The 55,159-nt window shown below is 74.9% G+C and carries 57 protein-coding genes (2 of these 57 only partly in view); 24 read left to right on the top strand and 33 right to left on the bottom strand.

The genetic code is table 11. The features are described 5' to 3' along the window. The 3 genes from SM577_RS29280 to SM577_RS29270 all read left to right on the top strand — a co-directional run. On the top strand, positions 1-388 hold the 3' portion of the coding sequence (locus tag SM577_RS29280) for a hemerythrin domain-containing protein (RefSeq protein WP_474579847.1). The gene continues 206 nt to the left of window position 1, outside the view; only the last 388 of its 594 coding nucleotides appear in the window; the start codon falls outside the window, past its left edge; it ends in the stop codon at positions 386-388. Positions 389-490: 102 nt separating this feature from the next. Continuing rightward, positions 491-1,498 carry a LysR family transcriptional regulator gene (locus SM577_RS29275; protein ID WP_302922773.1) on the top strand — a complete coding sequence of 336 codons (1,008 nt, stop codon included), beginning with the start codon at positions 491-493 and terminating at the stop codon, positions 1,496-1,498. A 19-nt stretch (positions 1,499-1,517) separates the two neighbouring features. Beyond that, complete coding sequence (locus SM577_RS29270) at positions 1,518-1,760, top strand: hypothetical protein (protein WP_474579848.1); 243 nt, start codon at positions 1,518-1,520, stop codon at positions 1,758-1,760. 111 nt (positions 1,761-1,871) lie between these two features. Here SM577_RS29270 and SM577_RS29265 read toward each other — a convergent pair whose 3' ends face one another. Genes SM577_RS29265 through SM577_RS29255 form a run of 3 tightly spaced genes read right to left on the bottom strand, consistent with a single transcriptional unit; the run spans position 1,872 to position 4,962 of the window. Further along, positions 1,872-2,222 carry a DUF3140 domain-containing protein gene (locus tag SM577_RS29265; protein ID WP_302922775.1) on the bottom strand — a complete coding sequence of 117 codons (351 nt, stop codon included), beginning with the start codon at positions 2,220-2,222 and terminating at the stop codon, positions 1,872-1,874. Continuing rightward, positions 2,222-2,395 (bottom strand): hypothetical protein, encoded by a 174-nt coding sequence (locus SM577_RS29260; protein WP_302922776.1) that lies wholly within the window; start codon positions 2,393-2,395, stop codon positions 2,222-2,224. Before SM577_RS29260 ends, SM577_RS29265 begins: the two co-directional genes overlap by 1 nt. Positions 2,396-2,409: 14 nt before the next feature. Further along, positions 2,410-4,962 (bottom strand): ATP-dependent Clp protease ATP-binding subunit, encoded by a 2,553-nt coding sequence (locus SM577_RS29255; protein ID WP_302922777.1) that lies wholly within the window; start codon positions 4,960-4,962, stop codon positions 2,410-2,412. Between the two features lie 150 nt (positions 4,963-5,112). Here SM577_RS29255 and SM577_RS29250 point away from each other — a divergent pair, with 150 nt between their 5' ends. From SM577_RS29250 to SM577_RS29225, 6 genes are all read left to right on the top strand, one after another. Beyond that, positions 5,113-5,490 carry a hypothetical protein gene (locus tag SM577_RS29250; protein WP_302922778.1) on the top strand — a complete coding sequence of 126 codons (378 nt, stop codon included), beginning with the start codon at positions 5,113-5,115 and terminating at the stop codon, positions 5,488-5,490. Between the two features lie 151 nt (positions 5,491-5,641). After that, entirely contained in the window at positions 5,642-5,902 is a 261-nt protein-coding gene (locus SM577_RS29245) for a hypothetical protein (RefSeq protein WP_088993708.1), read from the top strand. Positions 5,903-5,913: 11 nt separating this feature from the next. Further along, the gene (locus SM577_RS29240) at positions 5,914-6,909 is read left to right on the top strand and encodes a hypothetical protein (RefSeq protein WP_474588497.1); all 996 of its coding nucleotides are present in this window, start codon (positions 5,914-5,916) and stop codon (positions 6,907-6,909) included. Continuing rightward, positions 6,902-9,583, top strand: a complete 2,682-nt coding sequence (locus SM577_RS29235) for an FtsK/SpoIIIE domain-containing protein (protein WP_474588496.1) — start codon at positions 6,902-6,904, stop codon at positions 9,581-9,583. The genes SM577_RS29240 and SM577_RS29235 overlap by 8 nt, the downstream gene beginning before the upstream one ends. Then, entirely contained in the window at positions 9,580-10,245 is a 666-nt protein-coding gene (locus SM577_RS29230) for a hypothetical protein (RefSeq protein ID WP_302922781.1), read from the top strand. Before SM577_RS29235 ends, SM577_RS29230 begins: the two co-directional genes overlap by 4 nt. A gap of 200 nt (positions 10,246-10,445) precedes the next feature. Continuing rightward, positions 10,446-10,796 carry a YciI family protein gene (locus tag SM577_RS29225; protein WP_302922782.1) on the top strand — a complete coding sequence of 117 codons (351 nt, stop codon included), beginning with the start codon at positions 10,446-10,448 and terminating at the stop codon, positions 10,794-10,796. A 60-nt stretch (positions 10,797-10,856) separates the two neighbouring features. Here SM577_RS29225 and SM577_RS29220 read toward each other — a convergent pair whose 3' ends face one another. The 3 genes from SM577_RS29220 to SM577_RS29210 form a co-directional block, all read right to left on the bottom strand. After that, positions 10,857-12,128 (bottom strand): cupin domain-containing protein, encoded by a 1,272-nt coding sequence (locus tag SM577_RS29220; RefSeq protein WP_474588495.1) that lies wholly within the window; start codon positions 12,126-12,128, stop codon positions 10,857-10,859. Positions 12,129-12,138: 10 nt separating this feature from the next. After that, on the bottom strand, positions 12,139-12,426 hold the full coding sequence (locus SM577_RS29215) for a hypothetical protein (RefSeq protein WP_088993704.1): 288 nt from the start codon (positions 12,424-12,426) through the stop codon (positions 12,139-12,141). A gap of 125 nt (positions 12,427-12,551) precedes the next feature. Further along, positions 12,552-13,979: a glycoside hydrolase family 10 protein gene (locus SM577_RS29210; protein ID WP_474588494.1), complete on the bottom strand. Its 1,428-nt coding sequence runs from the start codon at positions 13,977-13,979 to the stop codon at positions 12,552-12,554. A 225-nt stretch (positions 13,980-14,204) separates the two neighbouring features. Between SM577_RS29210 and SM577_RS29205 the strand changes: the two genes are divergently transcribed. Continuing rightward, on the top strand, positions 14,205-14,957 hold the full coding sequence (locus SM577_RS29205; RefSeq protein ID WP_474579854.1) for a PIG-L deacetylase family protein: 753 nt from the start codon (positions 14,205-14,207) through the stop codon (positions 14,955-14,957). A gap of 7 nt (positions 14,958-14,964) precedes the next feature. Next, positions 14,965-15,759 carry a DUF72 domain-containing protein gene (locus SM577_RS29200; RefSeq protein WP_474588493.1) on the top strand — a complete coding sequence of 265 codons (795 nt, stop codon included), beginning with the start codon at positions 14,965-14,967 and terminating at the stop codon, positions 15,757-15,759. 54 nt (positions 15,760-15,813) lie between these two features. On the opposite strand, the gene SM577_RS29195 is transcribed toward SM577_RS29200, so the two are convergent. From SM577_RS29195 to SM577_RS29155, 9 genes are all read right to left on the bottom strand, one after another. After that, the gene (locus tag SM577_RS29195) at positions 15,814-16,242 is read right to left on the bottom strand and encodes a DUF2267 domain-containing protein (protein ID WP_302922787.1); all 429 of its coding nucleotides are present in this window, start codon (positions 16,240-16,242) and stop codon (positions 15,814-15,816) included. Between the two features lie 306 nt (positions 16,243-16,548). Further along, positions 16,549-17,424, bottom strand: coding sequence for a DUF72 domain-containing protein (locus SM577_RS29190; protein WP_302922789.1), 876 nt, complete (start codon positions 17,422-17,424; stop codon positions 16,549-16,551). Positions 17,425-17,472: 48 nt separating this feature from the next. After that, entirely contained in the window at positions 17,473-17,871 is a 399-nt protein-coding gene (locus tag SM577_RS29185; protein WP_302922790.1) for a TraR/DksA family transcriptional regulator, read from the bottom strand. 208 nt (positions 17,872-18,079) lie between these two features. Continuing rightward, positions 18,080-18,718, bottom strand: coding sequence for a nucleoside/nucleotide kinase family protein (locus tag SM577_RS29180; protein ID WP_302922791.1), 639 nt, complete (start codon positions 18,716-18,718; stop codon positions 18,080-18,082). A 24-nt stretch (positions 18,719-18,742) separates the two neighbouring features. Next, entirely contained in the window at positions 18,743-19,348 is a 606-nt protein-coding gene (locus SM577_RS29175) for a winged helix-turn-helix domain-containing protein (protein WP_302922792.1), read from the bottom strand. A gap of 683 nt (positions 19,349-20,031) precedes the next feature. Further along, the gene (locus tag SM577_RS29170; protein ID WP_474588492.1) at positions 20,032-20,607 is read right to left on the bottom strand and encodes a winged helix-turn-helix domain-containing protein; all 576 of its coding nucleotides are present in this window, start codon (positions 20,605-20,607) and stop codon (positions 20,032-20,034) included. 51 nt (positions 20,608-20,658) lie between these two features. Then, positions 20,659-21,144, bottom strand: coding sequence for a rhodanese-like domain-containing protein (locus tag SM577_RS29165; protein ID WP_474579857.1), 486 nt, complete (start codon positions 21,142-21,144; stop codon positions 20,659-20,661). 56 nt (positions 21,145-21,200) lie between these two features. Then, positions 21,201-21,656 (bottom strand): cysteine dioxygenase, encoded by a 456-nt coding sequence (locus SM577_RS29160; protein WP_474588491.1) that lies wholly within the window; start codon positions 21,654-21,656, stop codon positions 21,201-21,203. A gap of 210 nt (positions 21,657-21,866) precedes the next feature. Beyond that, complete coding sequence (locus SM577_RS29155) at positions 21,867-22,244, bottom strand: cupin domain-containing protein (RefSeq protein WP_302922796.1); 378 nt, start codon at positions 22,242-22,244, stop codon at positions 21,867-21,869. A 62-nt stretch (positions 22,245-22,306) separates the two neighbouring features. Between SM577_RS29155 and SM577_RS29150 the strand changes: the two genes are divergently transcribed. Together SM577_RS29150 and SM577_RS29145 are read left to right on the top strand one after the other, a co-directional pair. Beyond that, the gene (locus SM577_RS29150; RefSeq protein WP_302922797.1) at positions 22,307-22,717 is read left to right on the top strand and encodes an ankyrin repeat domain-containing protein; all 411 of its coding nucleotides are present in this window, start codon (positions 22,307-22,309) and stop codon (positions 22,715-22,717) included. A 75-nt stretch (positions 22,718-22,792) separates the two neighbouring features. Beyond that, entirely contained in the window at positions 22,793-23,773 is a 981-nt protein-coding gene (locus SM577_RS29145; protein WP_474588490.1) for a DUF3500 domain-containing protein, read from the top strand. A gap of 81 nt (positions 23,774-23,854) precedes the next feature. Here the strand turns inward: SM577_RS29145 and SM577_RS29140 are convergent, their stop codons facing one another. The 6 genes from SM577_RS29140 to SM577_RS29115 all read right to left on the bottom strand — a co-directional run bounded on the left by SM577_RS29140 (position 23,855) and on the right by SM577_RS29115 (position 30,883). Then, a complete protein-coding gene (locus SM577_RS29140; protein ID WP_474588489.1) occupies positions 23,855-24,613 on the bottom strand; it encodes a class I SAM-dependent methyltransferase in 759 nt (252 codons plus the stop codon). Between the two features lie 241 nt (positions 24,614-24,854). Beyond that, entirely contained in the window at positions 24,855-25,358 is a 504-nt protein-coding gene (locus tag SM577_RS29135) for a DUF2231 domain-containing protein (protein WP_474579859.1), read from the bottom strand. 76 nt (positions 25,359-25,434) lie between these two features. After that, complete coding sequence (locus tag SM577_RS29130) at positions 25,435-26,175, bottom strand: GAF and ANTAR domain-containing protein (protein ID WP_302921797.1); 741 nt, start codon at positions 26,173-26,175, stop codon at positions 25,435-25,437. 175 nt (positions 26,176-26,350) lie between these two features. Continuing rightward, the gene (gene secA2, locus SM577_RS29125; protein ID WP_474588488.1) at positions 26,351-28,642 is read right to left on the bottom strand and encodes an accessory Sec system translocase SecA2; all 2,292 of its coding nucleotides are present in this window, start codon (positions 28,640-28,642) and stop codon (positions 26,351-26,353) included. Positions 28,643-28,791: 149 nt separating this feature from the next. Beyond that, positions 28,792-29,880, bottom strand: coding sequence for a zinc-binding dehydrogenase (locus SM577_RS29120; protein WP_474588487.1), 1,089 nt, complete (start codon positions 29,878-29,880; stop codon positions 28,792-28,794). After that, entirely contained in the window at positions 29,873-30,883 is a 1,011-nt protein-coding gene (locus SM577_RS29115; protein WP_302921800.1) for a Gfo/Idh/MocA family protein, read from the bottom strand. Before SM577_RS29115 ends, SM577_RS29120 begins: the two co-directional genes overlap by 8 nt. Before the next feature lie 226 nt (positions 30,884-31,109). Here SM577_RS29115 and SM577_RS29110 point away from each other — a divergent pair, with 226 nt between their 5' ends. The 5 genes from SM577_RS29110 (at position 31,110) to ctaD (ending at position 36,855) form a co-directional block, all read left to right on the top strand. After that, on the top strand, positions 31,110-32,093 hold the full coding sequence (locus tag SM577_RS29110; protein ID WP_474588501.1) for a glucosyl-3-phosphoglycerate synthase: 984 nt from the start codon (positions 31,110-31,112) through the stop codon (positions 32,091-32,093). Between the two features lie 55 nt (positions 32,094-32,148). Then, positions 32,149-33,306, top strand: coding sequence for a glycosyltransferase (locus SM577_RS29105; protein WP_302921801.1), 1,158 nt, complete (start codon positions 32,149-32,151; stop codon positions 33,304-33,306). A gap of 130 nt (positions 33,307-33,436) precedes the next feature. Then, positions 33,437-33,889, top strand: coding sequence for a DUF4383 domain-containing protein (locus SM577_RS29100; RefSeq protein ID WP_474588500.1), 453 nt, complete (start codon positions 33,437-33,439; stop codon positions 33,887-33,889). Positions 33,890-34,037: 148 nt separating this feature from the next. Next, positions 34,038-34,763: an ATP-binding protein gene (locus SM577_RS29095; protein WP_474588486.1), complete on the top strand. Its 726-nt coding sequence runs from the start codon at positions 34,038-34,040 to the stop codon at positions 34,761-34,763. Positions 34,764-34,851: 88 nt separating this feature from the next. Beyond that, complete coding sequence (ctaD, locus tag SM577_RS29090; protein WP_474588485.1) at positions 34,852-36,855, top strand: aa3-type cytochrome oxidase subunit I; 2,004 nt, start codon at positions 34,852-34,854, stop codon at positions 36,853-36,855. 65 nt (positions 36,856-36,920) lie between these two features. On the opposite strand, the gene SM577_RS29085 is transcribed toward ctaD, so the two are convergent. Both SM577_RS29085 and SM577_RS29080 read right to left on the bottom strand, forming a co-directional pair. Then, positions 36,921-38,060: a SigB/SigF/SigG family RNA polymerase sigma factor gene (locus SM577_RS29085; RefSeq protein WP_302921804.1), complete on the bottom strand. Its 1,140-nt coding sequence runs from the start codon at positions 38,058-38,060 to the stop codon at positions 36,921-36,923. Positions 38,061-38,278: 218 nt separating this feature from the next. Continuing rightward, positions 38,279-39,682, bottom strand: a complete 1,404-nt coding sequence (locus SM577_RS29080) for a hypothetical protein (RefSeq protein ID WP_474580038.1) — start codon at positions 39,680-39,682, stop codon at positions 38,279-38,281. A gap of 248 nt (positions 39,683-39,930) precedes the next feature. On the opposite strand from SM577_RS29080, the gene SM577_RS29075 reads away from it, so the two are divergent. Continuing rightward, entirely contained in the window at positions 39,931-40,158 is a 228-nt protein-coding gene (locus SM577_RS29075; RefSeq protein ID WP_474588484.1) for a CDGSH iron-sulfur domain-containing protein, read from the top strand. A 76-nt stretch (positions 40,159-40,234) separates the two neighbouring features. On the opposite strand, the gene SM577_RS29070 is transcribed toward SM577_RS29075, so the two are convergent. The 3 genes from SM577_RS29070 to SM577_RS29060 are packed head-to-tail and all read right to left on the bottom strand — an operon-like array spanning position 40,235 to position 44,259. Then, positions 40,235-41,341, bottom strand: coding sequence for an iron-containing redox enzyme family protein (locus SM577_RS29070; RefSeq protein WP_474579863.1), 1,107 nt, complete (start codon positions 41,339-41,341; stop codon positions 40,235-40,237). A 37-nt stretch (positions 41,342-41,378) separates the two neighbouring features. Next, the gene (locus tag SM577_RS29065) at positions 41,379-43,142 is read right to left on the bottom strand and encodes a thiamine pyrophosphate-binding protein (protein WP_474579864.1); all 1,764 of its coding nucleotides are present in this window, start codon (positions 43,140-43,142) and stop codon (positions 41,379-41,381) included. After that, positions 43,135-44,259, bottom strand: coding sequence for a baeRF2 domain-containing protein (locus tag SM577_RS29060; protein ID WP_302921807.1), 1,125 nt, complete (start codon positions 44,257-44,259; stop codon positions 43,135-43,137). The genes SM577_RS29065 and SM577_RS29060 overlap by 8 nt, the downstream gene beginning before the upstream one ends. Before the next feature lie 143 nt (positions 44,260-44,402). Between SM577_RS29060 and SM577_RS29055 the strand changes: the two genes are divergently transcribed. Further along, positions 44,403-44,951 (top strand): hypothetical protein, encoded by a 549-nt coding sequence (locus SM577_RS29055; RefSeq protein ID WP_302922081.1) that lies wholly within the window; start codon positions 44,403-44,405, stop codon positions 44,949-44,951. Between the two features lie 33 nt (positions 44,952-44,984). On the opposite strand, the gene SM577_RS29050 is transcribed toward SM577_RS29055, so the two are convergent. After that, positions 44,985-45,341 carry a DUF3817 domain-containing protein gene (locus tag SM577_RS29050; RefSeq protein ID WP_302921808.1) on the bottom strand — a complete coding sequence of 119 codons (357 nt, stop codon included), beginning with the start codon at positions 45,339-45,341 and terminating at the stop codon, positions 44,985-44,987. Positions 45,342-45,541: 200 nt separating this feature from the next. On the opposite strand from SM577_RS29050, the gene SM577_RS29045 reads away from it, so the two are divergent. After that, a complete protein-coding gene (locus SM577_RS29045) occupies positions 45,542-47,020 on the top strand; it encodes a glutamate-cysteine ligase family protein (RefSeq protein WP_302921809.1) in 1,479 nt (492 codons plus the stop codon). A 24-nt stretch (positions 47,021-47,044) separates the two neighbouring features. Here the strand turns inward: SM577_RS29045 and SM577_RS29040 are convergent, their stop codons facing one another. The 5 genes from SM577_RS29040 to SM577_RS29020 all read right to left on the bottom strand — a co-directional run bounded on the left by SM577_RS29040 (position 47,045) and on the right by SM577_RS29020 (position 51,746). Further along, positions 47,045-47,887 carry an ion transporter gene (locus SM577_RS29040; RefSeq protein ID WP_474588483.1) on the bottom strand — a complete coding sequence of 281 codons (843 nt, stop codon included), beginning with the start codon at positions 47,885-47,887 and terminating at the stop codon, positions 47,045-47,047. Between the two features lie 331 nt (positions 47,888-48,218). Further along, a complete protein-coding gene (locus SM577_RS29035) occupies positions 48,219-48,791 on the bottom strand; it encodes a GNAT family N-acetyltransferase (protein ID WP_302921811.1) in 573 nt (190 codons plus the stop codon). 43 nt (positions 48,792-48,834) lie between these two features. Then, positions 48,835-50,007 (bottom strand): zinc-dependent alcohol dehydrogenase, encoded by a 1,173-nt coding sequence (locus SM577_RS29030; protein WP_302921812.1) that lies wholly within the window; start codon positions 50,005-50,007, stop codon positions 48,835-48,837. 25 nt (positions 50,008-50,032) lie between these two features. Beyond that, entirely contained in the window at positions 50,033-50,986 is a 954-nt protein-coding gene (locus SM577_RS29025; protein ID WP_302921813.1) for an SRPBCC family protein, read from the bottom strand. Positions 50,987-51,131: 145 nt separating this feature from the next. Continuing rightward, positions 51,132-51,746, bottom strand: coding sequence for a TetR/AcrR family transcriptional regulator (locus tag SM577_RS29020; RefSeq protein WP_474588482.1), 615 nt, complete (start codon positions 51,744-51,746; stop codon positions 51,132-51,134). 172 nt (positions 51,747-51,918) lie between these two features. Here SM577_RS29020 and SM577_RS29015 point away from each other — a divergent pair, with 172 nt between their 5' ends. Together SM577_RS29015 and SM577_RS29010 are read left to right on the top strand one after the other, a co-directional pair. Continuing rightward, positions 51,919-52,905 (top strand): alpha/beta fold hydrolase, encoded by a 987-nt coding sequence (locus SM577_RS29015; RefSeq protein ID WP_474588481.1) that lies wholly within the window; start codon positions 51,919-51,921, stop codon positions 52,903-52,905. Between the two features lie 117 nt (positions 52,906-53,022). Then, positions 53,023-53,892 (top strand): alpha/beta fold hydrolase, encoded by an 870-nt coding sequence (locus SM577_RS29010; protein ID WP_474588480.1) that lies wholly within the window; start codon positions 53,023-53,025, stop codon positions 53,890-53,892. A 12-nt stretch (positions 53,893-53,904) separates the two neighbouring features. Here the strand turns inward: SM577_RS29010 and SM577_RS29005 are convergent, their stop codons facing one another. Further along, positions 53,905-54,807, bottom strand: coding sequence for a LysR family transcriptional regulator (locus SM577_RS29005; RefSeq protein ID WP_474579870.1), 903 nt, complete (start codon positions 54,805-54,807; stop codon positions 53,905-53,907). An 81-nt stretch (positions 54,808-54,888) separates the two neighbouring features. Here SM577_RS29005 and SM577_RS29000 point away from each other — a divergent pair, with 81 nt between their 5' ends. Continuing rightward, positions 54,889-55,159, top strand: partial view of a DMT family transporter gene (locus SM577_RS29000; protein ID WP_474588479.1) — the 5' end (the start) only. It continues 731 nt past the right edge of the window; only the first 271 of its 1,002 coding nucleotides appear in the window; it begins with the start codon at positions 54,889-54,891; the stop codon falls past the right edge of the window.

The following is a 55,159-nucleotide window of genomic DNA, read 5'->3' as shown; positions in this document are numbered from 1 at the left end:
CCTGCTGCCCGCCGTACGGTCGGCCCGGCCGGACCTCGCGGCGCGGGTGGACGACGAGATCGAGGCGGACGCCGGGCTGCTCGGCGCGCTCAAGGAGGCGACCGGCCTGGCGGAGCTGGCCGAGCGGGTGCGCCGGCACGTGGCCGGGGTCGACGCGCTGGTCGCGGCGCTGCGCGAGGTGGCCACCGCCGAGGAGCTGATCCGGCTCGGCAACCGGCTGGAGATCGCCGAGGAGGCCGCGCCGACCCGGCCGCACCCGGCCACCCCGGCGACCCCGCCGTGGAACCGGATCGTCGAGCCGGCGGTGGGGGTGGTGGACAAGGTGCGTGACGCGGTCTCCGGCCGGCCCACCTACCTGGCCGACCTGCCCGCGCCGCCGGAGAACTGACCGGCCGGCCGCCGCGCCGACGGCCCTGGCCCGCAAATATCGGAAAGCGTTGATCCGTACGGACCCTTCCCGCCGACTGCCGGTGGACCTACCGTCATATCCATGAACCTGGAGCTGCGACACCTGAGGGTGGTCTGCGCGATCGCGGAGACGGGGAGCGTGACCAAGGCGGCCTCGACGCTCGGCCTGGCCCAGCCGGCGCTCACCGCCCAGCTCCAGCGCATCGAGCGGACCCTGGGCGGGCCGCTGTTCGAGCGGGACCGCCGCGGCGCCCGCCCCACCGCCCTCGGTGAGCTGGTGCTCGCCCGGGCCCGGGTGCTGCTGCCGGCGATGAAGGGCCTGCAGGACGAGGCGGCCCGGCTGGCCGGCGCCGGCGACGCGCCCCGGCGGTACCGGTTCGGCGGGATGAACAGCCCGATCCTCGGCCGGCTGGTGCACCGGCTCGCCGCCGAGCAGCCGCAGGCCCAGATCAGCACCTACGCGTCCTGGTCGGCGGACGAGCTGGCGCAGTCGGTGGCCGGCGGGCGGCTGGACTACGCGCTGATCGGGGTGTGCGGCGACTCCGCGCCGTCGGCCGAGTTCGGGCTCTGCTGGCGGGAGGTGGCGGTCGACCCGGTGATGGTGCTGCTGCCGGAGACCCACCCGCTGGCCGACCGGGACGAGGTGCGCCTGGTGGACCTGCGCCACGAGCAGTGGGTGGCGGCGCCGGGCGAGGGCTGCTTCGGCGACTGCTTCGCCGCCGCCTGCGCGCGCGCCGGCTTCACCCCGCGCAAGGTGTACGAGGCGGACGTGCGCGGCTGCGTGGACCTGGTGGACGCCGGCGAGGCGGTGGCGCTGTGCCAGGCCACCTTCCGCCCGGTGGCCGGCCTGGTGACCCGGCGGCTGGCCGGGACCCCGCTGCGCTGGCGGCTGCTGCTGGGCTTCCACCCGGACTCCCCCGCCGCGCTCGGCGCCGACCTGGTGCTGGAGACGGCGCTGGCCGCGTACACCGACGCGCTGGCGCCGCACCCGGCCTACCTGGCCTGGCTGATGCGCAACCCGGAGTTCGGGGTGCGCGGCGCCGGGGCGGCCGGGTCGGTCGCCGGGGCGCGCGGGGTGCGAACCGCCTGACGGCGGGTATCTGCCCGGCATGACCGACCTCGACCCCGCCGCCGACCGGGAGACGCTGCTCCGGGCCGCCGCCGCACACACCGCCGCCGCCCAGGACGTGGAGGCCTTCCTGCGCCGCCTGCCGGAGGTGCCCGACGCGTCGGCCATCACCGAGTACGCCAACCTGCTCACCCGCGAGCAGCGCCAGCGCGCCGACCGCGAGGCCGCCGCCGACGCCGTCGGCCTCACCATCGGCAGCCTCGAATCCGACCAGGGCACCTGACCGGCTCCCCCGCGGAATCCGGCCAGACCCGTCGATCATGAAGTTGTCGTCACGACACGCCGTGGCGGGTGACGACAACTTCATGATCAGCTTTGCTGGGTCGGTGCCGGGTCAGCGTTCGACGAGGACGTCGTGGCCCAGGTCGAGCAGGGCGTGGCGCCACTCGTCGTCGGCGTTGCCGCGCGGCGGCTTCGCCTCCAGCAGGTTCTGGATCTCGTCGATCGCGTCCTGCATCACCTTGATGTCCTCCGGCGTCAGGTCGACCTTGCGTTTGGTCAGCACCTTGAGGATCTGTCGGCCCGGCTCGGGCAGGTCGAGATCCGGGTCCGGCCCGAACGACTCCTCACCGGAGCCGCGGGTGAGCAGCCACTGCCGCAGCTTCTCGGACGGGACGTTCACCTGGGCGTGGAAGTCGTCCCAGAGCACCTCCACCTCGGGATCGAGCCGCTGCTCTCGTACCATCAGCCCTCCTCTGCCGGCGGTGGCCCGGACGCACCCGGGTCCCCCTCCTCGTCGTCGGTCCGCCGACCCAGGCCCTCCGGCGGCACCCGCACCCGGGCCGGGTTGGCCGTCGGCGGGGCCACGATCGGATCCGTGCGGTCGCTGGCGTCCCGGCTCTCCTCGGGTTCGGTCATCTCCGCCCTCCGGCTCATCGCGGATGCGAGGTCGTGGCCGCGGTGTAGCCGCGCTCGCCGGCGCTGACGTCGAAGGTGAGCCGGCCGTCGCGGGCGTCCACGACGACCTTCTGGCCGGGCGAGACCGCCGACTCCAGCAGCATCCGGGACAGCTGGTTGTCCACCTCCCGCTGGATCACCCGGCGCAGCGGGCGGGCGCCGAACTCCGGCTGGTAGCCGTGCTCGGCGAGCCAGTCGACGCCGGCGGTGGTGAAGTCCACCTGGATGTCCTGGGCGTGCAGCCGGCGCCGGGTCTCCTCCAGCATCAGCCCGGTGATCTGGCGCAGCTGCTCCGCCTCCAGCCGGCGGAAGATGATCACCTCGTCGATCCGGTTGAGGAACTCCGGCCGGAAGTTCTCCTGGAGCCGGCGCATCAGCCGTTCGCGCAGCTCGTCGCGCTCCTGCTCGCCACCCTCCGCGCCGGCGCCGAAGCCGACCGCGCGCTGGGTGCCGGTGATCAGCTCGGAGCCGAGGTTGCTCGTCATGATCAGGACGGTGTTCTTGAAGTTGACCGTCCGGCCCTGGCTGTCGGTGAGCCGCCCGTCGTCGAGCACCTGGAGCAGGATGTTGAACACGTCCGGGTGGGCCTTCTCGATCTCGTCCAGCAGCACCACCGCGTACGGGCGGCGGCGCACCGCCTCGGTGAGCTGCCCGGCCTCCTCGTAGCCGACGTAGCCGGGCGGGGCGCCGACCAGCCGGCTGACCGTGTGCCGCTCCTGGAACTCGCTCATGTCCACCCGGACCATCCGGTCGGCCTCGCCGAAGAGCGCCTCGGCCAGGGCCCGGGCCAGCTCGGTCTTGCCGACGCCGGTGGGGCCCAGGAAGAGGAAGCTGCCCATCGGCCGGTCCGGGTCGGCCAGCCCGGTCCGGGACCGGCGCACCGCCTCGGCCACCGCGTTGACCGCGTCGTCCTGGCCGACCACCTTCTCGTGCAGGTGCCCCTCCAGGCGCAGCAGCCGGTCGCGTTCCTCCTCGGTGAGCTGGGCGACCGGGATGCCGGTGGCCCGGGAGACCACCTCGGCGATCTCCTCCGGCCCGACCGCCGGCACCTGGGACGGCTCCTCGTCGCCCTTGGCCCGCCGGATGTGCCCCTCCAGCTCGGAGATCCGGTCCCGCAGCGCGGACGCCCGCTCGTACTGCTCGTCGGCGACCGCCTGCTCCTTGTCCCGGCGTACCTCGTCGAGCTGCTGCTCCAGCTCCCGCACGTCCTCGGCCGGGGTGCGGGTACGCAGCCGGATCCGGGCGCCGGCCTGGTCGATCAGGTCGATCGCCTTGTCCGGCAGGTAGCGGTCGGTGACGTACCGGTCGGAGAGCTCGGCGGCGGCCACCAGCGCCTCGTCGGTGAACCGGACCTGGTGGTGCGCCTCGTAGCGGTCGCGCAGGCCGCGCAGGATGGCCACGGTGTCCTCGACGCTCGGCTCGGGCACGAACACCGGCTGGAACCGGCGGGCCAGCGCGGCGTCCTTCTCGATGCTCTTGCGGTACTCGTCCAGCGTGGTCGCGCCGATCACCCGCAGCTCGCCGCGGGCCAGCGCCGGCTTGAGCATGTTGGAGGCGTCCATCCCGCCCTCGCTGCCCGCGCCGCCCGCGCCGACCAGGGTGTGGATCTCGTCCAGGAAGACGATCAGCTCCTCGCGGTGCGCGCGGATCTCCTCGATCACCTTCTTCAGCCGTTCCTCGAAGTCGCCCCGGTAGCGGGTGCCGGCGACCAGGCCGGCCAGGTCGAGCTGGACCACCCGCTTGCCGAGCAGGGTCTGCGGCACGTCGCCGTCGCAGATCCGCTCCGCGAGGCCCTCGACGATCGCGGTCTTGCCGACGCCGGCCTCACCGATCAGCACCGGGTTGTTCTTCGTCCGTCGGGAGAGGATCTCCACCGCCTGCTCGATCTCGTCGGCCCGGCCGATCACCGGGTCGATCTGGTCGTTGCGGGCCAGGTCGGTGAGATCCTGGCCGTACTGGTCGAGGGTCGGGGTGCCGCGGTCCGGCTTCGGGCCGGCCATCGGACCGCGCTCGGCGTTGGCCGCCTGCAACGACTCGGGCTGGATCCGGCCGGCGGCCAGCATCCGCCCGGCCGGCGACTCCGGGTTCAGCGGCAGCGCCATCAGGATGTGTTCGGGACCGATGTAGTTGGCGCCCATCGCCCGGGACAGCTGGTGGGCGTCGAGCAACGCCCGCTTGGCCGCCGGGGTCAGCGAGAGGTTCGGCGGCACCTCCCCGCCCGGCGCGCCGTCGCCCCGCCCGCCGAGGGCATTGAGCAGGGTGTCCGGGTCGGCGCCGGCCCGGCGGACCAGGTCGCGCAGCGGCTCGCGCTGCAACGCCGCCCAGAGCAGGTGGTCGGTGTCCAGGTCGGTGCTGTGCCGCTGGGCGGCCCGCCGTGCGGCGTCGGCGAGCATCTCCCGGGCGTCGGCGGTCATCAGCCGGGTGATGTCGACCCGGTGCGCGGGCCGGCGCCCACCCTCGCCCCGGCCGAAGTACCGGGCCAGGAATTCGTCCCACGGGTCGGAGCCGAAGTCACCGGGTCCCATCATGTCTGTCCTCCGCAGTCGGGCGCGCGGCACGGTCGCCAGGGGCTACCCGGCGGCCGGCCCGACAAACGCCGCACCGGTGCCACCGCCGGGCAGGTGCCCGCCCGGCGGTGCGCCGCCCGGCCGCCCCGCGCCGGGTGGCAGGCTGGCGGCATGGAGTCGATGCCGCTGCTGATCGTGGACGCCGCGAACGTGGTGGGCTCGCGCCCGGACGGATGGTGGCGGGACCGGGCCGGCGCCACCGCCCGGCTGCGCGACGCGCTGGCCCCGCTGGGCGCGGCCGGGCTGCCCGGCCGGCTGCCACCCCCGGTGGAGGTGGTGCTGGTCGTGGAGGGCGCGGCGCGGGATGTGCCGTCCGTGGCCGGGGTGCGGGTGGTCGCCGCCGACCGCTCCGGCGACGACGCGATCGTCGAGGAGGTCGCGGCCGCCCCGCAGCGCCGCCGGCTGGTCGTCACCGCCGACCGTGAGCTGCGCGAACGCGTCGCCGTGCTGGGCGCCGAGGTGTACGGGCCACGGTGGCTGCGGGACTGACCGACCGACCGCCGGCGGTCCCACCAATCGGACTTGCGGCGCTCTGGGTCGACAACCGGTCAACGGGGCAGGAACACTGACAGGGCGGTTGTTCTCTCACCCACCGGGATAGGCTCTAATGGAGGCCTCCCCGCCCCCAGGAGGTTCCACCGTGGCGAGCGTCGCCGAGCTCAAGGCAGCCATCGATGTCGCCCTGCAACAGATCGGCGACGGCCAGAGCGCCGTCCAGGCCGCCGGCGAGAAACTGGCCGAGGCGCAGCAGACACTGGCCGGGGCGCTGGAGGGCAGCGGGCACGAGACAGTCGAGGCGGCCCAGGCCTCGCTCACCCAGGCCAGCCAGGAGCTGGAGGAGTGCCTGGCGGCCACCCTGGTCGCGGTCGAGCAGGCGCAGCTCTACGTCGCGGCCCTCTGAGGGCGCCGGGTATGTCCATCGTGGAGGACGTCGGCGCGCAGGTCCGGGCCGCCGCCGAGGAGCTGCCGGTCGGCCTGCTCGGTCAGGCGCTGGAGAAGTTCGGCCTGGCCGCCGAGCGGTTGCGCTGGGTACGGCAGGAGTCGGCCAACCCGATGGGGGTGCCGGAGCTGTCCGCGGCCACCGAGCACGCCGAGACCGCCAACTACGCGCTGCGCGTCGCGCAGGAACAGCTCACCGCGTACCTGGCCGCGATCGGGCTGGCCGCCGACGGCGCGCCGCCGCCGCGCGAGGAGCCGGGCCGGCGGCCGCGGCACGACGCGCCCCGGGAGGCCGCGCCGGTGGCGCCCGCGCCCGAACCGGCCGGCGAGGTGACCATGCGCCGCTGGTGGGCGGTGCGGGTAACGGAGCTGACCGGGGGCCGGGAGGGCCCGCCGGACGGGCCGGACGAGCGGGTCGCCGACTCCCGGGAGCTGCTGCGCCGGGTGGTGCGCGGGGTCCGCGCCGGCGACCGCGACCGGCTGCACGCCGAGCTGCGCCGGGCACACGCCGACGTCGGTCTCGGGCTGGCGGCGGTGGCCCCGCCACTGCTGCGCGACCTCGCCGGCGAGCTGCTCGGCCACCCGCCCCGGGCGGACGACCTGGGCCGGCTGCGCCGGGAGGTGGACGGGCGGGTCCGGGACCTGCTGCCCGGGCTGCCCGCGCCGGTGCTGGACACCCTGCTGACCCGGGTCTGCCGGATGCCCCCACCCCGGCGCGGCGAGCAGGACCAGCCGCACGCCGCCGACCCGGCGGTCACCGCCGGGGTGCTGACCGGGGTGCTGCTGGCCCGGCTCGGCCGGGACCTGCCCGCCGAGGCCGGCCGCGAGCCGGCCGGCGCCGCGCCCCGGCCGGGCGGCCCGGGCACACCCGGGCCGGACGGGTCGCACCGCGACGGTTCGGGCGGGCCCGGCCGGGGCGGCCCGGACGCGGCGGCCGGCGGGGACCGGCGCCGGGGCACCGATGGCTGACCGCCGCGCCCAACTGGTCACCCGGGTCCGGGGGATGCTCGCCGAGGCGCTCGGCGCCACCCGGACCCGGCTGTCCGGCGCCCACGCGGAGCTGACCGCCGAGCGCGAGCGGCTGACCCGGATCCGGCGGGCCGCCGCCGCGGTGCCGGAGCGGGTGGGCGCGGAACGCGACCGCCGGCTGGCCGAGATCGACGAACGGCACGCCGCCCGGATCGCCGAGCTGGCCCGCCGGGCCGCGGCCGCCGCCGGACGCGAATCCCCGGGCGCCGCGTCCGCCGACTGGGCCGGGTGGTCGCCGACCCCGCCGGGGCGGGCCGAGCCGCCGGGCGCGCTGCGGATCGGCACGCTGCGCATCCCCGGCGCCGAGCCGGTGCCCGCGCTGGTGCCGCTGCTGGACGCCGGGCACGTGGAACTGACCGGCGCGGACCGGGACGGAAGCGAGGCGGTGGTCGCCGCCCTGCTGCTGCGCGCGGTGGGCCGGGCCGACCCGGGCGGGGTCCGGCTGGTCGGCTACGACCCGGAGCACCTCGGCGGCGGGCTGGCCGGGTTCGCGCCGCTCGGCACCGCCGGGTTGCTGACCTTCGTCGGTCCCGGCGGGCTGGGCCGGCTGCTCGACGACCTGGTGGAGCAGATCCGCCGGATCAACGAGACCGTGCTGGCCGGCGAGTACGGCTCGCTACGCGAACTGGCCGCGGCGACCGGCCGCCGCCCGGAGCCGTGGCGGGTGGCCGTGCTGCTCGGCGGGGACGAGCCGTCCCGGCACGAGCGCGGCCAACTGGACCGGGTGGTGCGCACCGGGGCGGCGTGCGGCGTGCACCTGGTGGTCCGGGGCGTGTCGCTGCCGGACGACCCGACGGTGACCCGGGTCCGCGCCGAGCCGGACGGCGCCCGGATCGGCGGCCCGCCCGGCCTGCCCGTACGCCTGGATCCGCCGCCGCCGGCGGCGCTGGTCACCGAGACCTGCCGGCAGGTGGCGGCGCGGGTCAACGCCGGCCCGGCCCCGACCCCGTTCACCGACCTGCTGCCGCCCCCGGAGCGGATGTGGCGGGAGGACTCGGCGACCGGGTTGACCGCGCCCATCGGGGAGGGTCCGGACGGCCGGCCGGTGCTGCTGACCCTGGGCGACTACCCGCCGCACGCGCTGATCGGCGGGCCGTCCGGCACCGGCAAGACCAACCTGATCTTCGCCTGGATCGGCGCGCTGGCCGCCCGCTACTCCCCCGCCGAGCTGGAGTTCTACCTGCTCGACTTCAAGGAGGGGGTGTCCTTCGCCCGGTTCGCCCAGGGCCGGCGGGACCCGAGCTGGCTGCCGCACATGCGGCTGGTCGGGATCAACGTCAACACCGACCGGGAGTTCGGCCTGGCGCTGCTGCGCTTCCTCGCCGAGGAGCTGCGCCGGCGCGCCGACGCGGCGAAGAAGCACGAGGTGACCAAGCTGGCCGAGCTGCGCGCGGTGGACCCCACCGGGCACTGGCCGCGGATCGTGGCGGTGGTCGACGAGTTCCAGATGCTGCTGGCCGGCCGGGACGTGGTGGCCCGGGAGGCGGCCGACCTGCTGGAGGACCTGGCCCGCCGGGGCCGGTCGCAGGGCATCCACCTGGTGCTCGCCTCGCAGGACGTGCGGGGCATCGAGGCGCTGTGGGGGCGCCCGGCGCTGGTCGCCCAGTTCACCCTGCGCATCGCGCTGCCCAAGGCGCTGCGCATCCTCGCCGAACGCAACGACGCCGCCCAGTCGCTGCCGCGGCACCACGCGGTGGTCAACGCCGAGTCGGGAATGACCGAGGGCAACCAGGTGGCCCGGATCCCCTCGGCCAGCGACTGGGAGACCTGGAGCGAGTTGCAGCACCGGCTGTGGCGGATGCGTCCGCAGGACGCCGCGCCGGCCCGGCTCTTCGACGGCGACGCGATCCCCCGGCTGGCCGACGCGCCGGACTTCCGGGCGTTGGGCGCGCCGGCGACCGGGACGCTGCGCAACCCGGTGGCGCTACTCGGCGAGATCATCGACGTGCAGGCCCGTTCGGCGGCGCTGCGGCTGCCCCGGGCGCCGGGGCGGAACCTGGCAGTGCTCGGCACCCGGGTCGACGAGGCGTGCGCGGTGCTGGACGCCGCGGCCCGCTCGCTGGCCCGGCAGCACCGGCCGGGCAGCGCCCGGTTCTCCATCGCCTGCCTGGACCCGGACGCCGACCCGGCCGCCCGGTCGCTCTACGAGGACCTGGCCGACGACGCGGCCTGGTACGACGAGGAGACGGTGGCCGAGTTGACGGCCGAGACCGCCGACGGCCTGGGCGCACCGGGCACCAGCGGCACGCCGCACTACCTGCTGCTCTTCGCCGTCGACGCGGCGGCCGGCTCGCTGGGCGCGCGGGTCGGCCGGCGCACCGGGCTGGAGCACCTGCGCCGGATCCTGCACGACGGTCCGGAGCGGCGGACCCACGTGCTGGCCTGGTGGCGGGGGGTGGCCCGGATGCGGGCCGACCTGGGCGGCCCGGCGGCGCGGACGGACCAGATCGGGGCCTGGGTCGCGCTGGACACCCACGGTGGCGAGCTGGGCTCGTCGCTGTATCCGGGCACCGGCGGGCCGGACTGGTACCCCCGCCCGTGGCGCGGGCTCTTCTTCGACCGGGCGGTGCACCGCACCGGTCAGGTGATCATCCCCTACGGACCGTCCCGATGAACCAACCGGTGACCAGTGAGACGTACGCGGCGCAGGTGCGGCGGCTGGCCGAGCTGACCGCGCGGGTGCAGGGCCAGCGGGCCGAGGCGCACGCCTGGTACGAGCAGCAGTGCGCGGCGGCCGAGCGGGCCGTGGCCGAGGCCGCCGAGCGGGTGGCGCGGGCCGAGCGGGAACTGGTCGACGCGCGGGAGGCGCAGGAGCGGGTGGACGCCGAGGCGACCCACCTGTGGCAGCAGTTGCGGGACCGGCTCGGCCCGGGGGCGCGGCGGCTCGGCGCGCCGCCCGGGCCGGCGCCCGACGCGACCGGCGACCCGGCCCTGCTGCTCGACGGGGTACGCGAGCTGCTCGACCGGACCCGCCGGCCGGGTGACCTGCCCGGCTCGGTGAACCCGTTGCTCGCGCTCTGCGGGGTGCTCGGCGCGGTGCTGGCGTACGGGCTGGGGGCGGCGGCCCGCGCGCTCGGCGAGCGCAACGGCGGCGACCTCGCGGTCGGCATGCCGGTGCTGGCGCTGGTGGTGACGCTGCTCGGGCCGCTGGTCGGCCTGGTGCCGGCGAAGCGGCTGGCCGACCGCCGGCACGCCGTGCTCGGCCCGCGGCCGATGACAGTGGTGCTCGCCGCCGGGCTGGTGACCACCGTCCTGCTGCTGGTCGCCGCCCGCTGACCGCCGAGCCGGCCGGCGCGCCGGGTCGTGACGGGCCCGACCGGCCGGTGACGGTCGAACCCGGTCCCGGCGCGTCGACCACGACGGGAGGCGGGTCCACCAGCGGGCACCGGCGGCGTGGTGTCGATCCGGCCGCCCGCCGTTCGTGTAGGGGTGGGAGGCCGGAACACGCCGGCCGACGCGACCTTGAGGAGCGTGTGATGCGCCAGTACCTGCTGAACGTGATCCAGCCCGACGGGGACGCCCCGCCGCCGCCGGAGTTCCTGGAACCGATCATGCGGGACGTCGAGGCCGTCAACCGGGAGATGCGCGAGGCCGGTGTCTGGGTCTTCGGCGCCGGGCTGGAGCTGGCGCCCGCGGCGCGGGTGGTCCGGGTGCGCGACGACGAGACGCTGCTGACCGACGGGCCGTTCGCCGAGGGCAAGGAGCACATCGGCGGGTTCACCGTGATCGCCGCACCGGATCTGGACGCGGCGCTGGGCTGGGCGGCGAAGCTGGCCCGGGCCACCACGCTGCCGATCGAGGTCCGCCCGGTCGCGGCCGCCGCCTGAGCCGGGCACCACCGGCCCCGGTCCGCCGGCGGGGCACCGCGGCGCCCCGCCGGCACCGGGTCAGGCGGGGACCAGCACCGCCTCGCGCAGCAGCCGGCGGGCCAGCACCAGCCGGTCGGCGTCGTCGTCGAGGCCGGGCAGGTCACCGACCCGGCTGACCGCGCCGGTGAGCAGGGCGCGTACCGCCGGGGCGCACTGCCCGGGCAGGGTGATGGTCCGGTCGAACAGCCGCAGCGCGACCGTGTCGCCCTGCGGGGCGAGTTGCCAGCGCAGCCCGGCGCGCGGGGCGAGCCGGCTGTCGGCGTCCAGCCCGGCGAGCGCCGCGGCCTGCGCGAGCGGGCGGATCGGCGCCGGCCGGGCGGCCGGCCAGGCCCGCTGCCGCAGCCGGGCGGCCACCGCGGCCGGGTCGGCGCGCAGCAGCCAGTCGCGCAGCGCCTCCACGGTCTCGGTTAGCTCCGGCTCGATGGCGTCCGGGTCGGCCACGTCGACGCCGAACGGCAGCGTGGCGCGCAACCGCTGGTCCTCGGCGGCGAGCGCGAGCAGCTCCTCGACCAGCGCGTAGCGGGTCAGCGCCCGGACCCCGACGGTCAGGTGCAGGGAGCTGGACTCCTGCGCCTGGGCGCTGTGCAGCCAGCCACGCGGCAGGTAGAGCGCGTCGCCGGGGGCGAGCACCACGTCCAGCGCGGCCGGCCCCTGGGCGGTGGCGGAGACCTCGTCGGCCCGGCCGCCCCAGGGCTGCTTCTCCAGCGGGTCGGGCAGCACGGGCGGGTGGATCCGCCAGTGCTTGCGGCCGTCGACCTGGAGCACGAAGACGTCGTGGGTGTCGTAGTGGGTGGCGAAGCCCTGGCTGCCGGCGGGCGTCAGGTAGGCGTTGACCTGCAACGGCTGCCCGACGGCGGCGCCCAGCTCGCGGGTGAAGTCGATCAGGGCCGGCCAGGTGCGGTGCAGGCCCTGCAGCACCAGCGTCGCCCCGCCGGCGTACAGCTCGAGCACCCGCTCGTCGAGGACCTGGTCGGTGATCTCGGCGCCGGCCCCGCCGCCGCCGGTGAACCGGGCCGCCGGCACCAGCTGGCCGTCCTTGGCGACCCGCAGGAACGGCGTACGCAGGCCGCGCCGGCTGAGCAGCTCGTCGGCGTCGGCGGGGCTGAGCAGGTCGGTGAAACCGGCCCGGTTGGGCAGCTCGTCGGCGCGGGAGAGGAGCGGGGTGTGTCCCCAGTGGGCGGCGGCGAACTTGGCCGGCTCGACCGAGACGCAGCGGGCCAGCGCGGCGGCGGCGGTCGCGGACGGAACCGCCGGGCGGCCCTGGCCGCCCGGCGGGTCGGTGTGCGTCATGGCGTACCGCTCAGGCGCTGCCGTCGGCGCCGCCGTCGTGCTGACCGGGGGTGGCCCCGCCGTCGGCCGGACCCTCGGCGCTGCCGTCGGCGCCGCCGTCGTGCTGACCCGGCGTCGCACCACCGTCGGCCGGGCCCTCGGCGCCCTGGTCGGCACCCTGGTCGGCGCCCCGCTCGGCGCCGCGGTCGGCACCACCGTCGGCGCCGCCGTCCTGCTGGCCGGGGGTCGCGCCGCCGTCAGCCGGGCCTTCCAGGCCGCCGCCGGAGGTGGTCTGCATGTCGTCGTCGTTGAGTGCCATGGGTGCTCCTCGGGTGTGCCGCCCCGCCGTGCGCCGGGGTCCGTCGTGCAGCGGGTGGTACCCCACGCTGGATCTTCTCTAACCCACCGTAGACGCCCGGCGGGGCCGGCACGGGCGGTTCGGCCTCAGCCCGTACGGCAGGCCGAACCGTTGAGGGTGAAGCCGGTCGGCGCCGGGTTGCTGCCGCCGTGGGTGCCCTGGAAGCCGAAGCTGAGCGTGCCGCCGGCCGGCACACTGCCGTTCCAGCTGGCGTTGCGCGCGCTCACCTGGGTGCCGGACTGGGTGACGGTGGCGTTCCAGGCGTTGGTGATCCGCTGCCCGGCGCCGAAGGTGAAGCCGACGGTCCAGCCGTTGATCGCGCTGGCCCCGTCGTTGCGCACCCGCACCTCGGCGGTGAAACCGGTGTTCCAGCTGTTCGGCACGTAGGTCACCGTGCAGCCCCCGTCGCCCGGCGGCGGGGTGGTCGGGGTGGGCGTGGTGGGGGTCGGCGTGACGGTGCCGCCGAGCGCCTCGACCACCGCCTGGTACGCCGGCTTCGGCGCGTAGTTCTCGTCCCAGATCAGTGCGGCGCCCTGGCCGGGGAAGACGTCCGGGATCCAGGAGTAGCGGTCGGTGATGCCCCAGGTGGTGACGCCCGCGCACCGGGTCACCGCGAGGCAGGCGCTGACCACCTTGCGGTAGTCGGCGGCCTGGGTGGCCAGGTTGGCCGCGCTCGGCGGGGTGGGCATCCGGATGTCCAGCTCGGTGATCCGGACGTCCACGCCCAGGTCGGCGAAGCGCTGCAGGTTGCTCTGCAGGTCACCGGGGACCTGGCCGACGATCAGGTGCGCCTGGAAGCCGACGCAGTCGATCGGCACGCCGCGGGCCTTGAAGTCGCGGACCAGGTTGTAGATCGCGGTGCTCTTCGCGTTCACGCCGTCGGTGCTGTAGTCGTTGATGCAGAGCTTGGCGGCCGGGTCGGCGGCGCGGGCCGCGCGGAACGCCTCCTCGATCCAGCCGTCGCCGAGGCGCTGCTGGAAGATGCTGTCCCGGCGCCCGCCCGAACCGCCGTCGGCGAACGCCTCGTTGACCACGTCCCAGGCGGCCACCTTGCCCCGGTAGTGGCCGGCCACGCCGGCGATGTGGTCGAGCATGGCCTGGCGCAGCTCGGTGGCGGACAGGCCGCTGACCCAACCGGGCAGCTGGGAGTGCCAGACCAGGGTGTGGCCGTAGAGCCGCTTGCCGCCGGCGGCGGCGTAGCTGGCCACCGCGTCACCCTGGGTGAAGGTGAACTGCCCCCGGTTGGGCTCGGTGGCGTCCCACTTCATCGCGTTCTCGGCGACCACCAGGTTGAACTCGGCGTCGGCGATCTGCCGGTAGGCGGACTCGTTGAGCCGGTTCGGGTCGATGGCGACGCCGATGTCCCGGCCCTTGGCGTCGGCCAGGGCCTTCAGGGTGGTGGCCGCGTCGGCGGGGCCGGGCCGGGCGAAGCCCAGGCCGACGGCGGCCACCGTGGCCAGAGCGAGCGCCCCGGCCAGCAGGGCTGGCCGGGTGCGTGAACGGTGCGGGTGCATGCGGTCCCTGTCCTTCGTCGGGCCGCCCGGAGGCGGCGGTGTGGCGACGTCGGTCGATGGGAGCGCTTCCACATGCTGGCATCCCGGGCGCGCTCCGTCAACCGGGCACCGGTCGCGCCGGACGGCGCGGCGCGGGCCGCGGTGGCAGGATGGGGCGGGCCGGGTCCGTTCACGGCCGCCGACGCGGTGCGGTGGCACGGCGAACCGGAGGAGCAGGAGGTGTCGATGACCGAGCCGACCGCGCTGGCCCCGCTGGAGCCGGTGACCGAGGACTGGCAGCGCGCGCTGGCGGTGGTGGCCCACCCCGACGACCTGGAGTTCGGTGGGGCGGCGGCGATCGCCCGCTGGACCGCACAGGGCAAGCACGTCGTCTACTGCCTGGTCACCAGCGGTGAGGCGGGGATCGACGGGATGCCGCCGGAACGCGCGCGGCAGGTGCGCGAGGAGGAGCAGCGGGCCTCGGCGGCACTGGTCGGAGTGGACACGGTCGAGTTCCTCGGGCTGCCCGACGGCGTCCTGGAGTACGGCGTGCCGCTGCGCCGCGCCATCGCCGAGGTGGTCCGCCGGCACCGGCCCGAGATCGTCCTCACCAACAACTTCCGGGACACCTGGGACGGCTCGTACGCGCTCAACCAGGCCGACCACATCGCCACCGGACGGGCGGTGCTGGACGCGGTCCGCGACGCCGGCAACCGGTGGATCTTCCCGGAGCAGCTCACCGACGGGGTCGAGCCGTGGAACGGGGTGCGCCAGGTCTGGGCCGCCGCCTCGCCCCGCTCGGCGCACGGGGTGGACGTCACCGACACCTTCGCGCAGGGGGTGGCCTCGCTGCGGGCGCACCACGCGTACCTGACCGGGCTTGGCGACGGCAGCTTCGACGCCGAGGAGTTCCTGGAGGGGCTGGCCCGGCCGACCGGCACCCGACTCGGCGTCCGGTACGGCGTCGCGTTCGAGGTGTTCCGCTTCGACCTCTGGTAGCCGCCGGATGATCCTGCTCGGCACCTCCGGGTGGCAGTACCGTGACTGGCGGGGCCGGTTCTACCCCACCGGGCTGCCGCAACGGCTCTGGCTGGAGCACTTCGCCGCGCGGTTCGCCACCGTGGAGGTCAACAACGCCTTCTACCGGCTGCCCGAACGGGACACCTTCGCCGCCTGGCGGGACCGCACCCCGGACGACTTCTGCGTCGCGGTGAAGATGAGCCGCTACCTGACCCACATCAAGCGGCTCCGCGAGCCGGCCGAACCGGTGGCCCGGTTCCTCGGCCGGGCCACCGCGCTCGGCGACCGCCTCGGCCCGGTGCTGCTGCAACTGCCGCCGAACCTGCCGGCCGACCTGGCCGCCCTCGACGCCACGCTGGCGCTCTTCCCCGCCGACGTACGGGTGGCGGTCGAGCCGCGCCACGGGTCGTGGTGGACCGACGCCACCCGGGCGGTGCTGGAACGGCGGCGGGCGGCACTGGTCTGGGCCGACCGGGGCGGCCGGCCGGTGACCCCGCTGTGGCGCACCACCGACTTCGGCTACCTGCGGCTGCACGAGGGGCGGGCCCGCCCCTGGCCCCACTACGGCCGGGCCGCGCTGGCCTCCTGGGTGCGCCGGCTGGCCGCCGCGTTCGACGACGGGGAGCCGGCGTACGTCTACTTCAACAACGACCCCGGCGGCGCGGCGGTGCTCGACGCGGTCGCCTTCGCCGGCCTGGCCCAGCGGGCCGACCGGCGGGTCAGCCGGGTACCGACCCGGGCGGAGGCGGCCGGGCGGGCCGAGCCGCCGGCCGAGGCCTGAGACCACGAGCGGCCCGCCCCACCCGGGTGGAGCGAGCCGTCGTCGAGGCGCCGGTCAGGGAATCATCCGGGCCATGTCCTTGGGCATGGTGTCCTTCACGTCCTGCCACTCGCCCTGGGTCACGTGCCGGCGCAGGGTGTCCAGCACCACCTGCACCACCCGCTCCGGGCCGCCCTCGACGTCGTACGGGAACCGCTGCCGGACCTCCAGCAGGAAGTCGTCCCGGTTCAGCTTGACCGGCACGTCCATCGGCTTCCAGCCGTCGAAGTAGACGCCGCGCACCACCACCGGCAACTGCGCGGCGAACTCCACGCTCTCCTGCACCGGCATCCGGTCGCGCAACAGGTGCAGCACCGTCCGCAGCGCACAGTAGGACTGGTTGCGTTGCTCCTTCGGCCAGCCGTAGGCCTGCTCGATGTCCCGCAGTATCTCGTTGGTCTTCTGCATCGAGGACTCGATTGCCGACTGGAACTGCTCAGCCATCTCTCCACCCCCGTACGTCGGTCTCCCACCGTCGGTCGTCGTCGCGGCGCGGCGGCCCGACCGGGCCGCGCGGCTGCCGGGTCGGGCTGACCCGGCCGGCCCGCGGCACGGGCCGGGAGTCGCCGGACGACCCGACGACGTGCAGCACGGCGCCGCGTCGTCGATCCGGTACCACCCGAACCGTCATCTCCAGCACCTCCGTGGTGTCGGTTCCGCGGCCGGCTCCGCGAGTCGACCGCACGCACCCCCGATGCTGCTCGCCGACCGGGTGAGCCCGCGTCACCCGACCGGGGTGAGCCGGGGCGCTCAGTCGTCGGCGTCGAGGAACCGGGCCAGGGTGGCCGCGTTGGTCTGGGCGTAGTCGCGGTAGCAGTTGTTCATCAGCACGTGGGTCTGCTCGGTGGAGTCGGCCAGCTCGCGCAGTTTCGGCGCCCAGTCCTTCAGCTCCCGGTCGGAGTAGCGGTAGCCGAACTTCTCGTGGATGTCCTTGCTGGTCCACTTGTCGCTGTGCCCGTGGAAGCGCACCACCGCCAGGTCCGCGGTGGCGGCCAGCACCGGGGGCACCGACGAGCGGTGCCCCTGCGGCATGTCCACGCAGACGTACGCCAGCCGGTGCTGGCGCAGGAAGGCGAGCGTCTCGTCGGCGTTGGCCCCGTCGAACCAGGACGCGTGCCGGAACTCGAAGACCGGCCGCAGCGGGGCGCAGCGACGCTGGACTTCGAGCAGGTACTGCTTGTTGTCCCGCTTGATGGTGAACCAGGGCGGGAACTGGAACAGCAGCGCGCCGAGCCGGCCCGCCTCGACCAGCGGGTCCAACGCGCTGAGGAACCGCGTCCACACCTCCTCGTACGCCTGCGGCGGCAGGTCGTCCGGGTAGAGGTTGCGCTTGTCGGTGTCCGGGCGCAGGTCCTTGTAGAGCGCGGACACCTTCGTCGGGTGCCCGGTGAGCAGGCTGAACGCCTTGACGTTGAAGGTGAAGCCGGCCGGGGTGCGCTCGGCCCACAGCCGCGCCGTCCGCTCGGCGGGCGGCGAGTAGTAGGTGGCGTCCACTTCGACCAGCGGGAACTGCCGGGCGTAGTAGGCCAGTCGCTTCTCCGGTGTGTCGGCGGTCTGCGGATACCAACCGGAGTCCAACAGGGTCCGGTCGGTCCAGGACGCGGTGCCCACCTTGATCTCACCCATGGGTGGAGTCCACCGCGCTCCGGACCGACCGGCAACCGCAGGACGGGATCAGGCCGCCCGCCGCTCCCGGTTCTGCTTGCACGTCACGCAGGTGGTGGCGGACGGGAAGATCTCCAGCCGCTCGACCGGGATCGGCGCGGAACAGCCCTCGCAGAAGCCGTAGGTGCCCTCCGCCAGCCGGGTCAGCGCGTGCTCGTACTGGGCCCGGCGGTCGAGGATGGTCCGCAGCAGGGACTGCGCGGTGTCCCGCTCGGCCGTCTTGGTGCCGCTGTCGGCCTGGTCGTCGCCGGCGGTGTCGCCGACCTCCACCAGCCGCAACACCTGGCTCTGCAGCACCGCCTGCTCGTACTCCGCGGACAGCTCGTCGTAGCGGGCCTGCAGGGAGCGCCGGATCTGGTCGATCTCCGCCTGGGATCGGCCCGTGTCGACCGTGTCGTGGACGAGCATCGCTGCCTGCCTTTCTGGGCCTCGTGGTTCCGCCGGGACGCCGGTGCGGTCTGCCCCGGCAACGGTCCGTTTCGCGCGGGCGATCACCCGTGCTCTGTGAGCCGGGCGATTACCCACCCGCCGAAAGGATCAAACCGCCGATTTTCGCTGTGGTTGATCATGAAGTTGTTGGCGCCCGCCACGGCGTGTCGGGACAACAACTTCATGATCACCGGGCGGAGGCGGGGGGTGGTTCCACCAGGGCGGGGTGGCGGGGGTCGTCGAATCGGATCACGATGTCGGCGAAGGTGGCCGGGGCGACCTCCTCGGCGTACCGGGCGAAGGCGGGCAGCGTCCAGCGGTGGTCCGGGTCGGTGCGCCGGGCCAGCGCCGCCGGGGAGAGCGCCAGGTGGACGGTGACGTCGAAGGGGAGCCCGCCGCCGAGCAGCAGCGCGCCGCTGACCAGCACCACCCCGCCGGGCGGCAGCTCGACGTAGCCGGCCCGGCTGGCCCGGTCGGTACGGGCGTCCCAGAGCGAGGGCAGTACCCGGCCGGAGCCGTCCGGGCCGGCCGGGTCCAGCACCTCCCGGCGCAGCCCCGCCTCGTCGACCCAGCCCTCGTAGTAGGCGTCCGGGTTGGTGCGGCCGTGCTCCAGCCGGACCGAGGCGGGGCGGAGGAAGTCGGTGGCGCGCACGTGCAGCACCGGGCGGCCCAGCGCGCGCAGCGGGTCGACCAGCGCGGCGGCCAGGTCCTCCGGGCCGGCGGCCGGTGCGCCGTCGACGGCCACCCGGAGCCGGCCCGGGGCGGCGGCGAACCGGTCGGCCAGCTCGGTGACGAGTCGTTCGGGTGAGATGGGACGGACGCGCACCCGACCCATCTTGCCCCGGCCGGGTCAGCCGCTGCGGTCGATGGTGACCCGGGCGTCGTCGGCGAGCCGGTAGCCGACCCCGTAGACAGTGGTGACCAACGGGACGTCCACGCCGACCTTGCCGCGCAGCCGGCGTACGTGCACGTCGACGGTGCGCACGCCGGCGTGCTCGTAGCCCCAGACCGCGTTGAGCAGTTGCAGCCGGGTGAACACCCGCCGGGGGTGGGCCACCAGGTGCAGCAGCAGGTCGAACTCCAGTCGGGTCAGCGGCAGCGGCTCGCCGTCGCGCAGCACCGACCGGGACGAGGCGAGGATGTGCAGGGCCGGGATGGTGGGGGCCAGCGGGCGGCCGGGCGAACGGTTGGCCGGCACCGGGTCGGGGCGGCGCTCCACGGTGGTGGCGGTGGTGATCGTGCCCTCCCCGCGTTCGAGCATCTCCCGGGCCGCCTCGAGCAGCCGGCGGGCCGGCGGGGTCAGCGACTCCTCACAGGCCAGCGGGATGTTCAGGGTCACGGTGAGCATCGGCGCCGCGGTGTTGGCGGGACGGCGCTGGCCGCCGGGGGGCCGACCGGGAACAGCGGGTTGGGACGTATGCCATCCGGCGCGCGACGAAGCGGGGCTGACCGACATGGTCCTCCTTGGCTGGTCCGGGTATCTCCCCACGGCCCGGGACGCCGCTTCATCGATGCTTCCCGGCGTCCGTGCGAGGGTCAAGGGGCGGCTGCGTTGCATGAATGTGACAATTGACGAACACATCGGAGCCGGATGCTCGCTCTGCGTACGAAGCCAGATGATTACAGCAGAGCCGCCACCTTGACCCGATACGGGGGGTGCCCGCCCGGTTCACATTCACCGCGCGTCGCCGTCGACCGTGGCAACCGAGGAGTCCTCACGTGGTCGGGGCACGCTCCCAGATGGACGGCCACCGTCCCGGACGCGGGACACGCGCGTCGCGGCCCTCCCGCGCCGCCCGGGCCAGCGGCCGACCCGGGCCGCCGGGTTCGGCGGGTCAGCGGGTCTGCGGGTAGGCCGGGTCGGCGGGTCGGCGGGTCTGCGGGTCGGCCGGGTCGGCGGGTCGGCGGGTCGGTCAGCAGCGTCGCCGGTCGGAACGGCGATCGGCAGCGGGACCCGCCGGGTGTGGCGGCGACGGCGGCCGGCCAGGCGGGAGCGGGCCGGCGAGCACGGCCGGGACGGCGAGCACGGCCGGGACGGCGAGCACGGCCGGGACGGCGACCGGCGGCACCCGCCCCGCCGGGCGCCGCCGGAGCGGCGACCGGCCAGCCCGCCGCCGGACGCGGCCGGGGTGCAGCCGGTCAGCGGGTGCGGTCGATCTCGATCCGGGCCTCGTCGGCGAGCCGGTAGCCGACGCCGTACACCGTGGTCACCACCGGCGTGCGGGCGCCCAGCTTGGCGCGGAGCCGACGCACGTGCACGTCCACCGTGCGGGCCACCGCGTGCTCGTAGCCCCAGACGCCGGCCAGCAGCTGGAGCCGGGTGAACACCCGGTGCGGCCGCTCGGCGAGGTACAGCAGCAGGTCGTACTCGATCCGGGTCAGCCGGACGACGCGGTCACCCTGCCGGACCACCCGCGAGCCGGCCAGGATGCGCACCGCGTCGGGATGCACCGGCTCCGGGTGCGCGCTCCTGACCTCGGCGACCGGCCCGCGGACCGGCGACGGGGCGTCGCCGGCGACGGGGACCAGCCGCCCCTCCCCCGACTCGGCCAGTTCGCCGAGCAGTTCCAGCAGCCGGGCGAGGCGCGGGCTGGGCGCGCCGGGGGTGAGGTCGACGGTGATGGTGAGGCTCGGCGTGGCGGCCGGGCGGTACGGCGCGGACCGGTCGAGCCGGCCGGGCGGGTAGGGGCGCGGGGATATGGCGACGACGGACATGGGTGCCTCCTACGGCGGCTGGGGCCGGCACGCCCGGGTGGGACGCGGCGGTCAGGACGGCGCGGGCCCGGCGGTGACCGGGGGCGCGAGGTGCGACGGTCGGGGCGGCGGGGTCGGGCCGAGCACCGGCAGGCCGGCGATCTGCCAGGCGGCGAAGCCACCGACCACGTCGGTGGCCCGGTACAGCCCGAGGTCCCGCAGGGCGGCGGCGGCCAGCGAGGAGGTGTAGCCCTCCTGGCAGAGGACCAGCACCCGCAGGTGGTAGCCGACCGCCTCCGGCAGCCGGGCTGGGCAGCGCGGGTCGAACCGCCACTCCAGCACGTTCCGCTCGACGGCCAGCGAGCCCGGCACGGTGCCGTACGCGGCCCGCTGGGCGGCCGGGCGGATGTCGACCAGCAGCGCGCCCGCCCGGTGGGCCAGGTGGGCCTGTTCGGGGCCGAGCCGGTCCAGCCGGGACCGGGCGGCCGCCAGGATCTCGTCGATGCCCCGGGAGCCGGGCGGCGGGACCGGACAGCCGGTCGGGTCGGTCTGCGGCATGGTGTTCTCCTCCACTGGTCGTCGGTCGTCCGGGGCGGCCGCCGGCCGGGGGCCGGTCACCACGCGACACCCGCCACGGCCACCTCGGCGACCCGGAGCCGGCCGTCGGCGAACCGGTAGCGGGTCATCCGGCGCAACGCGGGCCGGTAGACGTGGACGCTGACCGCCGGCTCGGCGCCCCGGTTGGTGACCACGTGCACGTGCCGGGGGCCGAAGCGGCGGCCGGCACCGGCGGCCAGGCGGTGCGCGTGCAGCCCGCCGCCGCTGACCGTCTCCTCGGTGAGGACTCCGGCGGCGACCAGGAACGCGCCGCTGGCGCCGCCGTGGTCGTGCAGGTCGGTGCCCTGCCCGGGCAGCCAGCTCAGCGCCCAGACCTCGTGCTCGTCGTCCTGGGCGAGCCGGGCGTACCACCGGCTGGCCGGGTCGAAGCGCAGCGGCTGCGGCCAGGCGGCCGGATCGGCGGCCCACCGGGCGGCGACGGCGAGCAGGTCGGGTGGGCGTCGAGTGGTCACGGCTGGTCCTCGCGGCTCGGCGGCAGGTCGCGTCCAGCTTAAGCGATAAACCCTATGGGTTTAGTAGGATATCCCATCTGACGGGACCACCGGCCGTGCCGGGCACCACGCCGCGCAGGACCATCACCAGGCCGCCGGGCGGCGACCGGCACCCGGCCGCCGCGGGCGTGGGCAGGTCAGGTCACTACCGGCCAAGCCACGGCGGAAGGGTCAGCGGCGGACCGGGGGCGCCACCCGGTAGCCGGGCACCGAGGGCCAGCGGACGGTCAGCACGACCGACTCCCGCTCGGCGTACCAGGAGTGGTCCACCCCGCGGCCCCACACCACGTAGTCGCCCGGCTCGCCGAGCACCACCGTCCGATCCGGCAGCTCCACCCGGAACCGTCCACTCACCAGCACCAGCAGCGCCGTACGCCGCTCCCCGGTGGCCCACCGCGAGCGCGCCTCGCCGGCCGGGTGCACGCCCCACTTCACCTCGACGTCGGTGCTGTGCCGCACCTCGCCGGGGGGCATGAAGTGGCCGAGCAGCCAACCGGCGTTGGTCGCGCCGTCGACGCCCGCGTTGCCCACGTACACCTGATCGTCCATGCCCCTCCCCCGCCGCACCGGCCGAGGAACCTACCAGGCGCCGGTCCGACTAACCTGGACCGGTGACCGAGGAACTCGACGCCGAGACGCTGGCGTTCGCGCACCGGATGTTCGACCTGGCCCGCGACGGCGCCACCGAGGAGCTGGCCGACTACGTCGACGCCGGGCTGCCGGTCAACCTGACCAACGACAAGGGCGACACGCTGCTGATCCTGGCGGCCTACCACGCCCACCCGGACACCGTCGCCGCGCTGCTCGACCGGGGCGCCGACCACTCCCGGACCAACGACCGGGGGCAGACCGCGCTGGCCGCGGCGGTCTTCCGCAGCAGTACGGAGGCGGTGCGCGCGCTGCTCGCCGCCGGCGCCGATCCGGACCACGGCAGCCCGTCGGCGGTGGAGACCGCCACCTTCTTCGACCTGCCGCCGATGCTCGCCCTGCTGCGCCCGGAGGGCGGCCCGGCCACCGGCTGAGCCTCCCGGCCACCCGACGGCGCCGGGTACGGCCGAGGTCCGGCGCGATCGGGCCGGGGCCGGTATACAAGGGCGGTGGAGGATCCCCTGCCCGAACAGATGCGCGCCGCCGGCACGGCGCTGCTCGCCGCGCTCGACGAGCCGTCCCGTGACCGCGTGACCCACCGGTTCGACGACGACGCCGCCCGGCGCTGGTTGGAGTACCGGCCGCGCCCCCGGCCCGGGGTCAGCCTCGCCGACCTCGACCCGGCCGGACGCAAGGCCGCGCACCGGCTGCTGGCCACGGCGTTGAGCCCGACCGCGTACGCGCAGGCCATGACGATCATCGCGCTGGAGGAGGTGCTGGACCGGGCCGAGGGCTGGCGCCGCGGCCGGCGCAGCGACGACTACTGGGTGGCCGTCTTCGGCGACCCGGCCCGCGACGACCGGTGGGCGTGGCGGGTCGAGGGGCACCACCTCTCGGTGAGCATGACGGTGGTGGACGACCAGGTCTCCCCCGCGCCGATCTTCTTCGGCGCCAACCCGGCGGCCGTCCGGTACGCGGGCCGCCCGGTGACCCGGCCGCTCGGCGTGGAGGAGGACCTCGCCCGGGCGCTGCTGGACGCGCTCGACCCGGCCGGGCGGGCCGCCGCGATCATCGCCGACGAGGCGCCCGCAGACATCGTCAGCGCCACCCGGCCCCGGGTGGACGCGCCGCTGGAGCCGCTCGGCGTACCGGCCGACCGGCTCGGGCCCACCTCCCGGGCCCTGCTGGACCACCTGGTCGCGCTCTACCTGGACCGGCTCCCGCCGGAGCTGGCCGTCCGGGAGGCGCGCCGGCTCGCCGGCGGGCAGCTGCACTTCGCCTGGGCCGGCCCCACCCGCCCGGGCCAGCGCCACTACTACCGGGTGCAGGGCGACGACCTGCTGATCGAGTACGACAACACCACCGACGACGGCAACCACGCGCACACCGTGCTCCGCCGCCCCACCAGCGACTTCGGCCAGGACGTCCTAGCCGACCACCACACCACCCCCCACCCCACCACCCCCCACCCCACCGACCAGCCCCGTTGATCATGAGGTTGGCGGCACCGACGGAGATCGACACCGCCGTCAACCTCATGATCAACCGGGTGGTCAGGGTGGTGGTGGTGGTCAGGGGCGGTGGGTTTGGATGAGGAAGCGGCGGGCGTGGGCGGTGAAGGGGCCGTCGGTGCGGATGCGGTGGTGGAGGCGGGCCAACTGGGGGCGGTAGCGGTCGACGGTGAAGCCGGGGACGGTCCAGACCACCTTGCGCAGGAACCAGACCACCGCGGCGATGTCGTGGAACACCGTGCGCAGAGTCGCCTCGCGCAGGTCCACCACGGTCAGCCCGGCCGCCCGCGCGGCGGCCACCGCCTGCTCCGGATGGCGCTCGGCCGGTGGCGGCAGCGGCCCGAGGATCGCCTCGCTGAGCTCGCGGACCGTGCCGGGGCCGATCTGCTGGGACAGGAACGTCCCGCCCGGACGCAGCACCCGCGCCGTCTCGGCCCAGTCGGTGCGTACCGGGTGCCGGCTGACCACCAGGTCGAAGGCGGCGTCCCGGAACGGCAACGGGGCGTCCGGGGTGACCGCGACGACGGTGGCGCCGACCCGGCGCAGCACCCGGCGGGCCACGAGCACGTTCGGCGGCCACCCCTCGGTGGCCACCAGCAACCGGGGTGGCTGCGGCACCTCGGCCAGCACCTCGCCGCCGCCGGTGTCCACGTCCAGCGCCGCGTCCGCCGTCGCCATCCGGGCCGCGACCAGGCGGGCGTACCCCCAGGGCGGGCGTTCCTCGGTGGCCCGGCCGGCCAGCCAGTCGAAGGCCCAGCCCTCGACCGGGGCGGCCGCCCCCTCGGCGAGCAGTTCCTCGAAGCTCGGGTCGGTGGTCATCCGGCCAGCCTGTCCGGCCGGGCCCGGCCGGGCAACGCAATTGCCGCCACCGGCCGGGTCGCCGACGCCGCCCCGCCGGGCCGTCGGCGCCGCACCGCCGGACCCCGCCGCCGGAGAGGACCCGCGGGTCAGGAGCGCGGCGAAACGATCTCGACGGCACCCGGTCGCCCCGCCGAGCGTGCCGGCCAGGTCGCCGGCGCCGCCCCCGGCCGGGCCCCGCCGCCGGAGAGGGCCCAGCGGGTCAGGAGCGCGGCGGGACGATCTCCACCGTCGAGCCGGTCGCGCCGCTGAGCGCGTCGAACGTGGTCGGCTCGGTCCGCCGGCCGGCGTCGAACTGGCGCATCAGCCGGGCGCCGAGCCGTACCCCGATCCCGCCGACGGCGAGCGCGACCACCTCGGTCAGCAGCAGCACCACCGACGCGCCGCGCTGCGGCGCGTCCGCCCGGATCAGGCAGCCGATCAGGAACAGGCCGGCCATGGCCGTGTTCACCAGGTTGAAGGTGATCGCCGTCCGGCGGGTCCGGTCGCCCGGCACGTCCCACAGGTCGATCATGCCGGCGATCGCGGTCAGCCCGGCGGCCACCAGCGCGGCGACCGCCGTCCAGTAGCCGACCTCGCCGAGGAACGCGGGCCCGCCGAGGACGTCGGTCAGGTCGAAGACGGTCGCGCTGACGAAGAGCCCGAAGGGGAACGTCACCAGCATCGGTTGGATCGGGTGTCCCTGCACCCGCAGCCGGCTCTGCATGGGTCCTCCCCTGGTCCGCTGCTCAGCCCACCAGTCCAGGGTGCTACCCGGCCGCCAACCGGGTGAAACGACGCGGTCAGCCGCTCCGTTGCCGGGAGACCGTGCTGACCAGCCGCTCGGCCACCTCGCGCAGCGGAATGGACAGCGAGGACGCGGCGCTGCGCAGCACCTCCAGCGCCTCCGGCGCCGGGCAGCCGCGCTGCGTCATGATCACCCCGATCGCCTGCCCGACCACCCCGTCGCCGAGCAGCGACGCGTCCCGCTCCCCGGCCAGCGCGGCCTGCCGGGCCCGGTCCCGGACGGCGGCCAGCAGCAGCCCGGCGTGCTCGGCCAGCAGCATGGCGGTGAGCTGGTGGCCGGTGGTGAGCGCGTCGGAGGCGCCGGCGTACAGGTTGATCGCGCCGATCACCTGCTCGTCCACGTCGACCGGCGCCGAGATCACCCCGTGGACGCCGAGGTCGCGTGCCCGCACCGTCCAGGTCGGCCAACGCCGCTCCCGGCCCAGGTGCTCGGAGCGGATCATCTCCCGGCGGCGGATCGCCTCCATGGCCGGGGTGTCCGGGCCGTGCCGCAGGTCGTCGAGGCCGGCCAGCCGGGCGTCCGAGGCGGCCACCCCGGCCGGCTCCCCGGCCCGCAGCGCGGTGAAGCCGCACCAGGTGACCCCGTCGACGGCGTCCCGGGTGATCCGCACCAGGGCGGTGAGCGCCGCGTCGAAGTCGTCCACGGCGATCAGGCCGGCGGTCAGCTCCCGCAGCAGCGCCGCGGTCTCCAGCACCCCGAGCGTCTCGACCGCCGGCACCCGCGTGTCCAGGTTCACCGGTCCACAGCCCCCGCCGCCCCCGAACCGCCAGCCGGTGCTGTCATCACCCGTGCCATCCTCTTGTTCTCCCGACTCTAGGGCCCCGGCCTACTACCCCGGCGAACATGGGTCGAAACGGCCTAAAGGGGGCCGCGGCCGGGCGCGCGGACGCGCCGGACGCGACCCCCGGGCCTCAGCGGGACGCGCCGGTGAGCCGCCGCCCGACCGAGGCGATCAGCCGGTCGAGCTCGGAGCCGAACGGGTTGTCGTGCACCAGGTACGTCCAGGTGGCGCTCGGCCGGACCAGCTTCGCCGCGTCCGGCTCCCAGTCCTCGTCGAACTCGGTCTCCTCGAACGTCGCGATGGTCCGCCTCTCGATCTCCGGGACCAGCTCGTTGAAGGCCGGCACCGCGGCCCGGTGGAACTCGTCGAGCGGGTCGAGCCGGCCGAGCGCGCGCAGGTGCACGCCCTCGCGTACCTCGGACAGCTCGGCCAGGTGGTCGGCCCAGAGCCGGTCGAGGTGGTAGAGGGCGATCGACCGGGCCACCCGGGCGAGCAGGTCCTCGTCCATCTCGCCGGCCTTGTCCGGCACCTTGTCCAGCAGCATCAGCGCCGCCACGTCGGTGGTCAGCAGCCGCTCGCGGCGCTCGGCGAGCGCCTTGCGCTGCTGCTCGATGACCACGCTGTAGCGCCAGGTGTTGCGGTGGATCTCGTGGTTGACGCCCTCGGCGACCCGCTGGGCGTGCTCCACGGCGTAGTCCACCAGCTCGTCGGTGACCAGACCGTCGGCGTTCATCCGCGGCGACGCCGGGACGGTGTCGCCGGCGTGCCGGACGACCAGGTCGTCCTCCAGGCTGACGAAGAAGACCGAGCCACCCGGGTCGCCCTGCCGGCCGGCCCGGCCGCGCAGCTGGTCGTCGACCCGGCGGCTGTCGTGCCGGCCGCTGCCGATCACGTAGAGGCCGCCGAGCTCGGCGACCCGGTCCCGGTCGGCCTGGTCACTGCCGCCGAGGCGGATGTCCACGCCCCGGCCGGCCATCTGGGTGGAGACGGTCACCGCGCCGTACGCGCCGGCCTCGGCGATGATCGCCGCCTCCTCGTCGTCGTTCTTGGCGTTGAGCACCACGCAGGGCACCCCGGCGGCGTTCAGGCCGGCGGCCAGCCCCTCGGACTCCTTGACGTCCAGCGTGCCGACCAGCACCGGCCGCCCGCACTCGTGGTTGCGCTTGATCTCGTCGATCAGCGCCTCCTCCTTCTCGGCCCGGGTGGCGTAGATCCGGTCCGGCTCGTCCTCGCGGACGCACGGGGTGTTCGGCGGGATCACCGCGACCTCGAGGCCGAAGAACTCGCGCAGCTGGTCGCCGACCAGCACCGCGGTGGCCGTCATGCCGCACACCTTCGGGTAGAGCGCGATGTACGCCTGCACGGCGATGGTGCCCAGCACCTCGCCCTCGGCGGTGGCGTCCAGGCCCTCCTTGGCCTCCACCGCGGCCTGGAGCCCGTCCGGCCAGCGGCGGCGCTGGGCGACCCGGCCGCGCATCTCGTCGATCAGCTCGACCGACCCGTCCCGGACGATGTAGTCCACGTCGCGGTGCAGCAGGGCGTGCGCGTGCAGCGCCACGTTGACCGCGGAGAGCTGCTCGACGTGCTCCTCGTCGTAGAGGTCGAGACCGAGCTTGGCCTCCACGGCGGCCAGGCCGGCGGCGGTGAAGGCGACGCTGCGGCCGTCCTCGGCCACCGTGTAGTGCTTGCCCTTGCGCAGCCCGCGCACCAGGGCGGCGGCCGCGTGCACCGGGTCCTGCTCGCCGGGCACCGCGCCGGCCAGCACCATCGGCACCCGGGCCTCGTCGATCAGGATCGAGTCGGCCTCGTCGACGATCGCGGTGCGCAGCGCCGGCTGCACCCGGTCGGCGAGGTCGGTGACCAGCTGGTCGCGCAGGTAGTCGAAGCCGGCCTCGCTGACCGAGACGTAGGTGACGTCGCAGGCGTACGCGTCGCGGCGCTCCTGCGGGGTGGAGGCCTCGTTGACCCAGCCCACGGTGAGGCCGAGCAGGTGGTAGACCGGCTCCATCCACTGGGCGTCGCGGCGGGCCAGGTAGTCGTTGACGGTGAGCACGTGCACCGGGCCGTTGCCCAGCCGGACGTGCCCGTACGCGGCGATGGTGGCGGTGAGCGTCTTGCCCTCACCGGTGGCCATCTCGGCGACCTTGCCGGAGAGCAGCGCCATCGCGCCGAGCAGCTGCACGTCGTACGGCCGCTGGTCGAGGCCGCGGCGGGCGGCCTCGCGGCCGATCGCGCAGATCTCCTCGTAGCCCTCGGCCCGGCGGGCGGCCTCGGTCAGCTCGACATCGTCGAGCGCCGACAGCTCCTCCTCGCGGGCCTCGATGGCCGGCAGCAGCTTCTCCAGCGGCGCCAGGTCGACCGTCGTTCCCGGGCGCTGGAGGAACCGGCGGAACCTGGTCTTCAACCGTTGCGACACACCCATGAGCGGCAACGGTACGCGACGCGGCCGACCTTGGGCGGCCCGCCCGGCCGCGGGGCGCGCCGCCCGTTTGCCGCGATCTTGCAGTCGTTGCCCCGACGAATGCGGCAGATGCCGCGGAACAGGGACCAGAACTGCAAGATCGCGGCGGGTCAGGGGGTGAGGACCACCTGGAGTTCCTGGCGGCGGCGCTCGGCGAGCGCGGTGAGGAGGGTGGGGGCCTCCTCGAAGGGCACCACCGCCGAGACCAGGTGCTTGCGGATCAGGTCCCCGTACGCGCGCAGCAGGTCGATGGTGTCGGCGGAGAGCCGCTCCCGGTCCCAGGTGGGGGCGAGCCCGCGGGGCACCCGGCCGATCTGGGCGCAGCGCAGCGACAGCCCGTTGTGGTGGAACTCCTCGCCGAGCCGGACCGCGTCCGCGCCGGCCTGGTAGAAGGCCAGGTCGATCACGGTGCCCTGCGGGCGGAGCAGGCGCAGCGCCAGGTGCAGCGCCCAGGCCTGGCCCCGGCACTGGAACACCACGTCGGCGCCCCGGTCACCGGCGGTGTGCGCCCAGCGGGTCTTGAGCACCACCGCCGGGTCGTCGGCCTCCGGGTCGAGGGTCTCCAGGCCGAGCGCCTCGGCGACCTCCCGCCGCTGCGGGGTCGGGTCGAGCACCACCACCGAGGCGGCGCCGTGCCGGCGGGCGAACAGCGCGGTGAGCAGGGCCACCACCCCGCTGCCGACCACCGCCACCCGGCGCCCGCGCACCCCGTCGCCGAGCCCGCGCACGTCCGTGCCGTAGAGGTCGGCGGCGGCGTGCAGCAGGCCGTTGGCGCAGATCGGCCCCATGTGCGCGACGTAGACGCCGAGCAGCGGGTCCAGGTCGTCGGGGAGCGGGACGAACCGCTCGGCGAGCGGGTCGGCGACGTGGCCGGTGCGGTGCCCGTAGGTCATCGCGCCGACGGCGCCGACCTCGACCGCCGGGGTGGCGCTCTCCACCACCTCGGCCACCTGCATGTAGCCCAGCCGGGTGACCGGATACGGGGTGCTCGCCTCCCCGGGCTGGAACAGCCCCAGGTCGGCGTTCCAGGCGACGTTGAGATACGGGTTGGTGCCCTTGACGTAGCTCAGCTCGGTGCCGGCGGAGACCCCGCTGAACAGCGTACGGACCCGGAAGGTGCCGGGGCGCAGCTCGGCGGCGTCCTGCTCGACCAGCTCCACCCGACCCGGGCCGGGCACCGTGACGACCTTGTCACGCATCGACCGTCACCCCCGTGCGCAGGGTCGCCGGGGCGGCCGGCGCGGCCAGCCGGACGGGAGTGCCGGTGCGGGCCGAGTCGGCCACCGCGACGGCCAGCCGCTGGGTGCCCAGCGCCTCGGCGTACGGGACCCGGATGTCGTCGCCGACCCCACGCACCGCGTCGACGAACGCCCGGTCGACGGCGACCCGGGCGGCGTCCGGGTCGGCGGGGAACCGGCGCTCCCCGTCACCGTCCCGGACGACCAGGCCGTCCTCGGTCAGCGCCAGGGCCAGCCCGTCGGCGAGGATCTCCAGCCCGGCGCGGTGCTTCCAGCCGAGCACGCAGGCGGCGGTCAGCGTGCCGACCGCGCCGCTGCTGAAGCGCAGCGCGGCGGTGGTGACGGAGTCGATGTCCGCCCCGTCGACCGGGGGCGGTGTGCCGTCGGCGTACGCGGTCACCTCGCTCACCTCGCCGGCCAGCACCCGGATCAGGTCCAGCACGTGCGCGGCCTGCTCGACCACCGGGCCACCGGAGCGGTCCCGCCGCGACCACCAGGCCACCGGGGGGACCTTGTCCAGCCAGGCGCCGGCCACCATCCGCACCGGGCGGTCGGCCAGCAGGCGGCGGGCCTGCTCCACCACCGGCAGGTAGCGCCAGTGGTGCCCGACCGCGGTCCGCAGGCCGCGCCGGGCGACCAGCTCGCCGATCCGCTCGGCGGTGGCGAGGTCGACGGCGACCGGCTTCTCCACGAACATCGGCAGCCCGGCGGCGATCACCGCCTCCTCCGCCGGCCCGTGCGCGAACGGCGGGACGCAGACGTACACCGCGTCCGGCCCGGCGGCGAGCAGCTCCTCGACGCCGGCGCAAACCCGCGTGTCGTACGCGGCGGCCAGCTCGGCGGCGGCCGCCGGCAGCACGTCGGTCACCCCGACCAGCTCCACGTCGGCGAAGCCGCTGAGCACCCGGGCATGGCGTTGCGCCACCCCACCGGCTCCTACCAGTCCCACCCGGCACGTGCGCATCCAAGCCCCTCCCACCCACTGTTCATGTCGTCGAGGTCAGCACTCCCCTCGGGTGGGCGCAATCAAACGTTCACGACCCGGGAACCCCCGCATGCCACGTTTGTGATCAGGCTGTCGGGGATGATCCGGTTAGCGCGTGGTGGGAAGTGGGAAAACCCTCCCTTGGATTTTCCGCCTCGATCAGGGGGTGCCTGTGCGGAATACGGAATCGACGGTTTCGCCGGTGGTGGAGGCGTGGGCCACCTACCGGACGACGTCAGCGGCCGACTGGCCGGCGCGGCGGCTGCTGCGCGCCAAGGGTGACACCCGGGTCAGCGTGGTGCTGCCGGCCCGCAACGAGGAAGCCACGGTCGGCGCCATCGTGTCGACCATCCGCGAGCACCTGGTGGACCGGGTGCCGCTGGTCGACGAGCTGATCGTGGTCGACTCCCGGTCGACCGACCGCACCGCACAGGTGGCCCGGGCGGCGGGCGCCGAGGTGGTCAGCCAGGACGCGATGACCCGGGGGCTGCCCCGGCTGACCGGCAAGGGCGACGCGCTCTGGGCCGGGCTCGCCGCCGCCGAGGGGGACGTGGTGGCCTTCATCGACGCCGACCTGCGGGAGTTCCGTCCGCACTTCGTGAGCGGGCTGATCGGCCCGCTGCTGACCGACCCGTCGGTCGACTTCGTCAAGGGGTTCTACCACCGGCCGCTGGTCGGTACGGCCGGGGTGGAGGCCGACGGCGGCGGCCGGGTGACCGAGCTGATGGCCCGGCCGCTGCTCAACCTGTTCTGGCCGGAGCTGGCCGGCTTCGTGCAGCCGCTGGCCGGCGAGTACGCCGGCCGCCGGGAGGCGCTGGAGCAGGTGCCCTTCGTCTCCGGCTACGGCGTGGAGACGGCCATGCTCATCGACCTGCTGGAGCTGGTCGGGCTGGACGCGCTGGCCCAGGTGGACCTCGGCGAACGCAAGCACCGCCACCAGGACACCGCGGCGCTGGGCCGGATGTCGGCCCAGATCATGCTCACCGCGTGGTCGCGGTTGCAGCGGCGCGGCTGGGCCAGTCCCGGGGCGGTGCCCGCCGCGCTGCTCACCCAGTTCCGGCGGGGCGGCTCGGAGGCGCTGCCGAACCTGGAGCGGGAGATCGTGGTCAGCGACGTCTCCATCGAGGAGCGCCCGCCGCTGGCGCAGCTGCGGCACCGGGTGCCGCGTCGCCGGGTGGCGGCGGCGTGAGGCGCCGGTCGGCGGCGGCGAGCCCCGGTCCCCGCGCGGGACGGGGGGCGGCGCGATGAGCCTCACCGTGTTGATGAACGCCGGGCCCTGGCTGTCCGTGCCACCGCCCGGCTACGGCGGGATCGAGAACGTCGTCGCCACCCTGGTGCCGGAGCTGCGCCGGCTCGGCGTACGGGTGGTGCTCGCCTCGGTCGGGACCAGCAGCCTGCCGGTCGACGAGCTGGTGTCGGTCTTCCCGGACGGCCAGTTCGCCCAGCTGCAACGGCCGTACAACCAGGTCTGCGGCGTCGCCCAGGCGCACCTGGGCGGGGTGGTCCGGGCCCTGCGCTCGCGCGACGACATCGACCTGGTGCACGACCACGTGGAGGCGGTCGGGCTGGCCACCCTCGCCGCGATGGGTCCGGACGCCCCGCCCGCGCTGCACACCCTGCACTGGGACCTGGCCAAGCACCCGGCGCTCTACGGCACCTTCGACGGCGGCGACCGGGTCCGGGTCAACGGCGTCTCCGCCTCGCAGTTGGCCCGGGCGCCCGAGGCGCTGCGGGCGCACTCGGTCGGGCACGTGCACCTGGCCACCCCGCTGGCCGTCGGCGCCGACCGCCGACCGGCGGCGCGCAAGGGCGACTACGCGCTGATCCTCGGCCGGATCAACCCCGGCAAGGGGCAGGACCTGGGCGCCCGGCTGGCCCAGCAGGTCGGGGTACCGCTGGTGCTGGCCGGCCCGGTCGGGCCGTACCACCGGCCGGAGGATCTGGCCGCGGCCGGCGACGAGGCCCGGCAGAACCCGGACGTCCGGTTCTTCCTGGACGAGGTGGCCCCGCACGTGGACGGCGAGCTGGTCCGCTGGGTCGGCACGGTGGCCGGGCAGGAACGCGACGACCTGCTGGCCGCGGCCCGGGCCACGCTGTTCCCGCTGCGCTGGGAGGAGCCCGGCGGCACCGCGGTGGTCGAGTCGCTCGCGCTCGGCACGCCGGTGGTGGCGACCGCCCGGGGCTGCCTGCCGGAGCTGATCGAGCACGGCCGCACCGGGCTGCTCACCACCGACGAGGAGGAGCTGGGCGAGCTGCTGCTGGCGGCCAGCCTGCTCGATGGGCGCGAGTGCCGTCGGGAGGCCGCCGTGCGGTTCACCCCGGCGGTGATGGCGCGGGAGTACGTGCGCCTCTACGACCAGGTCCGTCAGCACGCCACCGCCCGCCGCCTGCAACCGGCCTGACAGTTGCGCGACGAGCACCGGCCGGGTCCCGCCACGCGGGGCCCGGCCGGACTGTTTGCCGGCCGCCGGAGCGGGTAGCCGGGCAGGGCTCTGCACCGCCGCACGGAGGGAGTCCGCGGTGACCGGTCCGATGGCGCACTCGCGCGCCCGATCCAACCCGGCCGACGGCAAGGCCCCGGTACGCCGGGCCGCCATCATCGTGTCCTGGGTCTTCGTTCTCGTCGGCCTGCTCGGGTTCGTGCCGGGCATCACCACCAACTACGGCGACCTGGGGTTCGCCGGCCACCAGTCGGAGGCGAAGCTGCTCGGCGTGTTCCAGGTCTCGGTGCTGCACAACCTCGTGCACCTGCTCTACGGGGTGGTCGGGCTGGCGCTGGCCCGGACCGTCGCCGGCGCCCGGACGTACCTGATCGGCGGTGGCGCGATCTACCTCGTGCTGTGGCTCTACGGCCTGGTGGTCGACCACGACAGCGGGGCGAACTTCATCCCGCTCAACATGGCCGACAACTGGCTGCACCTCTTCCTCGGCGTCGGCATGATCGCGCTGGGCCTGCTGACCACCCGCGGCACAGCCCGCCGCTGACGCGACACCGCCCGGCCGCGGCGCCCACCATGGGCCACCACCGGCGACGACCACGTGACGGTCGTCGCGGGGGTGGCCCGTCCCGTTTGACCTGCCGCCCGCCCGGGTAGTTCGCAGTCCTGCGGACGAGACCCGAACGAGGGCGGAGATGTCGAGCCGGATCAGCTGCCAGGTGAGCGACGGGTCGCCGACCGTCGTCCGGCTCGGCGGCGACCTGGACCTGGTCACCATGCGCTCGGTGTACCGGGTGCTGGACCGGTGCCTGGCCGCCCAGCCCGACGCGTTGGTGGTCGACCTCACCGACGTCACCGTCCACGACCGGCTCGCCCTGTCCGTCTTCGCCGCCGCCGCCCGGCAGGCCGCCGGCTGGCCGGCCGTGCCGCTGGTGCTCTGCGCCCCGTCCCCCGAGGCCGCCGCCTGGCTGGCCGAGTCGACCACCTGCCGGGTGGTGCCGGTCCGGCCGGACTGCGACGAGGCGGTCCGGGTCGCCGGCGCCGCGGCGGCGCCCCGGCTGCGGGCCCGGCTGGAGCCGGCGGCGGGGGCCTGCCGGCGCGCCCGCGAACTGGTCGCCGACGCCTGCGCCCGGTGGAACCTGCCGGAGGCGGTCGGTCCGGCCTCGGTGGTGCTCTCCGAACTGGTCGGCAACGTGGTCCGGCACGCCGGCACACCCATGCAGGTCACCCTCACCCTGCGCCGGCCGTGGCTGCACCTGACGGTGGTGGACGGCAGCCCGGACGCCGCCCGATCCGGCGACCCGGACCTGCGGGCCGAGGGCGGTCGGGGGCTGATGCTGGTACGCGAGCTGGCTCAGCGCTGGGGGAGCGTGCCGGCCGGGGACGGAAAGGTCGTCTGGGCCACCCTGCCCGCGAATTGACCGAAATTACCGCCTTCGCCTGGTTACATGGACGAAGCGGCGGGTAGCCACGCCCGTCCTTTCTGTCGTCATGGCGGGGTGAGAGTCAATGCCCAGACGGGTCACCACGGAACCCGGACGCGACCGCGGACCGGCCATCCTGGCCCCGGCCCGGTTCGGCGGCTACCCCGGACCGCTGCGCAAGCCGCTCCCGGGCGGCAAGCTGATCCGGTTCCTGGCCACCACCGACCACAAGCAGATCGGGCTGCTCTACCTGCTCACCTCGTTCCTGTTCTTCATCGCCGCCGGCATCGAGGCGATGCTGATCCGCGCCGAACTGGCCCGGCCGGGCCTGCAGTTCCTCTCCTCGGAGCAGTACAACCAGCTGTTCACCTCGCACGGCGCCGTGATGCTGCTGCTCTTCGCCACCCCGGCGGCGTTCGGCTTCGCCAACTACATCGTGCCGATCCAGATCGGCGCCCCGGACGTGTCGTTCCCGCGGCTCAACGCCCTCGCGTACTGGCTCTACCTGTTCGGTGGCGTGATGGTGATCGCCGGTTTCCTGACCCCGCAGGGCTCCGCGGACTTCGGCTGGACCGCGTACACCCCGCTGAGCAGCGTGGAACACTCCCCCGGCGTCGGCGCCAACATGTGGGTGATGGGGCTGGTCATCTCCGGCCTGGGCACCATCCTCGGCGCGGTCAACCTGATCACCACGATCCTGACCCTGCGCGCGCCCGGCATGACCCTGTTCCGGATGCCGATCTTCACCTGGAACATGCTCTTCACCAGCGTCCTGGTGATCCTGGTGTTCCCGCTGCTCGCCGCGGCGCTGCTGGCGCTGTCGGCGGACCGGCTGCTCAACGCGCACGTCTACGACCCCGGCACCGGTGGGCCGATGCTCTGGCAACACCTGTTCTGGTTCTTCGGCCACCCCGAGGTGTACATCATCGCGCTGCCGTTCTTCGGCATCATCACCGAGATCATCCCGGTCTTCGCCCGCAAACCGATCTTCGGCTACACCGGTCTGGTGCTCGCCACCATCGCCATCACGGTGCTGTCGATGACCGTGTGGGCGCACCACATGTTCGCCACCGGGCAGGTGCTGCTGCCCTTCTTCAGCATCCTCAGCTACCTGATCGCGGTGCCCACGGGGGTGAAGTTCTTCAACTGGATCGGCACCATGTGGAAGGGACAGATCACCTTCGAGACGCCGATGCTGTTCGCGATCGGCTTCCTGGTGACGTTCCTGCTCGGCGGGCTCACCGGGGTGCTGCTGGCCAGCCCGCCGGCGGACTTCCACACCCACGACACCTACTTCGTGGTGGCGCACTTCCACTACGTGGTCTTCGGCACCGTGGTGTTCGCGCTCTTCGGCGGCTTCTACTTCTGGTGGCCGAAGATGACCGGTCGGCTGCTCGACGAGCGGCTCGGCAAGGTGCACTTCTGGACCATGTTCATCGGCTTCCACGGCACCTTCCTGGTGCACCACTGGCTCGGCAACGAGGGCATGCCCCGCCGGTACGCCGACTACCTGCCCAGCGACGGGTTCACCGCGCTGAACACCATCTCCAGCATCTTCGCGTTCGTCCTCGGCATCTCGACGCTGTTCTTCATCTGGAACGCCTGGAAGTCCTGGCGTTACGGCGCGATGGTGACGGTGGACGACCCGTGGGGCTTCGGCAACTCGCTGGAGTGGGCGACCACCTGCCCGCCGCCACTGCGCAACTTCGACCGGATGCCCCGGATCCGCTCCGAGCGGCCGGCCTTCGACGCCAAGTACGGCCCGCTCGTCGCCGACCTCGGCCGGGACCTGCCGCAGCGCACCACCAAGCCACCGCAGGGCTTCCGCGACGAGATGCACCGGGAGACGCACCTGCCCGAGTCGCCGGCCGCCGAGGGCGCGCACGGCGCGCGGGAGGCGGTCGCCTACCAGCCGGCCCCGCAGTCCGGCGCCCGGCCGGTGGACGTGCCGGAGCCCGGCGACGTGCGCCGGCCCAGCTTCGAGCAGACCGACGAGCCGGAGGAGACGCACCTCGGCGCGCAGCGGGCACCGCAGCCCAACGACGAGTGGCGGCACCCGCGCGGGTCCGGCGACACCCGGGAGAACTGACCGCGCACCGACGCAGGGGGCCGGCGCGTCAGCGCCGGCCCCCTGCGTCGTCGTCCTTCGCGCCGTCAGCCGTCCCGGCCCGGCGCCAGACCGGCGGCGGTGAGCGAGCGGCGTACCGCGGGCTGGACCCGGGTCAGCCGCAGCGGCACCCCGGTACGCGCGGCCGCCTCCCGGCCGGCCATCAGCGCGGCGATCCCGCCGGCGTCGAAGCCGCCCGCGCCGACCAGGTCCACCACCACCTCGGCCGGCTGGCCGGTGACCGCCTCCAGCATGGCCCGGCGCAGCTGGTCGGCGCCGTCCCGGTCGACCTCCCCGCCGACCTCGACCACCACCCGGTCGCCGTTCTGCTTCACCGAGATCCGGGTGCGGCCGGGATCCGGCTCGGCGGCGCCGTTCTGCCAGGGCGGCGGCGCGTCGGCCAGCATCGCCTGGCGCAGCCAGGTCAGCGCCCGGGACAGCAGCCGGGAGACGTGCATCTGGGAGATGCCGAACCGGGCGGCGATCTCGGCCTGCGTCTGGTTGCCGTAGAAGCGCATGGCCAGGATCCGCCGCTCCCGCCAGGGCAGCCGGTGCAGCAGCCCGCTCACCGTCACCCGGTCGTCGACGGATTCCAGCGCGTTGTCCGACTCCCCCACCAGGTCGCCGAACTCGGCGGAACTCTCCCCGCCGACCGGCGCGTTCAGCGACGCCGGGCTGTAGCCGGCGGCCGACTCCAGCGCGGCGAGGATCTCCTCCTCCGGGGTCTCCAGCCGGGCGGCCAGCTCCGCCACCGTCGGCGCCCGGGACAGCTCGCTGGTCAGCGCCGCGGTGGCCTGCCCGACCTCCAGGATCAGGTCGCGCAGCCGGCGGGGCACGTGCACGCCCCAGGTGCGGTCCCGGAAGTGCCGCTTGATCTCGCCGACGATGGTGATCGCCGCGTACGCGGTGAACGAGCCCCGTTCCGGGTCGTACCGGTCGACCGCGTTGACCAGCCCCAGCCGGGCGACCTGCTCCAGGTCCTCCAGCGGCTCGCCCCGCCCCCGGTACCGGCGGGCCAGCCGGCCGGCGAACGGCAGGGCGAACCGGACCAGGTCGTCGCGGGCCTCCTGCCGCCGCTCCGGTGGCAGTCCCTCGATCCGCGCCGCGTACGCCATCGCCGCCGCGTCGAGGTCCTCCAGACCCCGGTCGGTGGGTGGTGGTGTGGTCGTGCCGGTCTGTCCGAACATCCGCGCCTCCCTCAGGAAGGTCCCCCGCCCGGATTTGGGAAACCGGTCGTGCGCGTGGTCGCACCACGCACCGGGCCGGAAGTGGGTTACGTGACTGGGGTGCCAGCGGGCGCCGCACTACGCGGCGTGATCAGGCCGTCGCAGCCAGCGGTGTTCCCGCTCCGTAGGTACTCAATCACGGGATCCCCGGTTCGCGAGGATGTTTCGCCGGGCCCGCCTCAACAGACCAGCAGGCCGTGCTGGGTGCCGCTGTCCCGGAGCGCGGCGAGCGCCACCGGCACGGCCAGCGGCGGCGGTGCCGGCAGGTCGTACGGCTGGGCCCGGAGCACCTCGGTGGCCCGCCGGGTGGGTACCGTGGTGACCGGGTAGCCGCGCGCGGTCGGCCGGTCCAGCGCGCGCCGGCGACGGCCGAACCCGGCGACCGCGAGCCACTGCGGCAGCCCGGCCAGCGCCGGCGAGCGGACGCCGGGCGGCTCGGGCAGCACGTCCACCGAGCTGAACGGCTCGCTGCCGGCCAGCCACCACTCCGCCCCCTCGACGCTGCGCCGGGTGGCGTTCTCGCACCAGTAGGGCACCAGGCCGGCGCGGACCACCTGCCACGGGTCGAGCAGCCGGCCGCACTCGACCACCAGCCGGTCGCCGGTCTTGCCGGCGGCGCGCAGCCAGCCGCGGTACAGGTCGGCGGTGGCCGCGCTGAGCGCCTCCGGCCGGGGGAACAGCACCCGGTGCAGCGGATGCCCGTGCCGGCCGGTCCACTCCCGGGTGCTGAGCTCGAAACCGGACTCCACGACGTGTTCGGCGTAACCGGTCGGCGAGGTGACCTCCGGCGGCTCCCAGTGCGCGCCGTCCCCGCCGGCCGAGCGGAGCACCTGGCGCAGCGCGTGGCTGTCCGGGTGGAAGTCCACCGGGTCCAGCCCGCTGGCCGGGCAGCCGACCTGGAAGCTGTGCCCGGGGGCGGAGTCGAGCACCGGCCAGGTCCGCGCGTCGCGCAGCAGCAGCACCGGCGCGCCCGGCGCCAGCCGGTCGGCCAGGAACCGCCGGTACGCCTCCGGCAGCGCCTGCCAGCGGGCCGTCAGCGCCACCGTCGCGCCGGCCAGCGCACCCCGGCTGGCCGGGCAGTGCACCTGGCGTACGTGCAGGTCGGTGTTGCCGGCGAGCAGCCGGGCGGCGAGCGCGGCGCCGTGGTCCAGGGCGGCCCGCGGCCGGTCCACCGCGCCCTGCGCCCAGTGCACGGTCATCTCGAATCCGGTGGGCAGCCAGGGCACGCCCAGCGCGACCGCGAGGTGCGCCGCCGCACCGTGCGGCGAGCCGACCAGCACCCCCGGGTAGCGCCGGCGCGGGTACTGGTCGACGAACCACGCCGCCACCCGGTCCGCTTCCACCTCCGCCGTCTGCCCGCAGGTCAGCGCGACCCGGCCGGCGGCCCGGTTGGCCGCCGCCCGGCGGACCGGCTCGGGGGCGCCGGTGAACCGGGACAGCGGGCCGATGTGCCCCAGGTCGGCGCAGTCCACCCCGCGCAGCGCCCGGGCGGTGGCGCCGACCAGGATCCGCGCGGCGCTGCCGGGCGCCACGACCCGGTCGCCGGCCAGCCCGGCACCCTGGGCCGTGAGCCCCTCGCGCACCTTGCGCACCGGCCCCACCTTGCCTCGATCGCTCACCACGCGGCCCGGCTTCCCGTCCCGATGCGGTTCAAACGGGGCATCCCCCACCGGGCGGGAGCAATCCGGTGATCTTCCGGCCCTTCGCCGTCCCGGACCGTTGGCCCCCTCCCGGCCCGCGCGTCCCGGCTGGGCCGGCCCGGCTCGGTCGTCCCGGGTGGGCGCGGCGTCCCGCGGGTTTCGGACCGGCCGGGACGGGCACTTCACCGCCCATGCGCGAGGACCAGCACACTCCCCCGGCGGCCACGATCACCCCGTACCAGGACGGCCCACTGCTGGTGCGGGGCGACTTCGCCCTGGTCACCCCGGCCGGGCAGACCATCGACGCGCGACGCGGCACGGTCGCCCTGTGCCGCTGCGGCAAGTCGGCCCTCAAGCCCTTCTGCGACGGCACCCACAAGGCCGTCGGCTTCCGCGCCGGCACCAACCGCGAGAGCTGACCACCCCGTCGATCGTGAAGTTGTTTGTCGGCCGGCACGGCGTGTCGGGTCGCCAACTTCATGATCAGCGGGGCGGTCAGGCCACCGCGGTGAGCGAGGATGGGGTGGTGGGGGCGGAGAGGGTGCGGGTGGGGTTCGCGGGGGTGCGGGGGGTACGCAGGGAGCTGCGACCGGCGGCCCAGGCGTCCAGCACGTACGCGGCGAAGAGCCGGTCCACCGCCAGCGCGGCGGCCGCGCCGAAGACCACGTCCGGCGCCAGCGCCGGCTCCACCTCGACCAGCCCCCCGCACAGGTCGTGCGCGGCGATCTGCTCGTGCACCGCGTCCGCCTCGACGTGCTCGTCGTAGAAGCGGGTGGCCACCTCGTCCAGGCCCAGCCGGCGCAGCCCGTTGCCGTAGCGGCGGTTCGGCAGCGACGAGGTCATCTCGTAGGCCGCCAGGTGCCCGAGCAGCGCCCCGCGCAGCCGGCGGTGCAGACCGAACAGCGACATCAGGTTGTTGGTGGCCAGGGTGACCGCCGGCACCGCGTCCAGGTGGGCGGCGTACCCGGTGTCCAGGCCGAGCCGGGCCATGGTGGTGCGGAACAGCTCGGCGTGCATCCGGTCCAGCCGCCCGTTGCCGTACTCGTCCATCTGGATCTCCACCAGGGCGGCCTTGGCCGGGCCGCCGAGGCGGGGCAACGCCCAGCTGTGCGGGTCCGCCTCCCGCAGGTGGTAGACCGAGCGGTGGGTGACGAACTCGCGGAACTGCGCCAGGGTGGCCCGCCGCTGCAGGTGCGCGGCGAGCGACGGCCCGTCGTCCGCGGCGACCACGTCGGCCAGCGCCGCCGGGACCCCGGCGGGCAGCACCGCCGGCAGCGGGCCGACCAGCCGGCGCACCGCCGCCTCGAACACCCGCTCGGCGGACGACCGCAGCGCCAGCAGCGACGGCTGCCACTCCCAGTCGTCGGCGACGTCCCGCCAGCCCCGGTAGTGCGTCTCGTAGCAGAGGAAGAGGGTGAGCTGGAGGTCCTCGTCGGTCAGCGGGTCGGCCGGGTCCAGCGCCGCGGCGAGGTCGTCCGGCAGGTCGTGCGGCGGGCGCCGCAGCGCGTCGAGCACCGCCGCCGACACGGGTCCGCGCGGGTTCGGCAGGGGCGCGGGGCCGTACCGCCGGTCAACGGACTCGGACAAGGTCACCTCCAGCATCGAACTGAGGATCACCAGTTGCCCAGGCAGGCTGCCGCTAAACGAGATCCTCCGCCTCCACGGCCACCCCGGCCGCCAGCATCCGGTCGCGGACCCGGCGCGCGGCGTCGCCCTCGGCGAAGACACCGCGCAGGTCGGCGAAGGCCGGCTCGGGCGGCGCCAACGGCACCCCCGGGTCCACCACCGCCTCCAGCACGCAGGGGCGGTCCGCGGCCAGCGCCTCGTCCCAGGCCGCGCCGACCAGCTCCGGCCGGTCCACCCGGACGCCGTGCAGCCCGAGCAGCCGGGCCCAGCCGGCGTACGGCACGTCGGGCCGGCGCTGGGACACATCGGGCGTCGGCTGCCGGCCGCCCCCCATCCCGGACTGGTCGCGGTTGTTGAGCACCAGCACCACCAGCCGCGGGTCGGACCAGCGCGACCAGTGGTGGGCGACGGTGATCAGCTCGGCCAGGCCGTTGAGCTGCATCGCCCCGTCGCCGACCAGCGCGATCACCGGCTGGTCGGGGGCGGCGAGCTTGGCCGCCACCGCGTACGGCAGGGCGCAGCCCATCGAGCCGAGGGTGCCGCACAGCTGGGCGTTGACCCCCGGGGGCAGTTCCAGGTGCCGGGCGTACCAGTAGATGACCGAGCCGACGTCGACGGCTATCGACCCGGCCCGCGGCACCCGGGCGGAGAGTTCGTGCAACACCAGCTGCGGGTTGACCGGCTCGGCCGGCGCGCCGGCCCGGTCCGCCGCCTCGGTGCGCCAGCGGTCGACCGAGCGCTCGACGGTGGCCCGCCACCCCTGGTTCGGGTCGTTGCGCACCCGGGCGAGCAGCGCGCGCACGGTCTCCGCGGCATCGCCGACCAGCGGCACGTCCACCGGGTAGCGGGTGCCGATCCGGCGGCCGTCGAGGTCGATCTGCACGGTGCGGACCTGGCCGGCCATCGGGAAGTAGTCGGTCCACGGGTCGTTGGTGCCGATCAGCAGCAGGGTGTCGCAGCCGCCCATCAGCTCGGCGCTGGCCGGCGTGCCGACCTCGCCGAGCACGCCGGTGTGGAAGGGTAGCCGCTCGTCGAGCACCGGCTTGCCGAGCAGCGAGGTGGCCACCCCGGCGCCGAGCCGGTCGGCGAGCGCGACGATCTCGTCGGCCGCGCCCCGGGCGCCCTGCCCGACCAGGATGGCCGGGCGCTGCCCGGTGCCGAGCAGCTGCGCGGCGGCGTCCAGGTCCACCTCGTGCGGCAGCACCCGGGCCAGCGGCTCGCCCGGGGTGGCGGTGACCACCCCGGCCGCCTGCGGCTGCAGGTCGGGCACGGCGATCTCCTGCAACTGCCGGGGCAGCACCACGCAGACCGGGCTGCGGGTCGCCGCGGCGGTGCGGAACGCCTGGTCGAGCAGGGCCGGCACCTGCTGGGGCGTACGGGCGTAGCCGACGAACTGGTTGCACACGTCGCCGAAGAGCCGGCTCAGCCCGATCTCCTGGTGCGCGCCGCCGAGCGGGCCGGAGATGTCCTCCCCGACGATGGCCACCACCGGCTTGCTGTCCAGCTTCGCGTCGTAGAGCCCGTTGAGCAGTTGCACCGCGCTCGGCCCCTGGGTGGCCAGGCAGACGCCGATGCCGCCGGTGAACTTGGCGTGCCCGGTGGCCATGAACGAGGCGGTCTCCTCGTGCCGGGCCGGCACGAACGCCGGGTCCCCGCCGGCCGCGTCCAGCGCGTCGACCACCGGCGCGATGGCCGCACCGGGATAGCCGAAGGCGCGCGGTACCCGCCACGCGCGCAACCGCTCGACCACCAGGTCGGCGACGGTGCGCTCAGCCATTGCCCCGCCCGGGGGTGCTCGCGTCCGCGTAGCGCAGCACCGCGCCCACCCCGTCGACCAGCTCCGGGGCCTCGTCCGGGCCGAGCACGGTGAGCTCGGCGTCGGTGCCGACCAGCGCGCGCACCAGCGCGGCGTCGGCGCGGACCTTGGCCGGGTCGGTCACCGACATCGCGTTCAGCTCACCCGGGTCGGTGGCGATCTCGGTGGGCTCCGGGCCGATCCACAGCTCCCCGGTGGCCGACGGGTCGTCCACGATCAGCATGTTCTCCACCTGGTTGCGCTGCAGGGCGGAGACCACGGCGTCCAGCCCGGCCCCCACGTCCTCCTGCATGCCGAACCGGTCCAGCGTGGCGCTGATCCGCTGGTCGGCCACCTCGGCGATGGTCTGCACGGTGAGGTCGTCCAGCAGGGTCTGGTCGGCACCGGCGGCCCGGGAGCCGGCGTCGGTGCGCACCACCGCGTCCTGCCAGCGGTTCGGCATCTGGGCGGCGATCATCCCGGTGGCCCGGACGTCGCCGGCCACCACCAGCACCTCGGCGCCGACCTTCTCGGCCAGCTCGACGGCCGCCGCGGTGACGTCGCCGGCGTTGTGGTGCCAGGCCTCCATCGCGGCCCGCTGGTAGCGGGACTGGGACCAGCCGCCCGGCTGCACCCGGCGCAGCTGGTGGGTCTCCCGCCCGGCGACGTGCGAGCGGCGGGGCACCCCGCCGGCGCTGATCGCCATCGCGTCCGCGCCGGTGCGGTCGGCCAGCACCCGTACCCAGGCGACCTGCTCGCCGCGCTGGGCGAGCAGCGGCATCACGTGCGGCAGCGCGGAGAACGCGGCCAGGTCGCGCAGCGGCGGGGCCGACAGGTACTCGGAGAGCACCACCCGGCCCCGGGTGGCGAAGATCGCGAGCCCGTAGTCCCCGGCCATCGGATCGTGCCCCCGGACCACCCGTTCCACGGCGTCGATACTCGCCACGTCGGCGCGCTGCCGCTGGAGTTCGTCGCGCAGCGCGCGCCAGCGCAGGTCGAGCGCCGGGTGGGCGTCCTCGGTGTTGGCCGAGGCGTCCAGGTAGACCGAGCACCACGGCCCGGGTCGGTCGTAGAGCGGGCGCAGGAAGGACAGCTGCATGCTCGACCCCTTTCCAGCTCGGCCCTGCGCTTACCCGCGCGACCGCGGTTGTCACCTGGCCGGTGAGCGGGCGTGACCCGGGTTCATTCACGTCGTTCAACCTGCGCGGACCGATACCATCAGTGAACGGAACCGGACTCTGGGTGGTGGGGATGGACAGCGACCTGCATATCCGGCGGATCGTCCACCCGACGGAGCGGATCGTCACCGGCCGGGTGGTCCGGCTCATGGACGGCTACGCGCGGGAGCTGAAGGTGGGCCAGCCGGTGCTGGTCGCCGTGCTCGCCGCGGCCGGGGTGGCCGGGCTGCTGGTGGCGCTGGTCCGGGCGCTGCTCTCGATCGGCTCCGGCGGCAGCCGGCGGGCGTTCAAGGACCTGCGCAAGGGCCCGGAGTACCTGGTCACCCCCCTGCGGATCCGGGACACGGTCGGCCAGCTCTGCGAGGTGGAGCTGCACGGGCACCTGCCGCAGAGCGCGCTGCACCCGGCGGACCACGTCCAGTTGACCCTGCGCCGGCAACGCGACCCCGACCTGCCGCCGAAGGTGGAGCGGATCGTCAACCTCACCACGGGGCAGCTGCTCACCCCGCGTACCGCGACCCTCTGGTCACACCTGGGCCCGCCGCTGCTGCTCCAGGCGGCGCTCGGCGCGCTGCTGGTCGCCGCGCTGCTCGCCTGGTCCGCGCTGACCTGACCCCGGACCAGCCGGCCGGATCGGCCGGCGGTCTCAGCCGACCGGGGTCGGGGTGCGGGTCGGCCCGGCGGCGGTGCGCAGCATCCCCCGCCGGTGCGCCCAGCGCTCGAAGGCGATCGTGGCGAACGGCGGCACCGCGCAGGCCAGCGCGACGAGGGTGGCCGGCCAGCTCCACCGGTGCAGCCGGGCGACGACGGCGACCAGGGCGACGTACGCGACGAACAGCCCGCCGTGGATCGGCCCGAAGATCTGCACCCCGATCTCGTTGCCGGGCGGGCCGTACTTGACGGCCATGCCGGCCAGCAGCCCCGCCCAGGAGCACGCCTCGGCGATCGCGGCCGCCACGAAGAGCCGGGTCAGCCGGGTACGCAGGGTGGGATCAGCGGTCACGGCGAGCCATGTTACCCGGCGCCCCATCGGGCCGGACCGGCCGCACCGGCGGTGCCGGCGGTGCCGGCGGTGCCGGCGGTGCCGGCGGAACCCGTGCCGGATTAACACCCGTCCGGTACGGGAAAGGACCGGGCGGGGTCTTCCCCGGCTCGTCACCTCCGTGCGAGTTTGGTGGAACCAGCGGTGACAGGGTGGTGACCATGGGCGAGGACGTCGGCGTACGCAACTTCAGCCGGGAGGATCGGGCCCGCTACCGGGAGAAGGTCCGCCGCTGTCTGGACGTCTTCGCGGAGATGCTGCGCGAGTCCCGGTTCGACGTCGACCGGCCGATGACCGGCCTGGAGATCGAGTTGAACCTGGTGGACGACGACTCGATGCCGGCGATGCGCAACGCCGACGTGCTGGCCGCGGTGGCCGACCCGAGCTTCCAGACCGAACTCGGCCAGTTCAACGTGGAGATCAACGTCGAGCCCCGCCGGCTGGCCGGCACCGGCACCGCCGAGTTCGAACGGCACGTGCGGGCCAGCCTGAACGCGGCGGAGGAGAAGGCCCGCACGGTCGGCGCGCACATGGTGATGATCGGCATCCTGCCCACCCTGCGCCCCGAGCACCTGACCGCGGAGACGCTCTCGGCCAACCCGCGCTACCGGCTGCTCAACGAGCAGATCTTCGCGGCCCGCGGCGAGGACCTGCGCATCTCGATCAACGGGGTGGAGCGGCTGGCGGTCACCGCCGACACCATCACCCCGGAGGCGGCCTGCACCAGCACCCAGTTCCACCTCCAGGTCAGCCCGGCCCAGTTCGCCGACTACTGGAACGCCGCCCAGGCCATCGCCGGGATCCAGGTGGCGCTCGGCGCGAACGCGCCGCTGCTCTTCGGCCGCGAGCTGTGGCGGGAGACCCGCATCCCGCTGTTCCAGCAGGCGACCGACACCCGGCCGGAGGAGATCAAGGCGCAGGGCGTACGACCCCGGGTGTGGTTCGGCGAGCGCTGGATCACCACTGTCTTCGACCTGTTCGAGGAGAACGTGCGCTACTTCCCGGCGCTGCTGCCGGTCTGCGAGCCGGAGGACCCGGCCGAGACGCTCGCCGCCGGCGGGGTGCCGAAGCTGTCCGAGCTGCGGCTGCACAACGGCACCATCTACCGGTGGAACCGGCCGGTCTACGACGTGCTGCGCGGCCGCCCGCACCTGCGGGTGGAGAACCGGGTGCTGCCCGCCGGGCCGACCGTGCTCGACACCGTCGCCAACGGCGCCTTCTACTTCGGGCTGGTCCGGGCGCTGGCCGAGGCGGACCGGCCGCTGTGGTCGCAGATGTCGTTCAGCGCCGCCGAGGAGAACTTCTCCAACTGCGCCCGGCACGGCATCGACGCGCAGGTGTACTGGCCCGGCCTGGGCTACCTGCCGGTGACCGAACTGGTGCTGCGCCGGCTGCTGCCGCTGGCCTACCACGGGCTGGACCGGTGGGGGCTGGACCCGCAGGAGCGGGACCGGCTGCTCGGCATCATCGAACAGCGCTGCCTGACCGGGCGCAACGGGGCCAGCTGGCAGGTGGCCACGCTGCACCGGCTGGAGTCCGCCGACCACCTGGACCGGCCCGAGGCGCTGCGCGAGGTGGTGCGCCACTACGTCGACCTGATGCACAGCAACCGGCCGGTGCACGAGTGGCCGCTGCCCTGACCGGGCGCGGTGGGGCGGACGGGCTCAGGGCCGGTGTGGCGGCCGGGCGTGGCCGTCCTCGCGGTCGATGCGCAACTCCCGCTCCAGTTCGGCGATGACCGCCCGCAGGTCGTCCAGCCGCTGGGTGAGCGCGATCCGGTCCACCTCGTCGGGCACGCCGTCGCCGTCCTCGTCGTAGCCGGGCGCCAGCCGCTCGGTCATCTCCAGCCGGCGGGCCTCCTCCATCGAGTTGACGATGACCGCGATCAGGATGTTGAGCAGCAGGTTCACCGTGATGAGCACGTAGCTGACGTAGTAGAGCAGCGTCCACGGCGACACCGCCATGCCCTGCTCGATCAGGTCCGGCAGCGTCTCCAGCGACAGCAGCACGAACAGGGTCAGCAACGACCGCCCGATGTCGCCGTACTGCTCGGGGTAGGTGTCGGCGAACATCAGCCAGCCGGCCATGCCGTAGACGTACAGGGTCACCACGGCCAGCGCGAGGAAGCCGGCGACGCCGGGCAGGCTGCGCAGCAACGCCGCCACGATCGTGCGGAGGCCGGGCGAGAACCGGACCAGCCGCAGCACCCGGGCCACCCGCACCACCCGCAGCAGCGCCGAGTCGCCGTGCAGCCCCGGGATGAAGATGGCGAGGGTGACCAGGAAGTCGAAGACGTTCCAGCCGTGCCGGAAGAACTCCTGCGGCCGCCGGCCGTAGGCGAGCACCCGGATGACGATCTCGACCACGAAGGCGACCCGGAACGCCAGTTCCAGCCCGTGCAGGACCGGCCCGGCCCGGCCCAGGTCCGGGTACGTCTCCAGGCCGAGCACCACCCCGTTGGCCATGATGAGCACGATGATGGCGACCTCGAACGGGCGGGACCGCACGACGCGGGCGCACCGGTCGGCCACACTGGACCGGTCCGGGGCGGACGCACCGGTGGCCCGCCGCTGGTCGGGCACGCGGGGACGACTCACCGGGCGGCGAGCGCCGACGCCACACCCGGTCGCCGGCCGCGCCGACCGGCCGATCGCGACTGTTCGGCGAGGGCCTTGGGCACGACGAGCATGGCGACAGCCTAGCGAGTGATCATGCCTCGGCGGATCCTCGGCACCGGCCACCCTCGCCGGTGAGCGTGATACCGCGGACCCATCGTGATGACTGTGCGATATCACCGAACCGGGCGACACGTCCGCGCCGGGAGGGTGCCGCGCCGGGTCAGCCCGCCGTCGCCGGCCACGGGGACGGGTCGTCGCGCAGCCGGCTGTAGAGGTAGCCGTCGCGCCACCGGCCGGCGCGGAACTCGCTGGCCCGGATCACGCCCTCGAACCGGAAGCCGGCCTTCTCCAGCGACCGCTGCTCGGCCGCGTTCTCCGGGTGGGTGCCGGCCTGGATCCGCTGCGCCGGGGTGTGCGCGAACAGGTAGTCGCAGAGCAGCGCCTGCGCCCGCCAGCCGATGCCCCGCCCGCGCCACTCCGGCAGCAGGGCGATGCCGATCTCCCAGTACCCGGCCGGCCCGGCGTACCGCCCGGCCCGGTAGCTGACGAAGCCGACCGCCCGCTCCGGGTCGACCTCGACGACCAGCCGCCCGTCGTCAGCGCCGAGGTAGCCGTCGGCGGCGAAGCGCCGGGCCGGGGCGGCGGCGTCCCGGAATCCGCTCCAGTCCAGCCCGATCAGGCCGGGCTCGCTGACGAAGCGGCGCAACATCGCCAGGTCCGGCTCGGCCACCGGGCGCAGCCGGACGGTGAGGCCGTCGGTCTCGTGCTCGATCCCGGCCAGCGATTCGTCCATTCGCGACACGCTAGCGGGCCACCGGCCGGCCCCGCCGCCCGGGTCAGACCGTCAGCAACACCTTGGTGCAGTCGTCCTGCTTCTTCTGGAAGATCTTGTAGCCCTTCGGCGCGTCGGCCAGCGGCATCCGGTGGCTGATGATGAAGCTCGGGTCGATCTCGCCCCGCTGGATCCGCTCCAGCAGCGGCCGGGTGTAGCGCTGCACGTGGCACTGTCCGGTCCGCATGATCAGCGACCGGTTCATGAAGGCCCCCATCGGGAACTTGTCCACGAACCCGCCGTACGCGCCGACCACCGAGACCACCCCGCCGCTGCGGCAGGACAGGATCGCCTCGCGCAGCGCGAAGGGCCGTTCCGTCTCCAGCCGCACCGCCTGCTTGGCCCGGTCGTACGCGTAGATCGCGGCGTTGCCGTGGTGCCCCTCCAGGCCGACCGCGTCGATGCACGCGTCCGGCCCCCGGCCGGCGGTCAGCTCGTTGAGCGCGTCGAGCACGTCGGTGTCCTCGTAGTTGATCGTCTCGGCGCCGGCGTGCTCGCGGGCCAGCCCCAGCCGGTACGGGTACCGGTCGATGACGATCACCCGGTCGGCGCCGAGCAGCCGGGCGCTGGCCGCGGCGAGCAGCCCGACCGGGCCGGCGCCCCAGACGGCGACCACGTCACCCGGCTTGATGTCGCACATCTCGGCGCCCATGTAGCCGGTCGGGAACACGTCGGCGAGCATCACCGCCTGCTCGTCGGGCACCTCGTCGGGGACCTTGATCGGGCCGACGTCGGCGAACGGCACCCGGGCGTACTCGGCCTGGCCGCCGGCGTAGCCGCCGAGCAGGTGGGAGTAGCCGAAGATGCCGGCCGGCGAGTGACCCATGACCTTCTCGGCGATGCCGGCGTTGGGGTTGGAGTTCTCGCAGACCGAGTAGAGGCCGCGCTGGCAGGAGGTGCAGTGCCCGCAGGCGATCGGGAACGGCACCACCACCCGGTCGCCGGGCCGCAGGTTGCGCACCTGCGGGCCGACCTCGACCACCTCGCCCATGAACTCGTGGCCGAGGATGTCGCCCTTGCGCATGGCCGGGATGTAGCCGTGGTAGAGGTGCAGGTCCGAGCCGCAGATCGCGGTGGAGGTGATCCGGACGATCGCGTCCCGGGCGTTCATGATCTTCGGGTCGGGCACGTCGATGACCTTGACGGTGTCCTTGCCCATCCACGCGGTGGCCTTCATCGGCTCTCCTTTCCGGGTCGGTCGGTCATCGGGTGGCGGCCGGCAGCGGCTGGGCCGGGCGTTGCATGACCTGCTGGCGGACCGAGATGCCGTCCGGGCTGCCCTCGGAGCGGACCACCTCGCCGGTCTCCAGCACCTGCTTGAACCGGCGCAGGTCGTCGCGGACCTGCTGCTCCGGCTCCTCGCCGAAGAGCTTGGCGACGGTCCGGCCGAGCGCGCCGCCCGGCGGGGCGTAGCGCAGCTGCACGCGGACCTCGGTGCCCCGGTCGCCGGGGGCCGGTACGAAGCGGACCCGGCCGGCGTTGGGCACCCGGGTGCCGGGCAGCGACCGCCAGGCCAGCGACCGGTTCGGCTGGTCGTCGATGATCTCCGCGTCCCACTCGACAGAGCGGCCGGCCGGGCCGCGGGCGACCCAGTGCGAGCGGCGCAGGTCCTCGGCGCGCACCGACTCCAGGTGGGACATGAACCGGGGCAGGTTCTCCACGTCCCGCCAGTACCGGTACGCCTCGGCGGGCGTGCGGTTGACGGTGACCGCCAGCTCCATCCGGATCAGTCGCTGCCGGGCCCGGTGGGCGCGGCTGGCCCGTACCGCGGTGACCAGGTCGACGGCGGCGATGCCGGCGACCACGGCGGTGGTGAGGGCGACCCGCCGGCGGCGCTCGCCGCCGCGGTCGGCCATCGCCCGACCGAGCAGGGTCAGGTCCATCGCGTCGCCGGCCACCCTGGTCCACGCCCAGCCGGCCGGCCGGCGTCCGGCGATCAGCCCGGCCGCGTGCGCCAGCTCGCGGGCGCCGACCGCCGGGATCACCGCGCGGGCCGCGGGTGAATCGTCCACTCCGGTCAGCCGCGCGAGGGGACCGGGCGCGGCGAGCGCGCCCGCGCCGAGCGCCAGGCTGAGCCAACCCAGCGCCCGGGGCAGCAGCGCGGTCGGCTCCGGCCCGTCCAGTTCGGGCAACAGCACCTCGTCGGACCTGTCCACGGTCTGCCTCCTCGGTCGGCACGAGGCCGCCCGGTGCGACGGCGGGCGGCCTGGCGGTGAATCCGCCACCGTGACGCTATGCCCCGGAAACGGGCCATGAACCCGATTCCGCCGAGGTGACCGGGACGGCTTGCCGGCCGGAGGCTCAGCGGCGGCGGTACGACCGGTCCAGCAGCTCGACCAGTTCGTCGGCGGCGCGGCCGCTGTCGAAGTCCGGTCGGGCCAGCTGCTCGGCGACGATGGCGTCGACCGCGCCGTTGACCAGCACGGCGAGCAGGTCCGGGTCGACGTCGGGGCGGTAGTCCCCGGTGGCCCGGGCGGCCTCGACGAGAGCCGCCACGCTCTGCCGGCGGCTCGGCGCGTCCGGCCGGTCGGTGACGCCGGTCTCCTCCGCGATGGCCTCGACGATCATCCGGGCGTGCTCGGGGTGCGCCCGCAGGTGGGCGACGAGCGAACGCACGTAGGCCGCCAGGGCGTCGGCCCCGGAGGCCGCCTCGACGGCCGCGCCGACCTCCGCGACCAGTGCCTCGATGGCCGCGGCGTAGGCGGCCCGCACCACCGCGTCCTTGGAGGGGAAGTGGTAGAGCACGGCCGCCTTGGACAGGCCCGCCGCCTCGGCGATGCGCGCCAGGGAGGTGCCGGCGTAGCCGTGCCGGGCGACCAGGTCGGTGGTCACCCGGATGAGCTGGGCACGCCGCGCCTGCTCGGTGAGGGTCAGCGGCCGGTCGGCGCGGTCCCTGCGGGTGGCGTCCGGTGTCATGCGGCGGTCCTCGGCTCTCGGGCGGTCGGCCCCGGCCAGCCTAGCCGGCCCGGCCGCCTGGCTGACCGGACGGTCGGTGTTTCTACCGCATGGTAGAAAATCTGACCGCTCGGTAGAATGGGGGACGCGAACGATCCATCGGAGATCACCACCGGAACCGAAGGTGAGCACCATGCGAGTACGCGTACCTCAGCTGCGGCATCGGCGGCGCTGGCTCCTCGGCGGCACCCTGGCCCTGGTCACCGCCCTGGCGGTGGCCGCCGGGCTCGCGCTGCACCAACCCTCGCCGGTCGGCTACTTCGTCTCCACCGAGGCGCAGGACCGCTTCGACCGGGCCTACCGGCGGGCGATGGCCGACCTGCCCACGCCGGACCGCACCCTCGACGTCCGGACCAGCTACGGCGTGGTCCGGGTCTACCACTTCGCCGGCGCCTCCCCCGCCGCCGACCCGCTGCTGCTGCCGGGCCGGGCCGCCCCCTCGCCGGTGTGGGCCGACAACCTGCCGGCGCTGCTGCGGCTGCGCAACGTGTACACGGTGGACCTGCTCGGGGAACCCGGGATGAGCGTCCAGCGCCGCCCGATCGGCTCGGCCGAGGACCACGCGCAGTGGCTGCACGAGCTACTGCGCGGGCTGCCCGAGCAGCGGCTGCACCTGGTCGGCCTGTCGATCGGCGGCTGGACGGCGATGAACCTCGCGGCGCACCGGCCGGAGAAGGTCGCCAGCGTCGTCCTGGTGGAGCCGGTCCTGGTCTTCACCGACCTGTCCTGGGCGGCGGTGCTCCGGTCGATCCCGGCGAGCGTGCGCTGGTTCCCCCGCTCCTGGCGGGACGACTTCGCCAGCTGGACGGCGAACGGCGCACCGGTCGAGGACGTCCCGGTCGCCGAGCTGATCGAGGCCGGGATGCAGTCGTACGTGCTGAGGCTGCCGACCCCCGACCGGCTCACCGACGAGCAGCTCGCCGGCGTGCGGGTGCCGGTGCTGACCCTGCTCGCCGGGAAGTCGCCGATGCACGACGCCGCGGTCGGGGCCGAGCACGCCCGCCGCGTCCTGCCCGACGGGGTGGTGAAGGTCTACCCGGACGCCTCGCACGCGATCAACGGCGAACACCCGGAGGAGATCGCCGCGGACATCGCCGCCCACCTGACCCGCGTCCGGTGACCGGGGGGCCGCCCGCCGACGCCGCGCCACGCGCGAACGCGCGACCAGGCCGCCGCGGTGGGGCAGGATGACCGGTGGCTGTCGAGTTCCCCGAGTGGTGAAGAGGTCACAGGCGCCATGGGTAGCCCGGAACTGGTCAGGTACGAGATCGGCGACGCCGAGCTGGCGGTGCGGTTGGCGGGCGACCGGCAGCAGCCGGCGCTGCTGCTGATCCACGGGTTTCCGGCCTCCTCGGCGTCGTTCCGGAACGTGATCGACACCCTCGCGCGGACCTGCTTCGTGATCGCTCCCGACCTGCCCGGGTTCGGTGGTTCCGCGCCGATCGACCGGCCCTCGTTCGCCCGGTTCGCGGACCTGGTCGGCGAGCTGCTCGCCCGACTCGACGCCCGGTCCTTCCACCTCTACCTGCACGACTACGGAGCGCCGGTGGGGCTCCACCTCGCCACCCGGGCGCCGGAGCGGGTCCGCGGCCTCATCGTCCAGAACGCCAACGCCCACACCAGCGGGATGGGGCCCACCTGGTCGGCCACCCGCGCCTACTGGGACGACCCCACCCCGGAACGGGCGGCCGAGGCGACCGCGCACCTGAGCTTCGAGGGGGTGCGCGACCAGTACGTGGGCGGCATACCCGGCGACCTCGCCGAGCGCGTCGACCCCCGGCTGTGGGCGGCGGACTGGCGGATCATGTCGCTCCCCGGCCGGCTGGAGACCAACCGCGCGCTGGTGCTCGACTATCGCCACCACGTCGCGCGCTTCGGGGAGATCTCCGACTACCTCGCTCGCTGGCAGCCACCCGCGCTGATGCTGTGGGGGCGGCACGACATCTTCTTCGACCTCGCCGAGACCCTCTCCTGGCTGAGGGCGCTGCCGCGGATGGAGGCACACATCCTCGACGGACCACACTTCCTGCTGGAGACCCACCCGGTCGAGTGCGCCGCCCTGATGGACGCCTTCATCCGCCGGGTGGAGGAGCAGCGCCGCCGGTGAGCGGCCGCCGGATCACCGGGCCGGGCCCACCAGCGTCGCGGCCTCCCGCAGCGCGGCGACCGCCGTCCGCACCGCCGGGGCGTGCTCGACCCCGTCGTGCACCACCGCGTGGATCGACCGGATCGGTGTCGGGCGGACGAGCCGCACGCAGGTCACGCCGGGGGGCAGGTGGGCCGCGCCGAGCGCGGGCAGCACCGTCGGGCCGATGCCGGCCGCGACGAAGGCGAGCGCCGTCGGGTAGTCGTGCGCCTCGACCCGGAAGGCCGGGCTGAACCCGGCGGCGGTGCAGGCCTCGATGAGGTTGTCGCGGCACCAGCCGCGGGCGAAGTCGTTGTCGACCCAGCCCTCGTCGGCCAGGTCGGCCAGGTCCACCTGCCCCTTGCCGGCGAGGCGGTGCCCGGCGGGGAGCACCGCCACGTAGGGGTCGTCGACCAGGTGCTCGGCGGTGAAGCCGGAGCCGGGGTCGAAGCCTGACCCGGCCACCACCACCTGGATGTCGGCGCGCTCCTCCCGGCTGTCCGGGATCTGTTCGCGCAGTCGCAGGTCGAGCCGGACACCGGGGTGCTCGGTGAGGATGCGCCGCACCACGAGCGGCATCCACGCCGCCCCGACCGACGCGAAGTACGCGACGGAGAGTGCGCCGGTGCGGCCGGCCCGCAGGTCGGCGACCAGCGACTCGGCCGCGCCGAGCCGGGCGAGCACCCGTTCGGCTTCGGCGGCCAGGGCGTGCCCGGCCGCCGTGGGCCGCAGGCCCCGCCCAGCCCGGGCGAGGAGGGTGAGGCCCGTCTCGCGCTGGAGCGCGGTGAGGTGCTGGCTGATGGCGGAGGGGGTGTAGCCGAGGTTGGACGCGGCCGCCTGGACGGACCCGGACGCCACGACGGAGCGGAAGACACGGAGACGGTGGACGTCGAGCATGCCACGACTATAAAGCTCGACTGAATCGTGGTGAAGATATGTTCACTGGTGCTGCACGGTAAGCCGCACGAGAATCACCACATGACCCGTACGCGCACCGCCAGCCTCGCCGCCCCGAGCCGCTCCGACGCCCGGCCCGCGGCGGCCGGAGACGCACCCACCGGCGTGCCGGCGGACTCCCGGCCCCGGTCGTGGCCGACCGTGGCCGCCGCCGGAATCACCGTGTTCCTGTGGGCGTCGGCGTTCGTCGGCATCCGCTTCGCCGGGCACGACTACTCCCCCGGCGCCATGGCGCTGGGCCGGATGGCGGTGGCGTCGGCCGCGCTGAGCGCGTTCGTGGCCCTCACCGCCG

The organism is Micromonospora desertarenae (assembly GCF_056150265.1).
Note: the sequence above shows the minus strand (reverse complement) of the source record. Positions and strands in the feature narration are given on the sequence as shown.

Coding starts and splice junctions, on each gene's coding strand:
- SM577_RS29275 (WP_302922773.1), top strand. CDS start 491: ATGAACCTGGAGCTGCGACACCTGAGGGTGGTCTGCGCGATCGCGGAG.
- SM577_RS29270 (WP_474579848.1), top strand. CDS start 1,518: ATGACCGACCTCGACCCCGCCGCCGACCGGGAGACGCTGCTCCGGGCC.
- SM577_RS29265 (WP_302922775.1), bottom strand. CDS start 2,222: ATGGTACGAGAGCAGCGGCTCGATCCCGAGGTGGAGGTGCTCTGGGAC.
- SM577_RS29260 (WP_302922776.1), bottom strand. CDS start 2,395: ATGACCGAACCCGAGGAGAGCCGGGACGCCAGCGACCGCACGGATCCG.
- SM577_RS29255 (WP_302922777.1), bottom strand. CDS start 4,962: ATGATGGGACCCGGTGACTTCGGCTCCGACCCGTGGGACGAATTCCTG.
- SM577_RS29250 (WP_302922778.1), top strand. CDS start 5,113: ATGGAGTCGATGCCGCTGCTGATCGTGGACGCCGCGAACGTGGTGGGC.
- SM577_RS29240 (WP_474588497.1), top strand. CDS start 5,914: ATGTCCATCGTGGAGGACGTCGGCGCGCAGGTCCGGGCCGCCGCCGAG.
- SM577_RS29235 (WP_474588496.1), top strand. CDS start 6,902: ATGGCTGACCGCCGCGCCCAACTGGTCACCCGGGTCCGGGGGATGCTC.
- SM577_RS29230 (WP_302922781.1), top strand. CDS start 9,580: ATGAACCAACCGGTGACCAGTGAGACGTACGCGGCGCAGGTGCGGCGG.
- SM577_RS29225 (WP_302922782.1), top strand. CDS start 10,446: ATGCGCCAGTACCTGCTGAACGTGATCCAGCCCGACGGGGACGCCCCG.
- SM577_RS29220 (WP_474588495.1), bottom strand. CDS start 12,128: ATGACGCACACCGACCCGCCGGGCGGCCAGGGCCGCCCGGCGGTTCCG.
- SM577_RS29215 (WP_088993704.1), bottom strand. CDS start 12,426: ATGGCACTCAACGACGACGACATGCAGACCACCTCCGGCGGCGGCCTG.
- SM577_RS29210 (WP_474588494.1), bottom strand. CDS start 13,979: ATGCACCCGCACCGTTCACGCACCCGGCCAGCCCTGCTGGCCGGGGCG.
- SM577_RS29205 (WP_474579854.1), top strand. CDS start 14,205: ATGACCGAGCCGACCGCGCTGGCCCCGCTGGAGCCGGTGACCGAGGAC.
- SM577_RS29200 (WP_474588493.1), top strand. CDS start 14,965: ATGATCCTGCTCGGCACCTCCGGGTGGCAGTACCGTGACTGGCGGGGC.
- SM577_RS29195 (WP_302922787.1), bottom strand. CDS start 16,242: ATGGCTGAGCAGTTCCAGTCGGCAATCGAGTCCTCGATGCAGAAGACC.
- SM577_RS29190 (WP_302922789.1), bottom strand. CDS start 17,424: ATGGGTGAGATCAAGGTGGGCACCGCGTCCTGGACCGACCGGACCCTG.
- SM577_RS29185 (WP_302922790.1), bottom strand. CDS start 17,871: ATGCTCGTCCACGACACGGTCGACACGGGCCGATCCCAGGCGGAGATC.
- SM577_RS29175 (WP_302922792.1), bottom strand. CDS start 19,348: ATGTCGGTCAGCCCCGCTTCGTCGCGCGCCGGATGGCATACGTCCCAA.
- SM577_RS29170 (WP_474588492.1), bottom strand. CDS start 20,607: ATGTCCGTCGTCGCCATATCCCCGCGCCCCTACCCGCCCGGCCGGCTC.
- SM577_RS29165 (WP_474579857.1), bottom strand. CDS start 21,144: ATGCCGCAGACCGACCCGACCGGCTGTCCGGTCCCGCCGCCCGGCTCC.
- SM577_RS29155 (WP_302922796.1), bottom strand. CDS start 22,244: ATGGACGATCAGGTGTACGTGGGCAACGCGGGCGTCGACGGCGCGACC.
- SM577_RS29140 (WP_474588489.1), bottom strand. CDS start 24,613: ATGACCACCGACCCGAGCTTCGAGGAACTGCTCGCCGAGGGGGCGGCC.
- SM577_RS29135 (WP_474579859.1), bottom strand. CDS start 25,358: ATGCAGAGCCGGCTGCGGGTGCAGGGACACCCGATCCAACCGATGCTG.
- secA2 (WP_474588488.1), bottom strand. CDS start 28,642: ATGGGTGTGTCGCAACGGTTGAAGACCAGGTTCCGCCGGTTCCTCCAG.
- SM577_RS29120 (WP_474588487.1), bottom strand. CDS start 29,880: ATGCGTGACAAGGTCGTCACGGTGCCCGGCCCGGGTCGGGTGGAGCTG.
- SM577_RS29115 (WP_302921800.1), bottom strand. CDS start 30,883: ATGCGCACGTGCCGGGTGGGACTGGTAGGAGCCGGTGGGGTGGCGCAA.
- SM577_RS29105 (WP_302921801.1), top strand. CDS start 32,149: ATGAGCCTCACCGTGTTGATGAACGCCGGGCCCTGGCTGTCCGTGCCA.
- SM577_RS29100 (WP_474588500.1), top strand. CDS start 33,437: ATGGCGCACTCGCGCGCCCGATCCAACCCGGCCGACGGCAAGGCCCCG.
- SM577_RS29095 (WP_474588486.1), top strand. CDS start 34,038: ATGTCGAGCCGGATCAGCTGCCAGGTGAGCGACGGGTCGCCGACCGTC.
- ctaD (WP_474588485.1), top strand. CDS start 34,852: ATGCCCAGACGGGTCACCACGGAACCCGGACGCGACCGCGGACCGGCC.
- SM577_RS29085 (WP_302921804.1), bottom strand. CDS start 38,060: ATGTTCGGACAGACCGGCACGACCACACCACCACCCACCGACCGGGGT.
- SM577_RS29075 (WP_474588484.1), top strand. CDS start 39,931: ATGCGCGAGGACCAGCACACTCCCCCGGCGGCCACGATCACCCCGTAC.
- SM577_RS29070 (WP_474579863.1), bottom strand. CDS start 41,341: ATGCTGGAGGTGACCTTGTCCGAGTCCGTTGACCGGCGGTACGGCCCC.
- SM577_RS29065 (WP_474579864.1), bottom strand. CDS start 43,142: ATGGCTGAGCGCACCGTCGCCGACCTGGTGGTCGAGCGGTTGCGCGCG.
- SM577_RS29060 (WP_302921807.1), bottom strand. CDS start 44,259: ATGCAGCTGTCCTTCCTGCGCCCGCTCTACGACCGACCCGGGCCGTGG.
- SM577_RS29045 (WP_302921809.1), top strand. CDS start 45,542: ATGGGCGAGGACGTCGGCGTACGCAACTTCAGCCGGGAGGATCGGGCC.
- SM577_RS29035 (WP_302921811.1), bottom strand. CDS start 48,791: ATGGACGAATCGCTGGCCGGGATCGAGCACGAGACCGACGGCCTCACC.
- SM577_RS29030 (WP_302921812.1), bottom strand. CDS start 50,007: ATGAAGGCCACCGCGTGGATGGGCAAGGACACCGTCAAGGTCATCGAC.
- SM577_RS29020 (WP_474588482.1), bottom strand. CDS start 51,746: ATGACACCGGACGCCACCCGCAGGGACCGCGCCGACCGGCCGCTGACC.
- SM577_RS29015 (WP_474588481.1), top strand. CDS start 51,919: ATGCGAGTACGCGTACCTCAGCTGCGGCATCGGCGGCGCTGGCTCCTC.
- SM577_RS29010 (WP_474588480.1), top strand. CDS start 53,023: ATGGGTAGCCCGGAACTGGTCAGGTACGAGATCGGCGACGCCGAGCTG.
- SM577_RS29005 (WP_474579870.1), bottom strand. CDS start 54,807: ATGCTCGACGTCCACCGTCTCCGTGTCTTCCGCTCCGTCGTGGCGTCC.